Annotated in this window: 46 protein-coding genes and 1 pseudogene; 26 read left to right on the forward strand and 21 right to left on the reverse strand. The window is 71.5% G+C overall.

The genetic code is table 11. From position 1 onward, the window contains the following. Window positions 1-904 precede the first annotated feature (904 nt). Complete coding sequence (locus IE140_RS34130; protein WP_229827038.1) at window positions 905-4,519, reverse strand: amino acid adenylation domain-containing protein; 3,615 nt, start codon at window positions 4,517-4,519, stop codon at window positions 905-907. Window positions 4,520-5,006: 487 nt separating this feature from the next. Here IE140_RS34130 and IE140_RS34135 point away from each other — a divergent pair, with 487 nt between their 5' ends. Both IE140_RS34135 and IE140_RS34140 read left to right on the forward strand, forming a co-directional pair. Further along, window positions 5,007-8,009 (forward strand): 3-keto-alpha-glucoside-1,2-lyase-like domain-containing protein, encoded by a 3,003-nt coding sequence (locus IE140_RS34135; RefSeq protein WP_150197667.1) that lies wholly within the window; start codon window positions 5,007-5,009, stop codon window positions 8,007-8,009. 87 nt (window positions 8,010-8,096) lie between these two features. Further along, window positions 8,097-8,645, forward strand: coding sequence for an HAD domain-containing protein (locus IE140_RS34140; protein WP_150193827.1), 549 nt, complete (start codon window positions 8,097-8,099; stop codon window positions 8,643-8,645). Window positions 8,646-8,673: 28 nt separating this feature from the next. Here the strand turns inward: IE140_RS34140 and IE140_RS34145 are convergent, their stop codons facing one another. Then, window positions 8,674-9,273 (reverse strand): DUF998 domain-containing protein, encoded by a 600-nt coding sequence (locus IE140_RS34145; protein ID WP_189461015.1) that lies wholly within the window; start codon window positions 9,271-9,273, stop codon window positions 8,674-8,676. 301 nt (window positions 9,274-9,574) lie between these two features. Next, entirely contained in the window at window positions 9,575-10,312 is a 738-nt protein-coding gene (locus tag IE140_RS34150) for a TetR/AcrR family transcriptional regulator (RefSeq protein WP_150193831.1), read from the reverse strand. Window positions 10,313-10,475: 163 nt separating this feature from the next. On the opposite strand from IE140_RS34150, the gene IE140_RS34155 reads away from it, so the two are divergent. The 3 genes from IE140_RS34155 (at window position 10,476) to IE140_RS34165 (ending at window position 13,398) form a co-directional block, all read left to right on the forward strand. Next, entirely contained in the window at window positions 10,476-11,684 is a 1,209-nt protein-coding gene (locus IE140_RS34155) for a saccharopine dehydrogenase family protein (RefSeq protein WP_093444572.1), read from the forward strand. Between the two features lie 153 nt (window positions 11,685-11,837). Next, window positions 11,838-12,245 carry a YciI family protein gene (locus IE140_RS34160; RefSeq protein ID WP_093444573.1) on the forward strand — a complete coding sequence of 136 codons (408 nt, stop codon included), beginning with the start codon at window positions 11,838-11,840 and terminating at the stop codon, window positions 12,243-12,245. A gap of 7 nt (window positions 12,246-12,252) precedes the next feature. Further along, complete coding sequence (locus IE140_RS34165) at window positions 12,253-13,398, forward strand: RNA polymerase sigma factor (RefSeq protein WP_150193833.1); 1,146 nt, start codon at window positions 12,253-12,255, stop codon at window positions 13,396-13,398. 70 nt (window positions 13,399-13,468) lie between these two features. On the opposite strand, the gene IE140_RS34170 is transcribed toward IE140_RS34165, so the two are convergent. Continuing rightward, entirely contained in the window at window positions 13,469-14,209 is a 741-nt protein-coding gene (locus IE140_RS34170) for a class I SAM-dependent methyltransferase (protein WP_093444575.1), read from the reverse strand. Window positions 14,210-14,567: 358 nt separating this feature from the next. On the opposite strand from IE140_RS34170, the gene IE140_RS34175 reads away from it, so the two are divergent. Then, window positions 14,568-16,496 (forward strand): HtaA domain-containing protein, encoded by a 1,929-nt coding sequence (locus tag IE140_RS34175; protein ID WP_150193835.1) that lies wholly within the window; start codon window positions 14,568-14,570, stop codon window positions 16,494-16,496. Window positions 16,497-16,574: 78 nt separating this feature from the next. On the opposite strand, the pseudogene IE140_RS34180 reads toward IE140_RS34175, so the two are convergent. Continuing rightward, window positions 16,575-17,969 (reverse strand): annotated as a pseudogene (locus IE140_RS34180) (glycoside hydrolase family 6 protein); the annotation flags it as partial. A gap of 401 nt (window positions 17,970-18,370) precedes the next feature. On the opposite strand from IE140_RS34180, the gene IE140_RS34185 reads away from it, so the two are divergent. Further along, entirely contained in the window at window positions 18,371-19,510 is a 1,140-nt protein-coding gene (locus IE140_RS34185; RefSeq protein ID WP_150193838.1) for a PQQ-dependent sugar dehydrogenase, read from the forward strand. A gap of 53 nt (window positions 19,511-19,563) precedes the next feature. Here the strand turns inward: IE140_RS34185 and IE140_RS34190 are convergent, their stop codons facing one another. After that, window positions 19,564-20,181, reverse strand: coding sequence for a helix-turn-helix domain-containing protein (locus IE140_RS34190; protein ID WP_093444650.1), 618 nt, complete (start codon window positions 20,179-20,181; stop codon window positions 19,564-19,566). Window positions 20,182-20,271: 90 nt separating this feature from the next. Here IE140_RS34190 and IE140_RS34195 point away from each other — a divergent pair, with 90 nt between their 5' ends. The 4 genes from IE140_RS34195 to thpR all read left to right on the forward strand — a co-directional run bounded on the left by IE140_RS34195 (window position 20,272) and on the right by thpR (window position 24,554). Next, window positions 20,272-21,924 carry an MFS transporter gene (locus tag IE140_RS34195; RefSeq protein ID WP_150193840.1) on the forward strand — a complete coding sequence of 551 codons (1,653 nt, stop codon included), beginning with the start codon at window positions 20,272-20,274 and terminating at the stop codon, window positions 21,922-21,924. Window positions 21,925-22,107: 183 nt separating this feature from the next. Continuing rightward, entirely contained in the window at window positions 22,108-22,770 is a 663-nt protein-coding gene (locus IE140_RS34200) for an HD domain-containing protein (RefSeq protein WP_150193842.1), read from the forward strand. Then, complete coding sequence (locus IE140_RS34205; protein WP_189461019.1) at window positions 22,767-23,822, forward strand: GlxA family transcriptional regulator; 1,056 nt, start codon at window positions 22,767-22,769, stop codon at window positions 23,820-23,822. Before IE140_RS34200 ends, IE140_RS34205 begins: the two co-directional genes overlap by 4 nt. A gap of 93 nt (window positions 23,823-23,915) precedes the next feature. Further along, window positions 23,916-24,554, forward strand: coding sequence for an RNA 2',3'-cyclic phosphodiesterase (thpR, locus tag IE140_RS34210; RefSeq protein ID WP_150193844.1), 639 nt, complete (start codon window positions 23,916-23,918; stop codon window positions 24,552-24,554). An 18-nt stretch (window positions 24,555-24,572) separates the two neighbouring features. Here the strand turns inward: thpR and IE140_RS34215 are convergent, their stop codons facing one another. After that, on the reverse strand, window positions 24,573-25,199 hold the full coding sequence (locus IE140_RS34215) for a hypothetical protein (protein ID WP_150193846.1): 627 nt from the start codon (window positions 25,197-25,199) through the stop codon (window positions 24,573-24,575). Between the two features lie 137 nt (window positions 25,200-25,336). Here IE140_RS34215 and IE140_RS34220 point away from each other — a divergent pair, with 137 nt between their 5' ends. After that, complete coding sequence (locus tag IE140_RS34220) at window positions 25,337-26,860, forward strand: MFS transporter (protein ID WP_268252805.1); 1,524 nt, start codon at window positions 25,337-25,339, stop codon at window positions 26,858-26,860. 22 nt (window positions 26,861-26,882) lie between these two features. Next, window positions 26,883-27,443 carry a TetR/AcrR family transcriptional regulator gene (locus IE140_RS34225; protein WP_093444582.1) on the forward strand — a complete coding sequence of 187 codons (561 nt, stop codon included), beginning with the start codon at window positions 26,883-26,885 and terminating at the stop codon, window positions 27,441-27,443. Window positions 27,444-27,461: 18 nt separating this feature from the next. On the opposite strand, the gene IE140_RS34230 is transcribed toward IE140_RS34225, so the two are convergent. Then, entirely contained in the window at window positions 27,462-27,950 is a 489-nt protein-coding gene (locus tag IE140_RS34230) for a MarR family winged helix-turn-helix transcriptional regulator (protein WP_100560693.1), read from the reverse strand. A gap of 113 nt (window positions 27,951-28,063) precedes the next feature. On the opposite strand from IE140_RS34230, the gene IE140_RS34235 reads away from it, so the two are divergent. After that, on the forward strand, window positions 28,064-28,474 hold the full coding sequence (locus tag IE140_RS34235; RefSeq protein ID WP_032778042.1) for an Ohr family peroxiredoxin: 411 nt from the start codon (window positions 28,064-28,066) through the stop codon (window positions 28,472-28,474). Window positions 28,475-28,562: 88 nt separating this feature from the next. On the opposite strand, the gene IE140_RS34240 is transcribed toward IE140_RS34235, so the two are convergent. Next, entirely contained in the window at window positions 28,563-30,101 is a 1,539-nt protein-coding gene (locus tag IE140_RS34240) for an alpha/beta hydrolase (protein WP_150193848.1), read from the reverse strand. A gap of 93 nt (window positions 30,102-30,194) precedes the next feature. Here IE140_RS34240 and IE140_RS34245 point away from each other — a divergent pair, with 93 nt between their 5' ends. Further along, window positions 30,195-31,232, forward strand: coding sequence for a MerR family transcriptional regulator (locus IE140_RS34245; RefSeq protein ID WP_093444585.1), 1,038 nt, complete (start codon window positions 30,195-30,197; stop codon window positions 31,230-31,232). A gap of 67 nt (window positions 31,233-31,299) precedes the next feature. On the opposite strand, the gene IE140_RS34250 is transcribed toward IE140_RS34245, so the two are convergent. Next, complete coding sequence (locus IE140_RS34250) at window positions 31,300-31,962, reverse strand: TetR/AcrR family transcriptional regulator (protein WP_263869837.1); 663 nt, start codon at window positions 31,960-31,962, stop codon at window positions 31,300-31,302. A gap of 232 nt (window positions 31,963-32,194) precedes the next feature. Between IE140_RS34250 and IE140_RS34255 the strand changes: the two genes are divergently transcribed. Continuing rightward, window positions 32,195-34,093 carry an RICIN domain-containing protein gene (locus IE140_RS34255; RefSeq protein WP_150193850.1) on the forward strand — a complete coding sequence of 633 codons (1,899 nt, stop codon included), beginning with the start codon at window positions 32,195-32,197 and terminating at the stop codon, window positions 34,091-34,093. 165 nt (window positions 34,094-34,258) lie between these two features. Here the strand turns inward: IE140_RS34255 and IE140_RS34260 are convergent, their stop codons facing one another. After that, on the reverse strand, window positions 34,259-34,705 hold the full coding sequence (locus tag IE140_RS34260) for an SRPBCC family protein (RefSeq protein ID WP_150193851.1): 447 nt from the start codon (window positions 34,703-34,705) through the stop codon (window positions 34,259-34,261). A gap of 285 nt (window positions 34,706-34,990) precedes the next feature. Here IE140_RS34260 and IE140_RS34265 point away from each other — a divergent pair, with 285 nt between their 5' ends. Continuing rightward, on the forward strand, window positions 34,991-37,204 hold the full coding sequence (locus IE140_RS34265) for a HelD family protein (RefSeq protein ID WP_189461026.1): 2,214 nt from the start codon (window positions 34,991-34,993) through the stop codon (window positions 37,202-37,204). A gap of 88 nt (window positions 37,205-37,292) precedes the next feature. Beyond that, window positions 37,293-38,408, forward strand: coding sequence for an AI-2E family transporter (locus IE140_RS34270; protein WP_150193855.1), 1,116 nt, complete (start codon window positions 37,293-37,295; stop codon window positions 38,406-38,408). A 48-nt stretch (window positions 38,409-38,456) separates the two neighbouring features. On the opposite strand, the gene IE140_RS34275 is transcribed toward IE140_RS34270, so the two are convergent. Further along, the gene (locus IE140_RS34275) at window positions 38,457-39,146 is read right to left on the reverse strand and encodes a TetR/AcrR family transcriptional regulator (protein ID WP_229827040.1); all 690 of its coding nucleotides are present in this window, start codon (window positions 39,144-39,146) and stop codon (window positions 38,457-38,459) included. A 60-nt stretch (window positions 39,147-39,206) separates the two neighbouring features. Between IE140_RS34275 and IE140_RS34280 the strand changes: the two genes are divergently transcribed. After that, window positions 39,207-40,820, forward strand: a complete 1,614-nt coding sequence (locus IE140_RS34280; RefSeq protein ID WP_150193857.1) for an FAD-binding oxidoreductase — start codon at window positions 39,207-39,209, stop codon at window positions 40,818-40,820. On the opposite strand, the gene IE140_RS34285 is transcribed toward IE140_RS34280, so the two are convergent. Together IE140_RS34285 and IE140_RS34290 are read right to left on the reverse strand one after the other, a co-directional pair. Continuing rightward, window positions 40,786-42,894 (reverse strand): FUSC family protein, encoded by a 2,109-nt coding sequence (locus IE140_RS34285; protein WP_229827042.1) that lies wholly within the window; start codon window positions 42,892-42,894, stop codon window positions 40,786-40,788. The genes IE140_RS34280 and IE140_RS34285 overlap by 35 nt on opposite strands. 250 nt (window positions 42,895-43,144) lie before the next feature. Then, entirely contained in the window at window positions 43,145-44,185 is a 1,041-nt protein-coding gene (locus IE140_RS34290) for an NAD(P)-dependent alcohol dehydrogenase (RefSeq protein WP_032778053.1), read from the reverse strand. A 162-nt stretch (window positions 44,186-44,347) separates the two neighbouring features. Here IE140_RS34290 and IE140_RS34295 point away from each other — a divergent pair, with 162 nt between their 5' ends. Then, window positions 44,348-45,277 carry a helix-turn-helix domain-containing protein gene (locus IE140_RS34295; RefSeq protein WP_032778054.1) on the forward strand — a complete coding sequence of 310 codons (930 nt, stop codon included), beginning with the start codon at window positions 44,348-44,350 and terminating at the stop codon, window positions 45,275-45,277. Between the two features lie 39 nt (window positions 45,278-45,316). On the opposite strand, the gene IE140_RS34300 is transcribed toward IE140_RS34295, so the two are convergent. The 3 genes from IE140_RS34300 to afsA form a co-directional block, all read right to left on the reverse strand. Further along, window positions 45,317-46,018 (reverse strand): ScbR family autoregulator-binding transcription factor, encoded by a 702-nt coding sequence (locus IE140_RS34300; RefSeq protein ID WP_093444593.1) that lies wholly within the window; start codon window positions 46,016-46,018, stop codon window positions 45,317-45,319. 124 nt (window positions 46,019-46,142) lie between these two features. Further along, window positions 46,143-46,991, reverse strand: a complete 849-nt coding sequence (locus tag IE140_RS34305; protein ID WP_093444594.1) for an NmrA family NAD(P)-binding protein — start codon at window positions 46,989-46,991, stop codon at window positions 46,143-46,145. A gap of 13 nt (window positions 46,992-47,004) precedes the next feature. Continuing rightward, window positions 47,005-47,949 carry a 2-oxo-3-(phosphooxy)propyl 3-oxoalkanoate synthase gene (afsA, locus tag IE140_RS34310; RefSeq protein WP_093444595.1) on the reverse strand — a complete coding sequence of 315 codons (945 nt, stop codon included), beginning with the start codon at window positions 47,947-47,949 and terminating at the stop codon, window positions 47,005-47,007. Between the two features lie 160 nt (window positions 47,950-48,109). Here afsA and IE140_RS34315 point away from each other — a divergent pair, with 160 nt between their 5' ends. Then, on the forward strand, window positions 48,110-48,748 hold the full coding sequence (locus tag IE140_RS34315; RefSeq protein WP_150193861.1) for a ScbR family autoregulator-binding transcription factor: 639 nt from the start codon (window positions 48,110-48,112) through the stop codon (window positions 48,746-48,748). Between the two features lie 25 nt (window positions 48,749-48,773). Here the strand turns inward: IE140_RS34315 and IE140_RS34320 are convergent, their stop codons facing one another. Next, complete coding sequence (locus IE140_RS34320) at window positions 48,774-49,739, reverse strand: GlxA family transcriptional regulator (RefSeq protein ID WP_150193863.1); 966 nt, start codon at window positions 49,737-49,739, stop codon at window positions 48,774-48,776. 69 nt (window positions 49,740-49,808) lie between these two features. Here IE140_RS34320 and IE140_RS34325 point away from each other — a divergent pair, with 69 nt between their 5' ends. Next, window positions 49,809-50,759 carry an NADP-dependent oxidoreductase gene (locus IE140_RS34325; protein ID WP_229827044.1) on the forward strand — a complete coding sequence of 317 codons (951 nt, stop codon included), beginning with the start codon at window positions 49,809-49,811 and terminating at the stop codon, window positions 50,757-50,759. Between the two features lie 51 nt (window positions 50,760-50,810). On the opposite strand, the gene IE140_RS34330 is transcribed toward IE140_RS34325, so the two are convergent. Further along, the gene (locus IE140_RS34330) at window positions 50,811-51,422 is read right to left on the reverse strand and encodes a LysE/ArgO family amino acid transporter (RefSeq protein ID WP_093444597.1); all 612 of its coding nucleotides are present in this window, start codon (window positions 51,420-51,422) and stop codon (window positions 50,811-50,813) included. 67 nt (window positions 51,423-51,489) lie between these two features. On the opposite strand from IE140_RS34330, the gene IE140_RS34335 reads away from it, so the two are divergent. The 3 genes from IE140_RS34335 to IE140_RS34345 are packed head-to-tail and all read left to right on the forward strand — an operon-like array spanning window position 51,490 to window position 54,445. Then, window positions 51,490-52,431, forward strand: coding sequence for a LysR family transcriptional regulator ArgP (locus tag IE140_RS34335; RefSeq protein ID WP_150193865.1), 942 nt, complete (start codon window positions 51,490-51,492; stop codon window positions 52,429-52,431). A 31-nt stretch (window positions 52,432-52,462) separates the two neighbouring features. Beyond that, the gene (locus IE140_RS34340; RefSeq protein ID WP_150193867.1) at window positions 52,463-53,533 is read left to right on the forward strand and encodes a methyltransferase; all 1,071 of its coding nucleotides are present in this window, start codon (window positions 52,463-52,465) and stop codon (window positions 53,531-53,533) included. Window positions 53,534-53,575: 42 nt separating this feature from the next. After that, window positions 53,576-54,445, forward strand: a complete 870-nt coding sequence (locus IE140_RS34345; RefSeq protein ID WP_150193870.1) for an endo alpha-1,4 polygalactosaminidase — start codon at window positions 53,576-53,578, stop codon at window positions 54,443-54,445. 30 nt (window positions 54,446-54,475) lie between these two features. Here IE140_RS34345 and IE140_RS34350 read toward each other — a convergent pair whose 3' ends face one another. Beyond that, window positions 54,476-55,264: a VOC family protein gene (locus IE140_RS34350; protein ID WP_150193872.1), complete on the reverse strand. Its 789-nt coding sequence runs from the start codon at window positions 55,262-55,264 to the stop codon at window positions 54,476-54,478. Window positions 55,265-55,523: 259 nt separating this feature from the next. On the opposite strand from IE140_RS34350, the gene IE140_RS34355 reads away from it, so the two are divergent. After that, the gene (locus IE140_RS34355; protein ID WP_150193874.1) at window positions 55,524-56,108 is read left to right on the forward strand and encodes a DinB family protein; all 585 of its coding nucleotides are present in this window, start codon (window positions 55,524-55,526) and stop codon (window positions 56,106-56,108) included. 40 nt (window positions 56,109-56,148) lie between these two features. Here the strand turns inward: IE140_RS34355 and IE140_RS34360 are convergent, their stop codons facing one another. After that, window positions 56,149-56,814, reverse strand: a complete 666-nt coding sequence (locus tag IE140_RS34360) for a lysophospholipid acyltransferase family protein (protein WP_032768905.1) — start codon at window positions 56,812-56,814, stop codon at window positions 56,149-56,151. Between the last annotated feature and the right edge of the window lie 171 nt (window positions 56,815-56,985).

Below are 56,985 nucleotides of genomic sequence, written 5' to 3' on the forward strand. Positions count from 1 at the left end.
CCTGACCCTCTACCAGGCCCTGGACCTCCTCCAACACCTACTGGCCACCTGGACCGGAACCTGCCCCACCTGCCGACAACCCACCCCATGGCAGCCCTACGACACCACCTAACAAAGCCCTACTAGGCGACGTTCTCCCTACGCACCGCAGGCAGCCCGCCAGTTCCTCAATCACCCCAGCCAGACCGCACCGCCGTGGCACCATTCAGCTGCCAAGCCAAGTGAGCGAACGCCCGGAGCACGTCCGGACGACCAGGCCGGAAAGGGTACAGCCAGCGCGAGCGGGAGTGGACCGCACCACCCGGACTACCCGCCATCCACCGCCGTGTTGAGCCCGCGCGAGGAGGGCTGACTCGAGTGGCACCTCCTGTGGAACTCCACCGAGCCGCAGAGTCCGCGCAAGCAGAATTAGCTCGGAGAGCCAGCTCGAGCAGGAACGAACCGGCTCTCGATGGCCTTGACCTGCGGCTCACTGAGCGGGGCCCGTGTCAGGGTGGCAACCCATTCGCCGATCGGCAAGTTCGCCCAGGCGCACGCGACACCGCGCGTGGCGAGGCAACTTCAGCACCAAACCGCAGGTCAAGGGCATCTTCGTATGGCAAATCTCAGGGGAGCGAACAGGCGATTCCCATGCACCTGCATCAGAAGTTCCCATGGCCATGTCTGAAGCAACCTCATATCGCCCCAGCTCCAGTAGCTAACATGCGCCACCCCAAATGACATGGGAATGAGAATCATCTACGGCAGGGAAGTGAGAGTCAGCAACAGACACATCGAGGCAGACAAGACCACCACGCGCAGCACGACACAGATCCCCCGCACGCCACCTCGGACGACCCTCCCAGACCTCATCAGCACCCCTCTGCGCCCTCTTCCTTGAGAACACCGGCTCCCACCTCATTCCTCACGTGCCGCTCGTCGAGCGCTGCCAGTCACTGAGCCGTCCGATGAGCCAGACGAACGGCTGTGTATGGCCGGTGATCAAGCAGGTGCCCGCGATCACGCTCTCCAGCAGGCTCTCCACGTTGCGTGAGCACAGTGCGGCCGCTGCCTCATCGTCAACCAGGCGAAGCGAGCAGGCAGGCGTCGCGCCGGTGCTGTCGGGTTCTCGGGTGACCCCGTGTCCGGTGATCCGGACGACAAGATCCTTTTCCTGTCCTGGCCGTGCAATCGTGACCGCGAGGTGTGGCGCCGGTGCGGAAAGCTCGGCCAGGACGGATTCCAGATGGGCCGTCAACGCGTCGGCCCAGTGCGCCACGTCGCATCGTGCCGGCTCCTCGCCCCTCCCTTCGCGCAGGTCCTTGTCGTCGTGCGGCGTGGGAGCTGCCGTGGCTTCCGCCTCGGCGTCGATCAGGGCCTTGAGTGTCTCGTCGACGTCCGCCCGGGTGTGGGATGCCGAGCAGATGAACCTCAGGCGGCCTCGCCCGGGTTCGACAATCGGGTAGGTCACGGCAGCGGCGTGGACGCCCCGGCGGAACAGCCCCCGGGCTATCGCACGCAGCTTCTCGCCGTCGGAGAAGAAGGGGGTGATGATAAGCCCGTCCCCCGTGCCGAGTTCGTAGCCGGCATCCGTAAAGCGCTCCCGCATGTAATGCGCGGTTTCCCAGAGCCTGGTCCGCAGCGCGTCGCCCGCAGCGACCTTGCGCAGAGCGGCCAGAGCCGCCGCCACGTCGGCCGGTGAGATGTTCGCCTGGAAGACGTACGACCTCGCCGATGCCCTCAGCAGGGCAATGTGTTCCTCCCGCGCGGCAACCACACCGCCGATGCTCCCGAGGGCCTTGCTCAAGGTCGTGAGGACGAAGTCGACCTGCTCGGTGACGCCTTCCGCGGCGCACAGTCCCGCACCTCGCGCTCCGTAGAGCCCGAACGAGTGGGCCTCGTCCACCAGGACGAGCGCGTCGTACTCCTTCGCAGCCGACACGATCTCCCGCAGGGGCGCCGCACCCTCGCCCATGCTGTACACGCTTTCGAGCACCACCAGCGTCGTACGGTAGGGCGAGGACTCCTCTTTGAGGACCGATCGCAGGTCGGCCGCGTCGTTGTGCCGGAAGGTCCGCACCCTCGCGCCGCTCAGGCGGGCTCCGTCCACCAGGGAGGCGTGGCAGAGCTGGTCCATGACCACGACGTCCTGATCGCCCACGATTCCGGCGACGGCTCCGAGGCTCGCGGTGAACCCGGTGGGGAAGAGGCAGGCGGCCGGCTTGCCCACCATGGAGGCGAACTCCTCCTCGAAGTCCGTGTGGAGGCCGGTCTGACCCGAGCCCGCCGCTGATATCCCCATGCCGGTACCGAACCGGCTCAGCGCACGGCGTGCCTCTTCGATGACCTCCTCGTCGCGGTTGAGTCCGAGGTAGAGGTTCGTGGTCCAGATCAGCGCCTCGTGCTCCTCGCCCGTCACCGGGTCGGCGACGAGGCCCCGCGCGGCGCTCCCGGTACGTACGACCTTTCCGTACGGGTCCAGTCCCGAGCGGGCCAGAAGGCCCCGGAAACGCTGTACGAGTGCGCCTCGGTCGGTCGCCGACCAGGCCGGGACCTTCGCGGCGAAGGCCGGCGGGTGCCCGGACCTGAGCTGGTCCTGGAACACATCGAGCCGATCCGCACCCCCGACGCCCTGCGGGCGCCCGCGCACCTGACCACCCTCGGGCGCGCGGCCCAGTACCACCAGCAGCGCCGCGACAACCTCCTCGGGAGTCATCTGCTCCCTCAGGGCGGACGAAGGCAGGTCGGTGGCCAGCCCCCGCGACAGGCGCACCGTGAGTTCCGCGATGTCCAGCGAGTCGAACCCCAGCGCGGCCAGCGGCTCGTCCGGCCGGACCGCACCGAAACCGCGGGGGCCGAGGAGCAGCGCCGCCTCCTCCATCACCATGGCCAGCAGAACCGGACGCCGCTCCTCGTGCGGCGAGTCCAGCGCACCGGGTCCGGTCCGCTGGGCGGCCGGGCCGTCGGTGCCCGTCCTCCCTCCGGGAGCCTTCTCGTCGCCCTGGTGTGCGGGGGCCGGCAGCCGCCGCCTGTCGATTTTCCCGTTGGGCAGTCTCGGCAGCTCGGCCACCAGCATGACGTGGTGCGGGATCATGTACTTCGGGAGGAGGTCGGCCAGTTGGGAGCGCACGGTTGATGCCGTCACCGATTCCTCCCGGCTCAGTGCGTACGCCGTCAGGAGGCTCTTGCCTTCGCCCGTGGTGGCAACGACTGCGGCCTCGTCCACTCCGGGCACCGAGGCCAGCACGGTCTCGATCTCGTCGAGTTCGATCCGGTGGCCCCGGATCTTGACCTGCCGGTCGACGCGGCCGAGGAACTCGAGCTCTCCTGTTTCCGTCCACCGGCACAGGTCACCGGTGCGGTAGATCCGCTGTTCCGGGACCGGGCCGCCCGGCGCAAGGGCCGGAAAGCTCCGCCGGGTGCGCTCGTCGTCATTCAGGTACCCCCTGGCCAGCTGGTCGCCCGCGAGAGCCAGCTCGCCCGCCGTGCCGGCCGGCACCGGCCGCAAGGACTCGTCCAGCACGTACGCCCGCGTGTGCAGGACCGGCCCGCCGATAGTGATCGGCCCGGTCCCCGTTTCGAGGGCGGTGACGAACACGGTGGCCTCGGTCGGGCCGTAGACGTTCACGACCCGCGGTGCGCAGGGGTCAGCGTGCACCCGCTCCACCAGAGAACGGGACAGGGCCTCACCACCCAGCACCACACAGCGCAACCCACCGGGCAGCGGACCGGCCCCGAGCAGCGCCTTCATCGCGGACGGCACCATGATGGCCGTCCGCACCCGTTGCGCTGCGGGCAACTCTCGTACAGCGAGCACGTTCTCGGCCAGGATCACCGTGCCGCCGAGGACGAGCGTCCCCAGAATCTCCATCACCGAGGGGTCGAAGCAGACCGAGGCCGCCGCGAGAACGCCCGTCAGCTCCTCGTCGTTCAGGAGCCGGCGCATCGATTCGGCCATCGCCACCACGCTGCGGTGCTCCACCGCCACGCCCTTGGGCTTCCCGGTCGACCCCGAGGTGTAGATGACGTAGGCGAGATCACCGGCCGAGCAGGCCGCCGTCAGCACTCCCGGCGGCGCCACCGCGGATGCCGCCGAGGACATCGCCGGGCGGTCCGGCACCGCGTCGAGGCGCACACGATCGGGAGCCGCCGCGCACAGCTCCGCCGTACCGGCATCGACGACCACCGACACCACCCGGGAATCCTCGATCATGTAACGCACCCGATCGGCCGGGTAGGCCGGGTCCATGGGCACATACGCACAGCCTGCCCGCAGCACTCCCAGCAGGGTCGCGACCAGCTCCCACGTCCGGCCCAGACACACACCCACGAGCGCCCCCGGCGCCACACCCCGGGCCGCCAGTGCCTCCGCGATCGTCTCCGCCCGGGCGCACAACCGCTCGTAGTCGATCTCGACCGCCCCGTCCACAACGGCGATCCGGTCCCTCTGACCCGCCACCCGGGCCTCGAACAGCCCCCAGACGGTCTCGTCCGGGGCGCCCGCTCGCTCGCAGACAGCCTCGTGTTCGGCGTGACGCATCTTCTGCTCCCGGCACATAGAGACGGTGATACTCGGTCGAGCATCCTGGGAAAATCCTGAGAGCCCTGAGCTCCTGCCGGGTGATCTGCAGGCTCGGCCAACGAGCCTTCGGGCCTCTCACGCAGCGCGTTCCGGCTTCCGTGTGGTCTGCGGCACACCGGTTGAACCCTACCTGAACGCGTGCGCCGCTGGTCCGGGCCGTCTTCGTTTCTCCTGCCGGTGCTGACGTGTCATCAAATATTTGGCGGATCAGAGGGGTTTGGCAACTTTGCATCAGCACCTGCGAACTTTGAACACTGTGGTGACGAAGTATGGACGCCGCCGGTAGAAGCCTCCTACTGTTCTCGGCGCAGCCACCGGATCCCCAGGCCTCCTTGTCCGGACGAAGCGCTGCGCACCCGTACGAGCCGAACGTTCACCCCCGGGCGCCGGGTGGCCCCACCCACCGCCGCGATGTGCCCCTCGCCGCGAGGGGCCAGGAGGAAGAATGCATCCACGGCCGCTCCACCGTTGCCGCAGACACCTCACCGGTCTGCTGGTCTCCGCGTTTCTCGTCGGCGCGTTCGCCGCCTCGCCGGCCACTGCCGCTCCGGCGCCGAGGCCGCAGGACGAACTTCCGCCGCAGGAACCGGGTGTCACCCTACGGGTCTTCGATGTGCAGGTGCCCCTCGACAAGTTGTGCGACATCAAGACCGGACAGACGCCGAACGTCGACAGGTTGATGCCCGGCATCGACTGGAGTTCGTCGGACGATTTCGGCGTCGACGACCACTTCGTCTCCGAGGTCGTCGCCAACCTGACCGTTCCCGAGGACGGCACGTACGCCTTCCGTCTGATCAGCGACGACGGATCACGGCTGCGGATCAACGACTCCACCGTCATCGACCACGACGGGCTGCACGGTGCGGAGCCCAAGGACGGGTCGGTCGAGCTGACGACTGGTCACCATGCGTTGCGCATCGACCACTTCGACCGCACCGGCGGTCAGCAGGTCACCCTGGAATGGAAGCCGCCCGGCGCCGCTGACTTCGCCGTCGTGCCGGGCTCCGTGCTCAGCACCGATGCCGACGTCGTACGGGTGACAGCACCGGGTCGCAAGGAGTGCGAAGGCGCCCTCGACTCCCCCGGCGACGGGCTGCCGTTGACGGAGGCGCACCCGGACTACGCGCTCACCGATCTGCGCCCGGCGGGCTTCGAGCCGCAGGTCACCGCGATGGACTGGCTGCCCGACGGACGGCTCGCCGTGACCACCTGGGGTGGCACCGACAACACCACCGGCGAGGTCTACCTCCTCGACAACGTCCAGGGCGAGACCGATGCGGGGAAGGTGACCGCCAAGAAGGTCGCCGACGGGCTCAGGGAGCCGATGGGCATCAAGGCCGTCGACGGCAAGTTGTACGTCTCCCAGAAGCACGAACTCACCGAGCTCACCGACGCCGACGGCGACGATGTGACCGATGAGCGGCGGACGGTGGCGACGTGGCCGTACGGCGGGAACTTCCACGAGTTCGCCTTCGGACTGCTGTACCGGGACGGGTACTTCTATCTGAACCTGTCCGTGGCGATCGATCTGGGCGGGGCGACCACCGATCCGCAGCCGGCGCCGAACCGGGGTTCGACCATCAAGGTGAACAAGGAGACCGGTGAGGTCGACTACATCGCCGGTGGTCTGCGTACGCCCAACGGCATCGGCTGGGGTCCCGAGGGCGACATGTTCGTCCTCGACAACCAGGGCGGCTGGCTGCCCTCGTCGAAGCTTCTCCACATCAAGCAGGACCGCTTCTTCAACCACTACACCAACCCTTCGGGCCCCTTCGACGACAATCCGGTCACCAAGCCGGTGCTGTGGCTGCCGCAGAACGAGATAGCCAACTCGCCGAGCACGCCTCTGCAGTTGACCGAGGGGCGGTTCGCCGGGCAGATGCTGTTCGGGGATGTCACGTACGGCGGTATCCAGCGCGCGTACCTGGAGAAGGTCGACGGTGAGTACCAGGGGGCGGTGTTCCGCTTCACGCAGGGTCTGGAGGCCGGTGTCAACCGGATCAGCATGGGCCCGGACGGTGCGATCTACGCCGGTGGTCTCGGCGCGGGTGGCAACTGGGGGCAGGAGGGCAAGCTGACCTACGGGCTCCAGAAGCTCTCCCCCAGCGGTGACAAGGCCTTCGACATCCTGGCCATGCGGGCGAAGCCAGGCGGATTTGAACTGGAGTACACCGAGCCGCTCTCCGAGGAGACCGCGGCGAAGCTCGCCGAGAGTTATCGGGTCGAGCAGTGGACGTACGCCCCGACGCCCGCGTACGGCGGCCCGAAGATCGATGAGGAGGCCCTCGGGGTCAGTGAGGCCGCGCTTTCCGAGGATCGCAAGAAGGTGACGCTGACCATTCCCGGGCTCAAGGCGAACCGGGTCGTCCATATCCGCTCGCCGCGCCCCTTCAGCTCCGCCGCCGGCACGGAACTGTGGAGCACGGAAGCCTGGTACACCCTCAACTCGGTGCCCGGCGACCAGCCCCCCGCCACCCAGTACGAGGCGGAGGAGGCCGCCCTCAGCGGAGGCGCGGGCTTCGACACCGAGCACACGGGGTATTCCGGCGGCGGCTTCGTCGACAACTTCGGCCAGGAAGGGGCAGCGGTCGCCTTCGACGTGGAGGCCGGCAAGGCGGGGACGTACGACGTGGGTCTGCGCTACTCCAACGGGCCGAACCCGGCGCCCGGGACGAAGACGGTGAGCGTCCACGTCAACGGTGAGAAGGTGGGCCAGACCAGGCTGCTCTCCACCACAGACTGGAAGACCTGGTCGACGGGGACCGAGCAGCTGGAGTTGCGCGAGGGGCGCAACACGATCACCTACTCCTACGACAGCGGCGACACGGGGCACGTCAACCTGGACATGATCACCGTCCATCCGAAAGGCGCCCGCGTCCAGCTTTTCGACGGCACTGGTCAGGCGGCCTGGCAGCACCCGGACGGGCGAACGCCCGAGTGGCCGGTGAGCGGCGAGGTGATGGAGGTCGGCGGCGGTGACCTGCGGACCAAGCAGGGTTTCCAGGACTTCCGTGCGCATGTGGAGTTCTGGCTGCCGAACCTTCCGCCGGACGTCACCGGCCAGGACCGTGCCAACAGCGGCGTCTACCTCCAGGAGCGCTACGAGGTACAGATCCTGGACTCCTACGGTGACACCACGCTCGCGGACAACGAGGCAGGGGCGATCTACACGAAGAAGGCGCCGGACGTGAACGCGGCCACGGCTCCGGAGACGTGGCAGACGTACGACATCACCTTCCGCGCCGCCCGTTACGACGCCTCGGGGGCGAAGACGGAGGACGCCCGGGTCACGGTCGTGTGGAACGGCGTCACGGTCCACGACGACGTCGCCGTCGACGGGCCCACCGGCGGCGGAGCAACCGAGGGGCCCACGGCAGGGGCGATCAGGCTCCAGGACCACGGCAGCAAGATCCGCTACCGGAACGTGTGGGTCGAGCCCCTCACCTGAACCCGCCCGCCCGCCCGCCGTAGCGGCGGCCCCATCGGACTCCGGCCTGCGGTCGAGGTTCGGTGGGGCCGCCGCTATCGTGCACGCGTGAATTCCCCGGCCCGGCTTCCGCTGCTGTTCCTCGATGTCGACGGACCGCTCATCCCCTTCGGCGCCTCCAGCCCGTACCCGACCTTCGAGACGGGACCCGAGGACCCGGGCGCCCGTGAGAATCCGCTCCTGGCCAGGATCAATCCCCAGCACGGGCCCCGTCTCACGGCTCTGCCCTGCGAACTCGTCTGGGCGACCACATGGATGGAGGACGCGAACACCTGGGTCGCTCCCCGTATCGGTCTGCCGCCGCTGCCGGTCGTCGGCCTGCCGGGGTCCTCCGTAACCGACGGCGCCGCCGGTTACGAGGAGGAGGAAGAGGACCTGCGGAACGGACTGCACTGGAAGACCCGCACGCTCGTCGCCCGGGCCGCCGGCCGGCCCTTCGTCTGGGTCGACGACGAGATCACCGGCATCGACCGGTCCTGGGTCGCCGTTCACCACCCGGGCCCCGCCCTGCTCCATCGGGTGGAGCCGCGGCGGGGTCTCGGGGACGGCGACTACGCGGTTCTCGACGCCTGGCTGCGGCGCCGGGCGGTCGCATAGCCCCTCCGCCAGCCGCCTGCCGTGGGTTTCACCCCGGAGCCCGGTCGGCGATGCCTCTCCGGCAGGAGAGGACGACGAGGAACGGCCACAACGCCTGGAGGAACGTCACGACGCGCTCCGCGGTGCCCGGGGCCCGTGCGCTCTGGAGCTCCGCCAGGAACCACAAGGCACTCGCGAACATGAGCGCGCTCGCGGCGAGCGACACGTCCAGGCGCAGCCCCCACGGCACCGGACTTCCGCCCCGGACGGCGGCCAGGGGCGGCCACAGCGCCAGGAGCACAACGCCCACCGTGGCCACCGCCCCGTGTTCCAGTGCCCCGCCGCTGCTCGGGGCGGGCACCAGGGTCAGGGCCAGCGCGGACAGCCCGCCGCCGGCCAGGGCCACCCGCCCGGGGAGCGCCGCCTGCCGGAGCGCGTGCGCCGTCGCCACGTAACACGTCCCCAGCACCAGGAGCATCCCCGTCATCAGCCAGTAGCTGGGGGTGCCGTAGGAGGCGAGCACGCTCAGGGTGTCCGTCGCGGGGTCGTACGTCGGGCCCTGTCGCACCTGCGCAATCGTCCAGGAGCCGACCAACAGGATGGGAGCGCATCCGGAGGAGAGCAAGGCCCACCGAGGAGCAGGTCGCATTGGGTCAGCATAAATCCGGGCATCTTGCCCTGCGCTGATCTCCGCCCTCTTCGGGCTGCCGTGCCACCTGCCGGCGGCCGGGCGAATGCCGCGGGCGGTCGGCGGTGGTCGTGTACGTAAGCCTGTGGTGAGGAGGCGGCAGGTGCGCGACACCGCGTGAGGCGCCTCGCCCGGTGCGCTGGAGCGCGTCTGATCCTTCCGGGGCGCGCCGCATCTGCACCGGCGAAGCTGGCCCTCCTCCGGATCGAGTGGATCTCGGCCCCGTGTGCGTCTCCGTATGCATCTCTCCGGGTGATGGCCGTCAGGGTGCGGTGGTCCGGGTCGGGTCGTTGTCGCGTCGCGCGCGCCGGACGCTCGCCTCCGCGCTGTCGAGCAGCATTTCCAGCGCCGCGGGGTACGCGCTGTCGTTCATCCTCGCGACCAGCAGGGGTGCCAGGGCGGCGATGTTCGGGTGGGTTTCCGCCGGCAGTTCGGCGTAGGTGGCGCGCCAGACCTGTTCGTCGGCCGCGCGGGCCGCTTCGGGCAGGGCGAGGCTCGCGGCGTCCAGTGCGGCGAAGGCGAGTGCCTGGTCGACGAACGCCTGGTAGATCCGTACGACGTCCGCGTCGGCCAGTCCGGTCGATCTCAGGATGCCGAGGACGGTCTCGTCGCCGGCGATCTCGTTGGCCCGGCCGCTGACCCGGCTGGCGGTCAGGACGGCGGCCTCCGGGTGGGCGAGGTAGGCGGTGTGGATGCGCAGGCCGATCTCGCGGAGGTCGGTGCGCCACTGTCCGGTGGACCGCCGGCCGTGCATCGCGCGTCCGATCAGTTCGTCGGCGATGGCGAGGGTCAGGTCGTCGATACCGCGGAAGTAGCGGTAGAGGGTGCTCGGGTCGGCTCCGAGGGCGAGGCCCAGGCGGCGCACGGTCAGCCCGTCCCTGCCGTGTTCGTGGAGCATGCACAGTGCGGTTTCGACGATCAGGTGCTGGGTGACGACGACGCCCTGCCGTGTCGGCCGTCTGCGTCGTCGTGCCGCCTCCGGAACCACCTTCTTCGCCATCCGGGCCTCTCCCATGCTCTCGATGCCGGTGCAGTGGTGCCGGCCTGTCGCGCCTCCCACCTTATGCCAACGCCGTTGATGTTACTCAAGTGCGCCCCTTTCATGGACGAATCCAAGGGCACGGCCCGTACGGCCAGGCCCCTCGACGAAAGGCACATCCGCCATGCGCGTACTCCTCGTCGGCGCAGGTGGCGTGGGCACGGCGATCACCAGAATCGCCGCCCGCCGCTCCTTCTTCGACCACATGGTCGTCGCCGACTACGACCTCTCCCGTGCCGAAGCGGCGGTGGCGGCGCTCGGCGGGGACGAGGGCAGGTTCACCGCGTTGCGCGTCGATGCCTCGGACCGGGCGGCGGTCGCCGCGCTGATCGCCGAGCAGCGGTGCGACATCCTCGTGAACGCCACCGACCCCCGGTTCGTCATGCCGTTGTTCGACGCGGCGCTGGCCGCCGGGGTCGACTATCTGGACATGGCCATGTCCTTGTCCTCCCCGCATCCGGAGCGTCCGTACGAGGAGTGCGGGGTCAAGCTCGGCGACGGGCAGTTCGAGCGTGCCGGGGAGTGGGAGGAGGCCGGGCGGCTCGCGCTCGTCGGGGTGGGTGTCGAGCCGGGACTCTCCGATGTCTTCGCCCGGTACGCGGCGGAGGAACTGTTCGACGAGATCGAGGAGATCGGTGTCCGGGACGGTGCGGATCTCACCGTCGAGGGCTATGACTTCGCCCCGTCGTTCTCGATCTGGACCACGATCGAGGAGTGCCTCAACCCGCCGGTGATCTGGGAGAAGGACCGTGGCTGGTTCACGACGGCGCCGTTCAGCGAGCCGGAGGTCTTCGACTTCCCCGAGGGCATCGGTCCGGTGGAGTGCGTCAATGTCGAGCACGAGGAGGTTCTGCTGATCCCGCGCTGGGTGGAGTCCCGGCGCGTGACGTTCAAGTACGGGCTGGGCGAGGAGTTCATCGAGACCCTCAAGACCCTGCACCGGCTCGGCCTCGACCGCACGGACAAGGTGACCGTGCCCGGCGGCGCCGTGTCGCCCCGGGACGTGGTCGCGGCCTGTCTGCCCGACCCGGCCTCCCTCGGCGAGCTGATGCGGGGCAAGACCTGTGCCGGTACCTGGGTGAAGGGTACGAAGGACGGCGTGCCCCGCGAGGTGTACCTCTACCACGTGGTCGACAATCAGTGGTCGATGCGCGAGTACGGCTCCCAGGCCGTGGTCTGGCAGACGGCGATCAATCCGGTGATCGCCCTGGAGCTGGTGGCGGGCGGCGTCTGGAGCGGCACGGGTGTGCTGGGCGCCGAGGCGCTGGACCCGCGCCCGTTCCTCGACCTGCTGGTCGAGTACGGCTCTCCGTGGGGTCTGCGCGAGCAGTGAACGCGGGCCGTCCGGGGAGCCTCCACGGGGCGCGCTCGGGCCGTCGGAAAAAGTCGAGAAGTTTTTGGGCGGCGATGTCGAGAACCCGGATCCGGCTCCGTCCCCGTAGTGAGAGCGGCCAGAATGGGCCGCCCAGCACCGAGGAGTCACATCATGGCCAAGTACCTGCTGCTCAAGCACTACCGCGGCGCCCCTGCGGCGGTCAACGACGTACCGATGGACCGGTGGACGCCCGAGGAGATCTCGGCGCACGTACAGTACATGCAGGACTTCGCGGACCGGCTGGAGAAGTCCGGGGAGTTCGTCGACGGTCAGGCGCTCGCCCCCGAGGGGTCGTGGGTCCGGTACGACGGTGAGGGGCGCCCGCCGGTCACCGACGGGCCGTTCGCCGAGACCAAGGATCTGATCGCCGGCTGGATGATCATCGACGTGGACAGTCACGACCGGGCGGTCGCGCTCGCCGGGGAGCTGTCCGCGGCCCCGGGTGCCGGTGGGAAGCCGATCCACGAGTGGCTGGAGGTGCGCCCGTTCCTGACCGCGCCGCCCACCGTCACGGAGTGACGCGCCGATGGACGAGCTCCTTCCGCGGAGCCTGACCCCGAGTGTGCTCGCCGTCCTCGTCCGCCGCGGAGCAGATTTCGCGGCGGCCGAGGACGCCGTGCAGGACGCCCTGGTCGAGGCGGTCCGCGTATGGCCGCAGGAAGCGCCGCGGGATCCGAAGGGCTGGCTGGTCACCGTGGCGTGGCGGCGGTTCCTCGACGCGACCCGGGCGGATGCCTCCCGGCGGCGGCGCGAGGACCGTCTCGACGAGGAGCCGGCGCCCGGCCCGGCGCCGGCGGTGGACGACACGCTCCAGCTCTACTTCCTGTGCGCCCATCCGTCGCTGACGCCGTCGTCGGCGGTCGCGCTCACGCTGCGCGCGGTCGGCGGGCTCACGACCCGGCAGATCGCCCGGGCGTATCTGGTGCCCGAGGCGACCATGGCGCAGCGGATCAGCCGGGCGAAGCGCACCGTGTCCGGGGTGAGGTTCGATCGGGCGGGCGATGTCTCCACTGTGCTGCGGGTGCTGTATCTGGTTTTCAACGAGGGCTATTCGGGGGATGTTGACCTCGCCGCGGAGGCGATCCGGCTCACGCGGCAGCTCGCGGCCGCGATCGACCACCCGGAGGTGGCGGGGCTGCTCGCCCTGATGCTGCTCCACCATGCCCGGCGGGTCTCCCGGACCGCGCCCGACGGGAGCCTGGTGCCGCTCGCCGAGCAGGACCGTGGCCTGTGGGACACCGGGATGATCGCCGAAGGCGTGGCGATCCTGCAGGCGGCCCTCGCCCGGGACCGGCTGGGCGAGTTCCAGGCCCAGGCCGCCGTCGCGGCGCTCCACGCGGACGCGCCGACCGCCGGGGAGACCGACTGGGTGCAGATCGTCGAGTGGTACGACGAACTGGTGGGTCTGACCGACAGTCCGGTCGTCCGGCTCAACCGGGCGGTGGCCGTCGGCGAGGCCGACGGTCCGCGCGCCGGGCTGGCCGAACTCGCTGAGCTGAGCGACGCGTTGCCCCGTCATACGGCGGTCGCGGCGTACCTGCACGAGCGTGACGGGGATCTGCCGACGGCCGCGCGGCTGTACGCGGAGGCCGCCCACAAGGCCCCCACACTCGCCGAGCGCGACCATCTGACGCGGCAGGCCGCACGGCTCAACGCCGGTCTTCGGCGCTGAGCCGCGGGCGACCGCGTCCGCGGCCCACCGCCGCCGTCTCCGGCGGCGGTGGGCCGGTGCGCCGTACTGTTCACGCGCGGCAGCGCAGCATCTCCAGTGGCGGGTTGGCGTCGTGGTCCGCCCAGAACTCGCTGTCGAACGCGCGCCGGCCGGCCTCGGAGATCTTCAGGGGGACCCAGGTCAGGTCGCTGAATCCGGCCGCCCGCAGGCACTTCTCGTAGACGTCCCGGCGCGGGCAGTTGGCTTCGATCCGGATCGGCGGGTCCAGCAGGGCCGTGACCCGGACACGCGGTCCGGTCCCGCCGGTCTCTCCGGTGGCTTCGCAGAGGAAGCCGTACTTCTTCAGGGACGGCCCGTCGAAGCGGTAGTCGGGGTTCTGGCCGAGGATGAAGAACTCGCCGCCGGGCGCCAGGTTCCGGTGCACGTTGCGGCACATCCGCTCCATGGCCGGGATGTCTTCGGCGTAGTTGAGCAGTTGAACGGCGAGCGCGACATCGAAGGTGCCGCCCAGGAGAGGCAGTTCGGCGATGTCGCCGATCTCGTAGCGCACACCGAGCGGTTCGCGCCGCTCCATCTCCCGTGCCGCCGCGACCATTTCGCCGGAGATGTCGATGCCGAGCACCTCCGCGGCTCCGCGCCGCTTGAACTCCCTGCTGTAGAAGCCCGTGCCGGAGGCCAGGTCGAGGACCGACCTGCCGCGTACGTCCCCGACCAGGGCCAGGAAGCTCGGCACTTCCGCGTAGTGCGTCAGTGGCAGGGCCTTGAATCCCTCGAAGGCCTCGCCGATCTTGTCGTACTGCTGCGTGCTCATCGTGTCCCCGTCCCGGTGTTCTGTCGCGCCCTCGGCTTCGGCAGCCCCGCTTCCAGAGTCCTCGCGCGGCTCCGCCGGTCAGTCTCGCCCGCCCGCCGCGCACCGCCGTACTGGCGGAAGCCACAAGAACGCAGGCCGCCTCCCGGTGACCCGTACGGGCCCGGCGGGCAGGCCCTGGCGGGATTGGCGGGCCGCCACCCTCGTCGTGACATTTAGGTAAGCCTCACCTAATATGCCTCTGTCGTTTTCGGGTCCCCACACGCCAAGAAGCCGGTATCCCCCCTTCTTTCGTTCGCCCCCGGGCCCGGCACCGTTCCGACGCGCGCCGTGTCCCTCCCCCGAAGGAGACATGCAGCGCATGTCCATGCCCCGCCGCGGTCGTCTGGCCGCTCTCGCCGCCCTGACCGTCATTTCCGTGGGCGTCGGCGTCCTCGCCGTTCCCGCATCCGCCGCCCCCGGGGTCCACGCCGCCGCGCGGGCCGATTCCGGCGGTACAACGTCGGCGGCCGCCCCGATCCTGGTGAGCGGCCGGTCCTCCTGGGGCTTCAAGGAGTCCTGGGTCCGTTACGTTGCGATGTTCGGCGGCTCGGTGACCGCGGGCGGCGGCGCGACCGCGGACGCCGCCGGGAAGGTCGAATACCCCGTCAGGCACGGCTCGGTCGACCCGGCGGGGCGCTCCGCCGATGTGCGCTTCGGCGGCTCGGTGACCTACGCGGTGCCCAGCCACGGGATCACCGCGATCACCCTCGCCAACCCGCGTGTCGTCCTCAAGAACGGCCAGGGGACGCTCCACATGGACGTGACGACCGATCTCGTCGCCGGTGAGGACCCGGTCACCACGGCGGGGGTGCCGCTCGCCTCGCTGACGGCGTCCGCCGGCGCCCTCGACGGAGGCGCCCTCGACTGGACGGGCATCACGGCCTCGCTCACCGGCGAGGGCGCGGCGATCTTCGCCTTCCAGGGGCAGCCCATGTACCCGGCCGGTACGGCGCTGGACCTCCTCGCCATCAGCGGCGGTGTCAGCGTCCCCACGCTGACGGTCAGCCAGGTCACCGGGCTGGGCGCGGAGACAGAGGTCACCGTCAGCGGCAAGGGCTACCAGCCCGGGCGCGGGGTGTACCTGGCGCAGTCCGTCGCCATGCCCGGCACGACGTACCCCAGCGTCTTCGGCAACGCGGTGTACGTCCGCCAGGTCGGCACCGACGGGACCTTCAGCGTCACGGCGAAGCTCACCGAGACGTTCACCCCCTCCGGGGCCCCCGCCGTCGACTGCCGGACCACCGCCTGCTTCGTCACGAGCTTCAACTCGCACGACAGCGCCGACCCGACCTGGATGCCGTCCCGCGCCCAGGACGTGGCCCAGCCGCTGACGTTCGGCGTGGAGGTCCCCGCCGCCACCGTCACCCGGCAGCCCGTCGACCGTAAGGTGCGCTCGGGCGCCACCGCCGTCTTCACGGCCGGCGCGGACGCATACGACTCGGTGCGCTGGGAGCGCAGCGCCGACAAGGGCGCGACCTGGAGCACCGTGCCCGGGGCGTCCTCCCCCACTCTGTCGGTGAAGGCGAGCGCCGCGCTCAACGCCCACCGCTACCGCGCGGTCTTCGTCAACCCGGCCGGTGAGACCGCGACGTCGGCCGCGACGCTCACGGTGTCCGCCGTGCCCGCCCGGATCGTCTCCTTCAACGCCTCCCCCGAGCCGGTCGGCAAGGGCAGCAAGCTGAAGGTCATCGGCACGCTCCAGACCGCCGGCGCCACGGACGACGTCTGGCGTCCGCTGGCCAGGGCGTCCGTGGTGGTCGAGTTCCGGGCGAAGGGCGCCAAGACCTGGAGCCGGGCGGCGTCGGTCACCACGGACAAGAAGGGTGTGGCCACTGCTTCGGTCACCGCCGTCAAGGACGGTACCTGGCGAGCCCGTTACGCGGGGACCGCCGACCGGGCCTCGGCCGTGAGCTCCTCGGACAACGTGGACGTCAAGCTGCGCACCGCGGTGTCCGGCTTCAACGCCTCTCCGGAGCCGGTGCGCAAGGGCCGTACGATCACGGTCAAGGGCACCCTGCGCAGCCTGGACGGCACCTGGGAGAACACGTCCGGCCAGTCGGTCAGCATCCTGTTCAAGGCCGACGGTTCGAGCAAGTGGAGCAAGCTGGCGACCGTGAAGACCAACAGCAAGGGCGTCTTCTCGAAGGGATTCACCGCGAAGAAGGACGGCACGTGGAAGGCGCAGTTCACGGCCACCTCGTCCCGTCTGGGCACGACCAGTTCCGGTGACCGCGTCGACGTGCGCTGAACCGAGCGCGGGCCGTGGCCGACGGGAACGGTTCCCGTCGGCCACGGCCCGTGGGTGTCCTCAGCTCGTGGTGCCGCTGCCTCCGTCGAGCGGCGGGTGGGCGTTGCGGAGCAGTTCCTGGAACTGTCCGGAGAACCAGTGCCCGGCCACCGGGGAGTCGGGCAGGGCGCCGGTGAGGTTGTAGCCGTTGCGGCCGTTGCCGGTGTACGTCGGGTCACACATCCGGTCGAAGCCCTTGCCCTCGTCGTTGTCGATGGGTTCGCTGCTGCCGTCGGACTCGCCCGGGGGCTTGGCCCAGACGTAGGCGTCGATCCCGGGCTCGGGTGCGGTCGTGGGGCGCTCGCCGATGCCCGCGCCGCTCTGGTTGCACCAGTTGCCGGCGTGGATGCGCCGGTCGGTCCGGCCGCCGTCGACGTAGGCGTCGGCGCTGGTCTGCGGGCCGGGGCCGGTGGGCCGGGCGGAGCCGCCCCAGCCGTTGCGGGCGGTGTCGATGAGCATGCCGAGGTCGGAGGCGAAGCCCTGGCGGATCAGTTCGGTGCGCAGAGCCTGGGCGAACGAGAGCTCGTCGACGTAGTGGTTCCAGTCGATCCAGCGCGACTGGCGCACCGTGGTGCCGTTCACGGAGTCGGTCACCGCGAAGTGGGGTTCTTCGAGCGCGGAGTAGTTGGCGGTGTTCACGATGAAGCCGTGCACGTCGGCGACGGTGGCGCCTTCCGTCGTCGCGGCCTTCTTGAACTGCTGTGCGGCGGGGATGAAGTTGGAGTCCCAGCCGAGCCAGCCGTGGTGGGCCGCGTCGACGTAGTTGTAGACGTTGGGGATGGCCCCGAGCGTGTGCAGGGCGTACCCGATGCCCTTCTCATAGTTGCCGTTGGCCTTCATCGTGGCGCACTCGGGCGTCGAACCGGCCGTGCCTCCGGCGTTGGTGACGAGGTTGGGCAGGGAGTCCGGTTCGATGAGCGTGACGATGCGCAGGGAGGCGTAGGCGGGGTCGTCGAGGATGTCGGCGATGGGGTCGATGTAGTCGCTCTTGTAGCGGTCGAGTTCGGTGGGGCCGAGTTCGCCGTTGGAGGCGAGTGCGGCGCAGTCCCGGCCGGGCAGGTTGTAGATGACGACCTGGAAGAGGTCGGCTCCCTGGCTCACGGCCGTGTCGAGGTGCGCTCGTAAGCCTCGTGCGCCGGGGGTGCCGCCGATCGCGGCGATGCGGTCCATCCAGACGAACGACGGCTCGTCCGCGATGGCAGCCCCGCCGGGTTCCGCGGCGGCTTTGGCGGACCAGTCGGGGTTCACGTACGCGGTGGCGCCGGCATAGGGGTTGTCGACGCGGGCCGCGGCCGACGCCTGTCCGGGGACGGCGACGGCGAGCGATGCGCCCATGATCAGGGCGGACAGCGCGGCGGCGGTCCTTCGGCGGGACGCCTGCGGGATGGTGGTGTGCTGAGGTGCGTGCGGGGTGGTGGTGCCTTTGCTTCTCATTGCGGCTCCGTGCTCCTCTCGTACGTCCGTCGCGGGTGTCGACGGACGGTTCGGGGGTCCGTGACGCTCAGGAGGTGAGGGGTTCGGGTGGGGGAAACGCTGCGTGGGAGCGCTCCCAAAGTGGCGCGACATTCGATGACTGTCAAGCCGTGCGACTTGATTAGCTTGTGCGGTAGGGCAGTTGGCGTGATTGGAGCGCTCCCACGCACGGGGCGGTCAGCAGTTCATGGCCGAAGATGCCGTGACGATGGTCTAGTCCAAGCCGCGCCCGTCCCTCTATCCTCGCCCGTAGCCGGTGACACACCATCCCCCACCCAGGTTGCCTGCCGGTGCGTACCCCCACTCATCTCCGTACGAGCAGCCGGGTGACTCCCCCCATTCGCCGCCTCCAGGAGGCCACGGTGAAATTTCGCACCAGAAGCTCGGCGATCATCGGAACACTCTGCCTCGTCACTTCCCTGGCGCTGGCCACGGCGTCGGCGAACGAGCCCGCCGACGCCCCCGTCTCGCAGGTGAGCGCCTCCCTGACCGAAGTGGCCAGGGCCCAAGCGCCGTCAGCCGGGGCGGCCGGGCCGGACGACACGGTATGGATCGCCGAACGCGCGGGCACCGTAAGGATTTTGGACGATTCGGGGCTCGGGGAGCCCGTCCTCGACATCTCCGACGAGACCACCACCGACGGCGAACGCGGCCTGCTGGGCATCGCGTTCGACGAAACGTTCGCGCACTTCTACATCTCGTACACCGACCTCGAAGGCACCAGCACGATCGACGAGTTCGCGGTGGAGGGCGGCCAACTCCAGCCGGAGACACGGCGAACGGTCCTCACCCAGGCACAGCCGTACGCGAACCACAACGGCGGGGACATCAAGTTCGGCCCCGACGGCTACCTGTACATCGCCTTCGGTGACGGCGGTTCGGGCGGCGACCCGCACGGCAACGGGCAGAAGCTCGACACCCTGCTCGGCAAGCTGCTGCGGATCGACCCGAGCGGCGGCGAACCGTACGCCATCCCGGCGGACAACCCGTTCGTGGACGACGCGAACGCGAAGGACGAGATCTGGGCGTACGGGCTGCGCAATCCGTGGCGGTTCTCCTTCGACGCGGGCACGGGTGACCTGCTGATCGGCGATGTCGGCCAGAGCGACTGGGAGGAGATCGACTGGGCCCCGGCGGACAGCGAGGGCGGCGAGAACTACGGCTGGGCCTCCATGGAGGGTACGCATCCCTTCCGGGGCGGCACGGAGCCCGCGAACCATGTCCCGCCGGTGTACGAGTACGACCGGACGGGCCTCGGCTGCTCGGTGACCGGCGGATTCGTCTACCGCGGGGACGCGCTCCCCGGCCTCCGGGGAAGCTATGTGTTCAGCGACTACTGCGACGGCACCCTGCGGACGCTCCAGCTGGAGAACGGCGAGGTGACCGGCGTGGGTGACCTCGGCGTCAGCGGCGGCGAGGTCATCTCGTTCGCGGAGGGCGGTGACGGCGAGCTGTACGTGCTCGGCAGCAACGGCGTCGTCTCCCGCGTCGATCCCGCGTGAGCGGCTGACCCGCGCGGGATGTCGACCGCGTGGGCCGGGGCGGGCCCCGCCGATCACGGTGATCGGCGGGGCCCGTTCTTCTCCGTGCCTTCTACGCGCTTCTCCGTGCCTTCTCCGCGCTGGTGGCCGCGTCGGGCGTCCCGGTCGAAGATGCCCAGCAGCTCGCACGGACCGCCCTCGGCGCCGATCGCGTGCGGGAGCATCGTGGGGAACTCCGCCGCCTGGTTCGTCTCGATCCGCAGGCGCCGGTTGCCCAGGAGCAGGATCGCGGTGCCGGACAGGACGACGAGCCATTCCCGGCCCGGATGCGCGCGCAGGCGCGCGGGGTTGTCGGGCGGCGGCTCGGTCATGCGCTGGCGGATGACCGTCATGCCGGGCTCCGCCTTGATGGGCCACCGCATCTGGCCGTGGGCTCCGTCGATCATCGGGCTGGAGATGATGTCGTCGGACGCGGTCTCGACCAGCTGGTCGAGCGAGGTGTCCAGGGCGCGGGCCAGCGTGACGAGCTGGTCCAGGGCCAGTCGGCGGCGGCCGTTCTCGATGCGGCTGAGCGTGGACTGGCTGACCTTCGCCCGGGCGGCCAGCTCTTCCAGGGACCAGCCCTGGGCCACGCGCAGGGCGCGGATCCGTTTGCGTACCAGGCTGTCCAGCTCACCATCTTCTTGCGTCATGGGCATGAGCGTATGCCATTGAGGCAAGGCGCGCTTAGCGTCGTCCGTGGTCGGCCCCGGAAGAGGGGGGCTCGCGCGGAAGAGGAATCCATGAGTACGAACCAGCACGGTCCGGTGGGCGTCGATCCGGACGATGTCCCGGGCGAGTCCGGTGAGGGCGTGCCCGACGCGCGGCAGCGGCGCACCATCCTGATCACCGTGTGCGTCGCGCTGATGGCCGTGATCGCCTCGGTCTCGGGGCTCAATGTCGCCCAGCCCGACCTCGCCGTCGCCTTCGACGCCTCGCAGAGCACGATTCTGTGGATCATCAACATCTACACCCTCGGTCTGGCAGCCCTGCTGCTGCCGCTCGGTGCGGTCGGCGACCGGCTGGGCCGCAAGCCCGTGCTGGTGGCCGGTCTCGTGGTCTTCGGTCTGGCCAGTGCGGCGGCGGGGCTCGCGCCGTCGGCGGAGGTCATGCTCGTCGCCCGGCTGTTCAGCGGGGTGGGCGCGGCCATGATCATGCCGATCACCCTGGCCGTGATCACCTCGACCTTCCCCGAGGAGGAGCGGGGCCGGGCGATCGGGGTGTGGACCGGGGTCGCGGGAGGCGGCGGCGTTCTGGGTATGTTCCTCTCCGCCGCGCTCGTCGACGTGGCGAGCTGGCGGTGGCTGTTCGTCCTGCCGCTGGTCCTCGGTGCCGTCGCTCTGGTCATGACGCTGCGGTCCGTTCCCGACTCCCGCGAGAGGTCCGGGCACGGGTTCGACGTCGGTGGCGCGCTGGCCTCGGTCGTGGCGGTGGTCGGGCTCATCTTCGTCCTGCAGGAAGCACCGGAGCGCGGCTGGACCGCTCCGGTGACGCTGCTCGCCCTTCTTGTCGGGGTGATCGCCGCCGCCGGTTTCGTGGCCTGGGAGCTGCGCCGCGGGGAGGGGGCGCTCCTGGACGTCCGGCTGTTCGGCGAGCGCGCACTGGCCGGGGGCTCGATCACCCTGCTGGTGGTCTTCGGGGTGCAGGCGGGCATCTTCGTGGTCCTCTTCCCGTTCCTCCAGGCTGTTCTCGGCTGGTCCGGGCTGCTGTCCACGCTGGCTCTCATGCCCATGGCCGTCCTGATGATGGCGGCCTCGGGTCTCGCGCCGCAGCTCGCCGGGCGCATCGGCGCTCGCGCGACCATGGCCACGGGGATCCTGCTGGCGGGCGCGGGGCTCGCGCTCATGGCCGGGATCGTCTCGGTCGACGGCGGCTATCTGTCCGTCCTTCCCGGCATGCTGGCGATGGGGCTCGGCATGGGCCTGGCGATGACACCCTCCACCGAAGCCATCACCGGTGCGCTGCCGCGCGAGCGGCAGGGGGTCGCGTCCGCGCTGAACGACGTGACCCGGGAGTTCGGCACCGCTCTCGGTGTCGCCCTCCTCGGCGCGCTGCTGTCCGCCGGCTATCGCGGTGCCATCGACGACCGGCTCGCCGGGGTCCCCGAGGGCCCGGCCGACATCGCGCGCGGAGGGGTCGCCAACGCCGTCGAGGCGGCGAACGGCGCGGGCCCCTACGCCCAGGAGCTGATCCGCGCCGGGCGGGAGTCGTTCGTCGACGGCTGGCAGAACGCCATGTGGGCGGGGACCGTCGTGATGGCCGCCCTGTTCCTCTACGTCCTGGTCCGGGGGCCGCGGCGTCCCGCCCGTACGGTGGCGAGCGCCGAGCGGCCTGCCGGCCCGGATGCCGCGGAACTCGTGGCCTCCACCGAACGGGGCGACGCGACTACGGCCTGAGCCGTCCCGGGCCTGGTCCTGGTCCTGGTCCTGCTCCTGGCCCTGGTCCTGTCTTGCAGGCCGTGTCCTGATCTGTGGGATATCCGACCCGTGAGACATGGCGCGCCCCGGGCCGGAAGCTCAGGCTGGGGTGAGCGGGTCGGGTCCCCCGGCCGCGCGGAACAGGAAGGGAGTCGAGAACTCATGACCACCGAGACGTCGACCGACCATGTGTCACTCACGGCCCGGGTCCGAGTGCCGGACACCACGCTCGCCCGGGAGGCGGCCGAGCTGGTGCGGGACACCACGAGTGAGCTGATCTACCACCACTCGTGCCGGGTCTTCTGGTTCGGAGCCCTTCAGGGGCGGCGCCGCGACCTGAGCTTCGACCCCGAACTCCTCTATGTGGGGGCGCTGTTCCACGACCTCGGCCTCGGCGAGTCGTTCCGGTCCAGCGGCCGGCGCTTCGAGGTGGACAGCGCGGACGAGGCACGCCGCTTCCTCCAGGCCCGCGGGGTTCCGGAGGACAGTGTGCGGCGGGTCTGGACCGCCATCGCCCTGCACACGACGCCGGGTATCCCGTCGTTCATGGAGCCCGAGGTGGCCCTGGTGACCGCCGGGGTGGAGTACGACGTGCTGGGCATCGGTTACGAGGATCTCTCCCCCGCCGACCGGGCCGCGATCGTCGCACTCCATCCCCGGCCGGACTTCAAACGGCGCATCCTCGGGGCGTTCACCGACGGTGTCCGCCCGAAACCGGAGACGACGTTCGGCAACGTCAAGGCCGATGTCCTGGAGCACTACGTCCCCGGCTTCGAACGCGGCGACTTCGTCCGCACCATTCTCGACTCGCCCTGGCCCGAGTGAGCGGCGCCGCCCGCCCCCACCTGGTAGCCGTCGTGGCGTTCGACGGGGTTCAGCTCCTCGACGTCACCGGCCCGGCGGAGGTGTTCACCACGGCCAACGGTCACGGGGGCCACTACGACGTCCGGATCGTCTCGGTGACCGGGCAGGACGTCCGGACCTCCGGCGGGATCAGGCTGGGGGTCGACGGCACTCTCGGCGGTCTCCCGGGGCGGCTCGGGACGCTGCTGGTGCCGGGCCGCCGGGACTGGCAGCGGGCGGTGGACGACGACGCGCTGACGTCCGGGGTACGGGATCTCGCCGGGCGGTCCCGCCGGGTGGCGTCCGTGTGCGCGGGTGCGTTCGTGCTGGCCGAGGCGGGTCTCCTGAACGGTCGCAGAGCGGCGACGCACTGGCGGCTGGCCGGTGAACTGGCCACCGCCTACACCGCGGTGACGGTCGAGTCCGATCCGCTCTTCGTACGCGACGGACACGTGATCACCTCGGCGGGTATCACCGCGGGCATGGACCTGGCGCTGGCCCTGGTGGAGGAGGACCACGGCGCCGGTCCGGCCCGTGACACCGCGCGGGAGCTGGTGGTGTTCATGGCCAGACCGGGCGGCCAGTCCCAGTTCAGCGCCCGGCTGCGGCCGCGCGAGGCCGAGCATCCCGCCGTACGGGCGGCCATGGACGCGGTGAGCGCCGATCCGGGCGGTGCCCACACCCCGGCCACGCTCGCCCGGCTCGGCAAGGTCTCGGTCCGGCATCTGAGCCGGCTGTTCCGCGGCGAGACCGGGCTCTCCCCCGCCCAGTACATCGAGTCCGTACGACTGGAGGCCGCCCAGGCACTCCTGACCTCGGGCACCGGTCCCATCGAGGCGGTGGCCGACGAGGCGGGGTTCGGATCGGCCGAGACGATGCGCCGGGCGTTCCAGCAGACGCTGGGCCTCTCCCCCACCCACTACCGTGCCCGGTTCCGCACGACAACAACGACGGCGACGACGGCGACGGCGACGGCGACGGCGACGGACGCGTTCGAGCTGGGCGACGAAGGGCGCACGGACCACCTCGGCTGACCGGCGCGCGGGGGCGCTCGCACGGCGGGCGCCGGGGCCCGTCGTCGGCCCCGCGTCGCGGCGGGGGTGTGGGCGGCACGTACGGTACGGCAGGTGAACGAACCGCTCGAAGCCGTGACCGGCCCCCCTGCGGACGGCCGTGTCCGGGACCTGACGACTCGCGTGTTCCTGGCGCTCGCCCCGCCCGACGACGCGAAGGAGGAGCTGGCGCAGGTGCTGCGTCCGGCCTACGCCGCCTACCCCCGCATGCGGTGGAACCGCATCGAGGACTGGCACATCACGCTGGCGTTCCTCGGGGAACTTCCGGTCGCCACCGTCCCGCCCCTGATGCCCCCGCTCGCCGGGCTCGCGGCCCGGCAACGGCCGTTGCGGCTGGCGCTGCACGGCGGCGGGCACTTCGACGAGCGGGTGTTGTGGGCCGGGGTCACGGGGGACCTCGAAGGGCTGCACCGTCTCGCCGTCGACGTACGCACCCTCGTCAGGGAGTGCGGCGTCTCCTTCCCCGACCGGCCGCTCCGGCCGCATCTGACGCTGGCCCGGTCCCGCCGGGGCGACCACGCGAACACGGTCGAGGCCGCGGACTCGCTCGCCGGGTTCACCGGCCGGGGCTGGGAGGCGGGGCGTCTCCACCTGGTCGGGAGCAACATCGGCCGCGGCCCTGGGCCGATCCACTACCGCGACATCGAGGCCTGGGACTTCCGTCGGGGGACTGGCGGGGCTGCCGGAGGCTGAGGCCTGTCCGCCAAGCGGTCACGTCGTTGCGGGCGGCGTGGGCCTGGCGTGCGTCAGGAGAAACTCGGTCGCCCGCGCGATGGCCTCGGCGGACGTGCTGTGGACGGCCTCCGACTCGTCCTCCCGCAGGTCCGCGCCCGTGGCGGTGTACCACCAGGCGTCGGCGCCGGGGTCGTGGTGGATCACGGCGTCGCCACCCGCGTAGTGCAGCGGGATGGACTCGCTGGCGGACTTCTTGGGTACCGCGTGGGGCCACTTGAGGCGGGCCGACTGGCGCTTGATGCCGCCCCAGGCCGCGCCGAGCTGTGCGTAGCTGCATCCGCCGCGTCCGGCGACGGTGGCCGCACTCTCGGCCAGCCGGTCGACGGACTGCTTGGCTTCGTAGAGCGAGCGGAGCATCGCCAGCTGCACGTCGGGCGCGGCCATGAGCGCGGCGTCGAAGGGTTTTCCGGCGGTGCGGTAGGCGAGCGCGCGCGTCGAGATCCGCTCGGCCAGCGACCGGACCGCTGCGAGCAGTTGCTCGTCCATGACGAACGAGTCGTCGTCAACGGGCTCGTTCCAGGCAGGGTCCACCGGGGTGAGGACCGTGGCCCAGAAGTCCTCGTCGCTCTGGTCAGGGGTCGGGATCGCCTTCACATCATCCATGCGACAACTATAACTGTCATAACTACTGTCGTCAGCTTTATTTGTCACCGCCCCACCGGGACAGCATCCCATGTCCGTCAGCTGCGTAACTGTACCTTTCGAAAGGTACAGTTACGAAGGAAGGGACGACTCCCACAGTGAGGCTCAGGAAAATGATCATCAGCAAGAGGCGGCGCTGGCTGCTCCTGACAGTCGTGAGCGCAGGACTCCTGCTGATCACGCTGGACAACTCCATCCTGTACGCGGCCCTGCCGACACTGGTGAAGGATCTCGGCGCGAGCAGTTCCGAGGGCCTCTGGATCATCAACGCCTATCCGGTCGTGATGGCCGGTCTGCTGCTGGGCAGCGGCACGCTGGGGGACCGGGTGGGGCACCGGCGGATGTTCGCGATCGGCCTGGCGGTGTTCGGCGTGGCCTCGCTCGTCGCGGCGTTCTCCACCAGTCCGGAGGCTCTGATCGCCGCTCGCGCCTTCCTCGCCGTCGGCGCGGCCGCGATGATGCCTGCCACGCTCGCGCTGATCCGGGTCACGTTCGACGACGAACGCGAACGCAACATGGCCATCGCGGTCTGGGGGACCATGGCGGTCGTGGGCAGCGCCCTCGGCCCGATCATCAGCGGGATCCTGTTGCAGCACTTCTGGTGGGGGTCGGTCTTCATCATCAACGTCCCCGTGGTCGTCGCCGCGATCGTCGCGACGCCGCTCCTTGCCCCGCCGAACGACCCGGACCCCTCCAAGCAGTGGGATCTCGCCTCTTCGCTCCTGGCGCTCGTCGCCCTGGTCGGTCTTGTCCTGGCGATCAAGGAGACCGCGAAGTCCGATCCCGATCCCGCGGTCATCGCGGCTGCCGTCCTCGCGACGGCAGTCGGAGGATGGGCCTTCGCCCGGCGGCAGCGGCGACTGACCTACCCCCTGCTGGACTTCGCGATCTTCCGCAACCGCGCCTTCCTTGCGGGGGTACTGGCCGCCGGGTTCGCCCTGTTCGCCATCTCCGGCATTCAGCTCGTCACCACCCAGCGCTTCCAGCTCGTGGAAGGCTTCACTCCGCTGCGAGCCGGGTTTCTCGTCGCGGCAGTCGCCCTCGGAGCCTTCCCCACCGCCATGCTCGGGGGTGCGGTCCTCCACAGGGTCGGCCTGCTGCCCCTGATCACCGGAGGTCTGACCCTGGGGGCCGTCGGTACCGTGCTGGTCCTGATGAACTTCTCCACCAGCATGGGGCTGCTCGTCACCGGGCTGATCATCACCGGCAGCGGCCTCGGCGCGGCCATGTCCGTCGCCTCCAGCGCGATCATGGGCAATGTCCCGGCCCGGAGGGCGGGTATGGCATCGTCCGTCGAGGAGGTCTCGTACGAATTCGGCGGCCTGATCGCGGTCGCCCTCCTCGGCAGCCTGCTGACCGCTGTGTACTCCGCGACGATCGACCTGCCGGCCGGGGTGTCCGACCGGGCGCGCGACAGCCTCGACAGCGCGCTCGCACTGGCGGGAGAAGGAGCGGGAGCGCATACGGCTCTCATCAGGGCGGCGTCCGAGGCGTTCGACGGCGCCTACCTCGCCGTGATGGTCGTGGTGGCCGCCGCCCTCACGGTCGGCGCCCTCGTGACCGGCATCCTTCTGCGTCGGCACGGCCCCGGATCGGCGCTTTCCGGCCCCGCACACCACTGACCCACCCCCATCGGAGCGAACCATGCGAACCAGCAAGCGAAGCCAGATCCTCGAAGCCGCCACCCGGGTCGTCCAGCGGGAGGGTGTAAAGAGCGTCACCTTCGACTCCGTCGCCGCGGAGGCCGGGCTGACGAAGGGCGGGCTCCTCTACCACTTCGCCTCGCGCGACGATCTCGTCCTCGCGATCCACCAGCACCTGGCCGACCAATGGGAAGCCGATCTGGTCGCGGCTGCGGGGAAGCCCGCGACCGAGGCGACCAGGGACGAACGGCTGGCCGCCTACACCCAGGTCGCCATCCAGAGCGCCACCCGCGCGGAACTCCTGCTCATGCTCGAAGGCTCGACGGACGCGGCGCACTCGGCCGTCTGGGAGGCCGTGACCGAGCGGTGGGCGCCGCCCCCGGCGTCGGCCGGCGATGACCCGGCCACGCTCGACCGGTTCATCGTCCGCCTCGCCGCCGACGGCCTGTGGCTGTACGACTCCCTGACCTCGCAGCAGCTCACCTCCGAGATGCGACGGGCCGTCGCCGAACGGATCGCCGACGCACTGGCCCAGGACGGCGGCGCCGAAGAGAAGGGCTGAGAAGCGCCGGATCCCAGCTCAGTCGGCGTCGACCGCTTCCCCCAGCGCACCCGTGAGCCGCCCCAGCACCTCCTGCAGCCCGAGGACCTCCTCCAGCGACAGGCCGGTGGCGGCGAGCACGCCACGAGGGACGGACAGGGCGCGCTCACGCAGGCCCGCACCCTCGTCGGTCAGCTCGATCACGACGGAGCGCTCGTCCTCGCGGCTGCGTTCACGCCGGACCAGGCCGGCACTCTCCAGCCGCTTGAGCAGCGGCGACAGGGTCCCCGAGTCCAGATGGAGGCGCTCCCCGATGGCCTTGACCGCCTGCGGACCCTGCTCCCACAGGACCAGCATCACCAGGTACTGCGAGTAGGTGAGGCCGAGATCCTTCAGCGCCCGCCGGTAGTAGCCGCCGAACGCCCGCGAGGCGGCGTGCAGCGAGAAGCACACCTGGTGGTCCAGCCGCAGCAGCTCCGCGTCGGGAACGGCGGCGAGGTCGGGCAAGGCGCTCGGAGCAGTGGTCATGGAACCAGCGTACCGCCGAACACCCGCTTGAGTTGTGTCCAACTTAATTGTGTGCAATCTTTATGGACGTCGCCGCGACCAGCCGGGTCGGGGCTCCAGAGGAGGGTCATCCCATGGACGCGTTGTACACCGCCGCCGCCACCGCCAACGGCCGTGAGGGCCGTGCCGTCAGCTCGGACGGACAGCTCGACCTGCCGCTGGCCATGCCCCCGGCCCTCGGCGGCAACGGCAAGGGCACCAACCCCGAGCAGCTCTTCGCCGCCGGCTACGCGGCCTGCTTCGCCAGTGCCATGGCCGCGGTCGGCCGCGAGCTGAAGGTCGACACCAAGGACGCCTCCGTGACCGCCGAGGTCTCCATCGGCAAGGACGGCGACGGCTTCGGGCTCTCGGTCGTCATGCGCGTGGAGCTCCCGGACTCCCTCGCGGGCGAGACCGGCCGGAAGCTGGTCGAGGCCACCCACGCCTACTGCCCGTACTCCAAGGCCACCCGGGGCAACATCGACGTCGAGCTGGTCATCGAGTAGCCGAACGCGCGGACGCGTCGACCAGGGGGTGGCAGGCCGGGCGCCGGGGCCCGGAGAAGGCCGTGGCCCGGCCTGCCACCCCTTCAGGTCACCCCTTCAGACGGGCCAGCACCTCGCCCACCGCGCGGTGCACGGCCTCGCGCGCACCCTCGGTCGGGTCGAGCGTCTCGAAGCCGTGCCGCCCCTCCGGTACGTCGATGATCTCCAGGTTCGCCCCGCAGCGGGCGGCCTCGGTCACGAACTCCTCGACGGTCGCGGCGATCTCGGCGCTCTCCCGGCCCGCCCGGACCAGGACGACGGGAAGATCACCGGCACGGGACAGTGCCCGGACGGGGCGGAAGCGGGAGCCGGTCAGCCCCCAGCCCGGCAGCGGCGCGAGGATCGGGTAGTTCGCGGCCACGCAGCGCAGCCACACCGGCGGGTCCGCCAGCCACTCCGCCGTGATCGGGCCCCCGCCCGAGAAGAACCACAGAGCGACCCGGTCCGCGTCCACGCGCGGATCGGCGCGTACCCGGTCCACCGCGTCGGCCACGTCCGCGGCGGCCTGCTCGTAGTCGGTGACGGCATGCAGACGGTGGTCGAGCGTCACGCCCACGGCACCCTGCCCGGCGACCTGGCGTGCGTATCCCGTCAGGGTCGGCCAGTCCCGGGGCGTGGGCCTCGCCTCGGCGGGCACCGGGCCGCCGTGCACAAACATCACGGCCGGGTGCGGCCCCGGACCGTCCGGCAGGTAGAGGTCGGTGTTCCCGGTCCGCTCGCGTGGCCGCTCGGGTACGTCGAGGAGGAACGGCCGCAGATGGGCGGGGGTGCGGCCCGCGTCGGCGGGGGTCAGCAGGTGTCCCCCGCCGGACGCGGCCTCGGTCAGGGCCCCGGCCAGCGCGTCGGGGCAGGAGAGCATCGGCCAGTGCCCCGTGGGCAGTTCGAAGAAGGTCACCCCCGCTTCGGCGAGCGCCGCGAGGGCGGGGGTGCCGACGTCCACCATGATCTGGAGCATCTCGACGCCCGGCCCGTTGGCGGTGCACAGCACGCCCGTCGCGGGCACCTCGGCCACGGCGCCGGTCAGCCGCAGCGGCTGGAGCAGTGTGCCCAGCGGCTGCGGCGCCGCGAGGGCGGTGAGCCCGTCGAGCGCCGCCTCGGAGAGGCCCGCGGTGCTTCCCCAGCGGGGCCACTCGTCCCTGGCCGGTGGCGGCAGTTCGCCTCCCGGCACCCCGCCCCAGCTGCCTGTGGCACGTTCCGCCACCTCCTCGCGAAGGAGCTGGTCGGGCACGGCCGCCACCGCGGGAACGCCGTCCTGCGGCATCCCCGAGTCCAGGTACACGATCCGGGCGATCGACCGGGCCCGGCGGTCGGCCGCACCGAGCACGGGGTGGATGCCGTAGTCGTGGCCGACGAGCACGATCGCCCTGCCGGGCTCCGCCGCCGCGTCGATCACCGAGTCGATCACCGCGAGCACGTCCGCGATGTGGGTCTCCAGGTCGACGGCCCCGCCCCCGTCGGCGAGGGGCCCGCCGAGTCCGGTGAGCGCCACGGTATGGACCTCGGCGCCTTCCGCAGTCAGTCGCGCGGCGGTGTCCCGCCACACGTGCGGTCCGGTGAACGCCCCGGCCACCAGGATGAATACGGTCATGGTCCCTCCTCGTCACACTGACTCCCGCGCACCGGCCCGAAGCTCCGGCCGCGCTCGCCGGTACCGTAGGAACTCCCCCTGGTGGAGGTTCAAGTGTTCTCGTCGCACGACGGTCTGTGCACCATCGGTGAGCTGGCCGAGCACCTGGGCGTCAGCGTCAAGACCGTCCGCTTCTACTCGGACCGCGGGCTGCTGCCGGAGGCGTCCCGCAGCACCGGCGGGCATCGCAGATACGGTCCGGACGCCGTGGAACGGCTCGGCATGATCCGCTCGCTGCGCGGCCTGGATCTGTCGGTTCCCGAAGTGCGCCGCATCCTCGACGAACAGGACGCGCAGGGCGGACGGGAGGAGGCCGGGGCTGGTGGGGCGCTGGAGGACGCCGTGGCGGGCCGGCTGCGCGTCCTGGGGTCCGAACTCGCCGCGCTGCGCTGGCGGGAGGCCGCGCTGCGGCTCGTACAGGAGTGCCCGCCGGCCGAACGGCCCGACCGGCTACGGCTGGTCGGGGCGGTCGCCGCCCCGCCGAGCACCGCGTCGCTGGCCCGGTTCTGGCGTGCGTGGCTGCCGCCCCGGATGCCCGCCCGGTCCGTCACCGCGTTCCTGGAGGTCGCGGTTCCGCCCCCGCCCGACGACCCCCGGCCGGCCCAGGCCCTGGCCTTCGCCCGGCTGCACGCTTTCGTGACCCGGCCGTGCGGCGGCGGGTTGGGGGCCGGCTCCTGCCAGCCGCGGGCGCACGGTGTTGCCGGGGCCCGGGCGTCGGCGGTGCTGTACGCGGGCCTGGCGGAGGCGTACGACCTGGCGGGCGCGGAACTGCGCCGTGGTGCGGAGCCCTCTCCCGGTGAGGCGCTGGACGGATTCGTCGACGCGTACGCGGGTACGTACGGCGCCCGGGACACGCCTGGCTTCCGCCACGTGCTTGCTGGGCGGCTCGCGGGCGATCCGCGCATCGACCGGTACTGGGAGCTGACGGCCGAGGTGATCAGCGCTCCCGGCGGTCCTCCCGAGCCGACGCCGGGGTCGGCGCACGACTGGCTCCTCGCGGCCCTGGCGGCGCAGGTGGAGGTGGTGGCCGGCCGCGGTGGTGGGCGGCGCGGGCCCGTCGGCGAGGCGCCGGTTTCCGTCGCGCCCGCGTAGCCGGCCCGGACCACCCTCGCGTCGTCGGCCCGTCCAGCCCGAGGCGGGTGGTCCGCGCTTCATGCTCTCAGCCTGCCGTGTTCGGGCCGAAACGTTCGGGGGCGAGGGTCGCCAGCAGTGAGGTGACCACGAGGTCGGTCGAGGCGGCCATGTCCACGGACTCCGGGGCCAGAAGCCACTGGACCTGTAGTCCGTCCATGACCGCGATGATGGCGTTGGCCGCGTGGTCGGCCGATTCCGCGCGGTCGGCGGGCAGTTCGCAGGCCTCGCGCAGGGCGTCGGCGACGAAGGCGCGCAGCCCGTCGTAGCGGTCGCGGAAGTAGTCCTGGGCGGGGTGGTCGTCGGTGACGGACTCCGCCGAGAGCACCGCGTACAGCCGGACGATGCCCTCGCGCTCCGCGTTGCGCAGTGCGGTGTTCACCAGGTGGCGCAGGAAGTCCAGCCCCTGGGGGCGGTCGGGGCCGAGCTGCTCGATGTCGCGCTGGTCGCGCAGTTCGAGCACGCTCGTGAGGAGCAGGGCCTTGGAGCGGAAGTAGTGCAGCACCCCTGCTTGCGTGAGGCCGACCCGGTCCGCGATCTCGGCGAGCGAGGCGTTGTTGTAGCCGCGGGCGGCGAAGGTGTCCATGGCGATGGCCAGGATGTCCTGCTGCCGCTGCCGGGCTTCCGGGCTGCGCGGCGTGCGAGGGCCCGCCGGACCGCGTGCCGGTCTGCTCACTGACTGGTTGCTCACCGGATCAGCTTAAGCCTGCGGGAGCGCTGGTGAAGATCTTCAGCACATCGCGCGAGAACACCGGAGCCGACTACTTACTAACCACTTAGTGGGTGTGCTTTCATGCCGTTGTCCCGCCCTCTTGTGACCGGCACGCCCGGAGCGAGGCGACCGCCGCGCCCTCCGTCCGCCGGGGTGCCACCTGCCAGCAGGTACGAACCCAACAGGTACGAACCCAAGGAGAGCCGCCACCATGCCAAGCTCCACTCCCCTGCGTTTCAGAGCGCGCGCGGCAGGCGCCGCGCTCGTCCTGACCGTCGCCGCGCTCGGCGTCAACGGCGCCGCCGGAACCGCCCGCGCGGCCGACCCGGTCGCCCAGGTGTGGGTCACCACGCCCGACGGCTCCAGGAAACTCACCCCGGAGGGAGACGTCCCCTTCACCGGCTCCCCGCAGGCGATCGACATCCGGATCGACGCGAACAGCAAGGGGCAGAAGTTCACGGGCGCGGGAGCCTCCGTGACGGGCGCCTCCGCCCACCTCGTCCAGGGCCTCCCCCAGGCACAGCGCACCTCGCTGCTGAAGTCGCTCTTCTCCACGGAGGGAGACGGCATCGGGCTCAACTACCTGCGCCAGCCCCTCGGCAGCACCGACTTCGACGCGAACACCGACCCGTACACGTACGAGGACACCCGGGGCGCGTTCTCCATCGACCGGGACCGGAGCCGGATCATCCCGGTCCTGAAGCAGGCCACCGCCGTGAACCCGGCCATCCGATTCATGGGCTCGCCCTGGTCGCCTCCGGCCTGGATGAAGACCAGCAACTCGCTCAACGGCGGGAGTCTGCGCACCGAGCACTACCAGGCCTACGCCGACTACCTGATCAAGGCGATCAGGGCGTACGGGCAGGAGGGCATCACGCTCACCGATCTCACCGCGCAGAACGAGCCGGAGTTCGCGACCAGTTACCCGTCGATGAGCATGACCTCGGCCCAGCAGGCGGACTTCCTGCGGGTCCTGGACCGTACGCTCACCGCCGCGAACCTGCCGACCAACATCCTGGCGTACGACCACAACTGGGACCACCCGAACTACCCGCTGGACGTCTTCGCCCGGACGGGTGGCATCCAGCGGATCATCGGCGCCGCGTTCCACTGCTACGGCGGGGCGCCCGCCGCGCAGAAGCAGATCGCCGACGCCGGGAAGCGGGTCTTCTTCACGGAGTGCTCCGGCACCGACAGTGCGAACCCGGCGACGACATTCGGTGACACGCTCAAGTGGCACGCCGAGAACCTCGTCGTGCAGAACATGCGCAACGGCGGCGAGACGGTGATCAACTGGAATCTCGCCCTCGACCGGAACGGCGGTCCCCACCAGGGGCACTGCACCAACCGCTGCAACGGCATCGTGGAGATCGACGGCGGTCAGGTCACCCGTAACGCCGAGTTCTACGTCCTGGGCCATGTCTCGAAGTTCATCAAGGCGGGGGCGGACCGGATCGGCTCCACCAGCCAGGGCGCGGGCGGGGTGCAGAACGTCGCCTTCCAGAACGGCGACGGCAGCCGGGCGGCCGTGGTCGTCAACACCGCGTCCGGATCGCAGCGGTTCTCCCTGACCGACAACGGCAGGTCGCTCGCCTACACCCTGCCCGCGGGTGCCGTCGCGACCTTCACCTGGGACGGGAGCGGCGGGACGACCGAGCCGCCCGTGGGATCCATCGACCCCGCCGCCTGGTACCAGGTGCGCAGCGCCAACAGCGGTGCCTGCCTCGACGCGGCCGACTGGGGTACGGCCAACGGCACCGCGCTGCAGCAGTGGGCCTGCGGGACCGGGGCCAACCAGGGCTGGCAGTTCCGGCCGACCGACTCCGGTCACTACCAGGTGGTGAACCGGCACAACGCAAAGGCCTGGGACGTCGACGGCGGTCCGGGGGCGACCGCCGACGGCACCAGGGTGCATCTGTGGTCGTACGAGGGCGGTGTCAACCAGCAGTGGCGTCCGGAGGCCCTGGCCGGCGCCGGGCAGTACCGCTTCGTGGCCCGCCACAGCGGCAAGTGCCTCGCCGTCGACAACTCCTCGGCGGTCAACGGGGCCAGGCTCTCGCAGCAGCCCTGCTCCGGCTCGTCGGCACAGGTGTTCTCGCTGACCCGCTGACGCGGGCGACGGGATCGCGGCGGCTCTCCGGACCGGGGAGCCGCCGCGGCATGTTCGCCGTCCGCGGGGCGTGGTGCCGTGCCGGTGAGTCGTGGTGTGCGCGGGAGCTTCGACAGGCACCCGTTCGACCCGGTGATCCGCGCCTCCTGCCGGGCTGACGCCGGATCAGGTGCCTTCGACCGCCTCCTTGATGCGCTGTCCGAACGCCGGTGCGTCCTTGCGGGCCGCGCTTCCCGCGATGCCGACCAGGAGTTTGCCGACTCCGTGGCCCTCCAGGACGTTGAAGAGCCTCACGTGCATGCCGCCGTCCGGTGTGGCTTCGAGGTCGTAGCCGCCCTCGGCCGCGGTGATGAGGTTCTTGGACTGTTCCTGCCAGCGGATACGGGTCGGGGCGACCAGTTCGCTGATCTCGAAGTCACGCCGGGTGGTCATGCCCGCGTCCTTGACGGTGCTGTGGAAGACGGTGCCGACGTGGGTCGGGCCGTTGGGGGTCTTCTCGATGCGCTGTACCCGGGGGCTGAACTCGGGGTCGTTCTGGCCGTCCGCGAGATAGGCGAAGACTTCCTCGATAGGGCGGTCGATGTCGACCGTCGCTTCGAACTGTGTGCTCATGGCTCTCTCCGGTCTGCGTGTGACGCGGCGCCGAAATCCGTGGTCCGCCATCAGTGTCGGACGGGCCCCCCGGGAGCGCACGCCGAGGAGCCGTGGCCGACAGCCGTCCCGCCCCCGCGGCACGGAGGACCCATTCCCCGGCTCCCGGGCCGTCATTGCGGCCGAGGGTTTATCGCGCGTATATTGGATTCTTCTGCGCACATGCAGAAAGGCCCCACGCGGGGGCCTTATGGAAACGAATATATCTGGCGGGGAGCCGTTTTGTCAAACCGGGAAAGCGACGAATTGCGGGAAGAGCAGGAATTCATCGATCGGCTCCATGCCCGGGTCGACACGCTGCGCGGGGTGGCGGCCGATGGGGTCGAGCACGCGTTGACGCCGGTCGGCACGGGCCAGCAGGCGCGGCTGGAGCGGGACATCCTCGTCGCGGAGCGCTCGGGGCTGCTCGCGGCGCTCGACGCGGTGGACGGCTCCCTGTGTTTCGGCCGCATCGACCGCTCCGACGGGCTCGCGCACCATATCGGCCGTATCGGGATCCGTGAGGACGACGCCGACCACACGCCTGTTCTGATCGACTGGCGTGCGCCGGTGGCGCGTCCTTTCTATCTCGCCACGGGGCACACGCCGATGGGTCTGCGCCGGCGTCGCCACATCGCCACCGAGGGCCGCACGGTCACCGAACTCCATGACGAGATCCTCGATCTGGGGGACGACGACCGCACCGGTTTCGAGGATCCGAACGGCGACGCCGTGCTTCTCGCGGCGCTGAATTCCGCGCGCACCGGACGCATGGGCGACATCGTGCGGACCATCCAGGCCGAGCAGGACGGCATCATCCGGGCCCCGCACCGCGGTGTGCTCGTCGTCGAGGGCGGACCCGGCACCGGGAAGACCGCCGTCGCGCTGCACCGGGCCGCGTTCCTGCTGTACGAGCACCGCGAGCTGCTGGCCAAGCGTGCCGTGCTCATCGTGGGCCCGAACCCGGCGTTCCTGCGCTACATCGCGGAGGTGCTGCCGTCGCTCGGCGAGACCGGGGTGCTGCTCGCCACACAGGCCGAGCTGTTCCCCGGGGTGCACGCCACCGGTACGGACACTCCGCGCGCCGCCGCCGTCAAGGGCGGTGAGCCGATGGCCGAGGCCCTCGCCCTGGCCGTACGCGACCGGCAGCGGTTGCCGGAGCCCGGGGCGGCGATGGTGATCCCGCACGAGGACGGCGGGGATCTGGTCCTGGACTGGGAGATCGCCTACGAGGCCCGGCAGGCGGCCCGCGACACCCGGCTGCCGCACAATCTGGCCCGTCCGCACTTCGTCTTCCGGGTCATCGACGCCCTCACCGCGCAGCTCGTCGAACGCATCGGCGCGGACCCGTACGGCGGGCCCAACTTCCTCGGTCCCGACGATGTGGCCCTGCTCGGCCGGGACGTCGCGCTGAGCAAGGAGGTGCACGCGGCCGTGGACGAGCTGTGGCCGCCGCTGACCCCCGAGGGCTTTCTCGCCGACTATCTGGCCGACCCCGTGTACGTACCGGACGAGGACGCCGACGCGATCCGGCGCGAGCCGGCCGCCGGGGCGTGGACCCCCGCCGACGTACCGCTGCTCGACGAGGCGGCCGAGCTGCTCGGCGTCGACGACAGTGCGGAGCAGGCGGCCGCGGAGGCCGCACGGCAGGAGCGGGTCGGCTACGCGCAGGGCGTGCTGGAGCTGTCGCGTGGTTCGGAGAGTTACGAGTTCGAGGACGAGGAGTCCGAGGTGCTCGCCGCGCACGACATCATCGACGCCGAGCGGATGGCGGAGCGGCACGAGGAGGCCGACCACCGCACGGCGGCCGAGCGGGCCGCCGCCGACCGTACGTGGGCGTTCGGGCACATCATCGTCGACGAGGCGCAGGAGCTGTCGCCGATGGCGTGGCGGCTGCTGATGCGGCGGTCGCCGACCCGGTCGATGACCCTGGTCGGCGACCCGGCCCAGACCTCCGAGGAGGCGGGCGTCGGGTCCTGGGAGCAGATCCTTTCCCCGTACGTGGGCGACCGCTTCGAGCACGTGACGCTGGAGGTCAACTACCGTACGCCCGCCGAGATCATGGAGCTGGCCGCCGGGGTCCTGAGGGAGAAGGATCCCTCGTTCACGGCGCCCGTGTCGGTGCGGTCGACCGGTGAGAAGCCGTGGACACGGGATGCCGGGGAAAATCTGGCGGGCGCGGTGGCCGGGGCCGTCGCGGAGCTGACGCCCGAGGAGGGGCGGCTCGCGGTGATCGCGCCGCGGGCGCTCCACGAGGAGATCGCCGCTCCGCTGGACGGGGTGACGGCGGGTGAGGCCCCGGACCTGACACGGACGGTGGTGCTGCTGGATCCGCGCCAGGCCAAGGGGCTGGAGTTCGACCATGTGCTGGTCGTGGAGCCCGGCCGGTTCGGGACGAGCGATCTGTATGTGGCACTCACCCGTGCCACCCAGCGCCTCGGCATCGTCCACCGGGAGGGGCTGCCGTCGGCGTTGGGCTGACGGGCGGGGGGCCCACCTGCCCGGCGCCGGGCTTCGGCGGGCCGTCGGAGTGGCCGGTACGGGCTTCCCGAACCCATAGGGTGACGCCATGTCTTCGCCATTGAGTTCGACAAAGACCGCGGCTGCTCTCCGCACGTCGGCACGGGTCTCCGCAGAGCTGCTGCTGGTCCTCGTGGCGGCGGCGGTCGCGTTGTGGGTGCTGGGCCGGATGTGGTCGGTCGTATGGCCGCTGATAGTCGGTCTGTTCCTCACGACGCTGACCTGGCCGCTCGCCCGCTTCCTCCGCCGGCACGGCTGGTGGCCCGCGCTGGCCGCGTCGGTGGTGACGGTGTTCGCCCTGCTCGTGGGGGCGGGCATCGTGGCCCTGATCGCGGTGCCGGTCGCGGACCAGTCCGGGGAGCTGGCCGACCGGGTGGTCGCGGGCATCGACAAGCTCCGCGAGTGGGCGGCCGGTCCGCCGCTGAACATCGGCGACGACCAGATCACCGGTGCCCTGGACAGCGCGACCGACCGGCTCCAGGACAGTGTCGGCAGTGTGGTCACCACCGCCGTGACCGGGGTGAGCACCGTGGTCAACGGGGTGGTCACGGCGGTTCTTGCGCTCTTCCTGATGTTCTTCTTCCTCAAGGACGGCCCGCGCTTCCTCCCGTGGCTCACCCGTCAGCTTCCCGGCCGGCTCGCCACCGACATCCCCGAGGTGGCCTCGCGCAGTTGGGCGACCCTGGGCGCGTTCGTCCGGTCCCAGGCGTTCGTGGGTCTGCTGGACGCGGTCTTCATCGGCCTCGGCCTGTGGATCCTCGGGGTGCCGCTGGTGCTGCCGCTGGCGGTGCTGACGTTCGTCTGCGCGTTCGTCCCGATCGTGGGAGCGCTGTTCGCCGGGTTCGTGGCAGTGGTCATCGCCCTGGTCTCGAACGGGCCGATGGACGCCCTGCTCGTGCTGGGGATCATCGTCGTGGTGCAGCAGCTGGAGGGCAATGTGTTCCAGCCCATGATCCAGAGCCGGGGACTCGGCCTGCACGCGGCGGTCGTGCTGCTCGCGGTGACGCTGGGCGGCAGCCTGGCCGGGGTGGTGGGCAGCCTGCTCGCCGTGCCGGTGGCGGCGGTGCTCGCGGTGGTCTGGAACTACCTCCGCGAGCAGCTCGTGGAGGAGCCGCGGGATCCGGAGCCGGAGGATCTGCCGGAGGGTTCGCCCGCCCCTTCCTAGGGCGCCGAGGGTTCGCCCGCCCCGTCCTGGGACGCTTTCCCGGCGGGTTCAGTGCGGGGCGCGGATCGCGGCCAGGAGCCGGGCGCAGCGTGCGGTCATCTCCGGCGCGGACTGCTCGGGGTGGGAGATCCACCAGCCGACGAGCGCGCCGACCGTGCCGGTCCACACGTGCTTCAGGGCATCGGCGTCCAGCGGGTCCTCGTTGCCCTGACCGCGCAGGACGTCCGCCGTGCCCGAGGCCGCGAGGCCGTCGATGGCCGCGCGGTGGGCGTGTGCGGCGGCGTGCAGGTCGGAGCCGGGCTTCAGGGTCCGGTCGTACAGCACGAACCAGGCTTCCCGCTGCTCCTCCAGTACGTCGAAGACGGCTGCGAGGACACGCGGGGGAACGTGTGAGGCGGCCGGTCCGAGGCCCTGCGGATCCGGCGTCATCGCGGCCTCGACCGCGGTGACGAGACGGTGGGCGATGTGTTCCAGACAGGCGAGGTAGAGCCCGTCCTTGGAGCCGAAGTACGTGTACAGCAGCGGCTTGGTCACTCCCACACGCCGGGCGATCGAGGCCATCGAAGCAGCGGCGTGTCCGTGCCGGCCGAACTCCTCCACGGCGGCGGCCAGGATCTGCTCCTCGCGCCGGGCCCGGGGGACTCCTTTCGTCCCGGCGCTCGGAGCAGCGCCGGAGCGGGTCCGGGGCGGCCCGGGCGGGGAGGGAGTGGCGGGGGACGAACCTCTTGCCGTGTCCATGCTCGAACTATACGCTCCGGTAAATTACCCAGAGGTAAATTACCGGAAGGTCATACCCCTATGCCGGACCGCATCTCCCTCCCGCACGGAGCCGACGCCGTCCCCGCTCGGTCCTGGTGGGGCTGGGGCGACCCGGGTCAGGCCCTGCCGGACGCCGAGTGCGCCGAGCTCGCGGCGCTGGTCCCCGGGGCCGCCGGAACCGCGCTGCCCGTCCCCTCCATCGCCTCCCTGGAACTGCCGCCCGTCCGCGTGAGCGCACCCCGTACGCTCGCCCACCTCGTCTCCGGCGCTCCGGCCGTTCGTGCGGGCCATACCTACGGCAAGGCCTTCCGTGACGTCGTCCGCGCGCTCCGGGGCGACCTGGCGGCAGCACCGGACCTCGTCGCCTTCCCCCGGGAGGAGCGGGACGTGGTGGACCTCCTCGACTGGGCGTCCGGGGCCGATGTCGCCGTGATCCCCTACGGTGCGGGCAGTTCGGTGGTCGGCGGGGTCGAGTACCGCGCCGGCTCCCATTCCGGCGTCCTGTCGATGGACCTCTCGGGGATGGGCCGGGTGCTGGAGATCGACCGGGTGAGCCGGTCGGCGCGGATCCAGGCGGGAGCCCTCGGACCGGTCCTGGAGGCGCAGTTGAGGCCGCACGGGCTGACGTTGCGCCACTTCCCGCAGAGCTTCGCGTTCTCGACCCTCGGCGGCTGGCTCGCCACCCGGGCGGGCGGGCACTACGCCACCCTCCACACCCACATCGACGATCTCACCGCCGCCCTGCGCGTGGTCACGCCCGCCGGGGTGAGCGAGTCGCTGCGGCTGCCCGGGTCGGGGGCCGGGCCGTCCCCCGACCGGCTCTTCCTCGGTTCGGAGGGCACCCTCGGGATCATCACCGAGGCGTGGATGCGGCTCCAGGACCGCCCCGCCCACAAGGCGTCGGCCTCGGTGGTGTTCGACCGCTTTCCCGCCGCGGTGGACGCCGTCCGGGCCATCGCGCAGTCGGGCCTGCATCCGGCCAACTGCCGTCTGCTCGACCCGGGCGAGGCCGCGCTGTCGGGGGTGGCGGGCGGAGGCGGAAGCGTCCTGGTGCTGGGCGTCGAGTCGGCCCACCGTCCGGTGGACGGCCGGCTCGCCGAACTCGTCGCCCTGGCCCGCGATCACGGCGGCTCCCCCGCCGAAAGCGCGCCCGCCGCGGGCGACTCGGCCGCGGAAACCTGGCGATCGGCGTTCCTGCGGATGCCGTACGTCCGGGACGGGCTGGCCCGGATGAGCGTGATCAGTGAGACGTTCGAGACGGCGTGCACCTGGGACAGGTTCCCGGAGCTGTACGAGGCGGTGCACCGGGACGTCGGGGCCGCCGTCCGGGCCGCGACCGGCGCCGAGCCGATCATCAACTGCCGTTTCACGCATGTGTACCCGGACGGTCCCGCCCCCTACTTCACGGTCATCGCCCCGGGCCGGCGAGGGTCGGAGGTCTCCATGTGGGACGCGGTCAAGGCGGCGGCGATGCGGACCCTCGGCGAGCACCGTGCGACCGTCACCCACCACCACGCGGTGGGGCGCGACCACCGCCCCGGGTACGACCGGCAGCGCCCGGAGCCGTTCGCGCTCGCCCTGCGCGCGGCCAAACAGGCCCTCGACCCGGCCGGGATCCTCAACCCGGGCGTGCTGTTCGACCCCGCGGGGTGACGGGCGGGTCCTCGCCCGGCGCCGGTGTCAGCGAGGACTCGATGCGGGCGAGCTGGTGGGCGAGGCCCGTCATCCACACCTCCAGGTCCACGGACAGGGGCGACGGCGGATCGCGGTCCGGGGCGCTCCGCGGTGTGGGTCCCGGCTGCTCCGCGGTGAGCAGCCGGGCGATCCGGTCGGTCCGGGCCACCAGGCGGGACGCGGTTTCCCGGGCCCAGGCCGCGGACGCGTCGGAGGCGCCGGAGGCGGGGCGGAGGCCGAAGCGCGGCAGCCACTGCGCGCCGAGGAGCATGTGGCTCGCCGCGATGAGCACGGCGTGCCAGTCCGCGCGGTCGCTCTCCCCGTCGACCGGTGTCTCGGCGCGGAACTGGGCGTACGCCGCCTCGGCGAGGCGCAGCCGGTGGACGCCCGGCAGGGTGTCCGGCGCGGTGCGGGAACCGCCCGGGGGCACGAGCAGCGCCTGTGCCGTGACCGGCACCAGTGGGGCGCACGTTCTCAGCAGCCCCGCCATGGCCCGGTGGACCTCCCGACGCGCCCCGGCCGGCCAGGCCAGGAGGCCGCACAGCAGCCCGATGACGCTGCCGGTGACGACGTCGATCATCCGCGCCTCCGACAGCCTCCAGGTGACCGGCGCGATCTGGGCGAACGCGGTGGCGACGACGAGCGTGAACAACGCCTGCGCATACGCGATGCCCAGCAGTGGCCCCAGGGCGAAAGCCGCCAGCATGACGGGGGCGAGGGGGGCGGCGTACACATCGGTGTGCCGGCCGAGCCCGATCACGAGCGCCCCGGCCACCAGAGCGCCCGCCGCGTTGCCCGCCACCGCGAGGCGGACCGCCCGCCAGGTCGCGCCCGCGGTCGTACGTCCCAGGGTCAGGACGGCGAGGAGCACCCAGAATCCGTGGGCGAGGTCGAGGGAGCCGGCCACCGCCCGGGCCGCGGCGAGGCCGAGCGCGGTCCGTACGGCGTTCTGGAACAGCACGGACCGGAACGTGACGTTGCCGAGGACGCGCCGGGCCCACAGCCTCGGCGTGGACAGCTCGGCGTACCAGAACACCTCGCGCGGGGCGGCGGGCTCGGTGGGTCCCCCGTGGGTGGCGATGTCGACGGTGATCTCCACCATCCGCGCCGATTCGGCGAGCGCCAGCACCCGGGACTGCCGTCGCAGCACGTCGACGGGGAGCCGCTCACCGGGCGGCCCGGAGGCCAGTCGCACCCGGTCGGCCTGGAAGGCCCGCATCGCTTCCTCCAGCGCGCCGGCGGGCGGCGGGCGGCCGCCGGTGCGCAGAAACCGGGCGCAGGCGGTGCACAGCTCCGCGACCCGGCCGAGGAGCGCGGCGGTCTCGGGGTCGGCCGGGGCGGGCGGGGCTTCTGCGAGGATGGCCAGCTGGTCGAGGAGTCTGCGGGCGGAGCGGCCGGCCTGTTCCAGTGCGCGGTCGGTGCGCCCGGCGCCGGCGGGCCGTTCAGCCGGGGGTACGTCCGCGAGGCGCAGGGTCGATCCGGCGTCCCGCAGCCGCTGCGGTGGTGCGCCTGCGGGGGCGGCCCCGCGCGCCGCCTCGTCGAGGGCGGCGGCCAGCCGTTCCCGGTAGGAGGGTGCGGCCGGATCGGGCAGCAGGATCTCGCACGCGGCGAGGAGCAGGGCGCCGGCCGTGAGCCCCGCCAGCCGCTCCACGAGCGTGTCGGGGGCGTAGGGCGGGAAGCAGGCGAGGATGTAGAAGAGTTGGAGGCCGGGGGCGATGCCGGCCGGGCGGGGGCCGGCCACGGCCGTGAAGGCCAGCAGGAATCCGATGACGAGCATGCCGCCGACGGCGGCCCAGGTGTCGACGGCGAGCAGGGTTCCCAGGGTCGCGAGGACCAGTGCCGGGGGCAGCGCCCGGAGCATGACGGAGGACCGTTGGGGGCCGGAGCCGGGGACCACGGAGAGCAGCCCCATGGCGATGGGCGCGAAGAGCGCGTACAGGGCGGCGACCGGGAGCCCGGCTCCGTACAGCAGGGGGTAGAAGCCCACGCTCGCCGCGACGGTGACCCGGACGGCCCGGCGGAGGACCGTCGCCCGCTGCGGCCGGGCGATCACCTTGCCGCCCCCTCCGGGCGCGGCTCGGGGCTGGTGCTCCGCGAGGTCCCGGCCGGGAGGAGCCGCTGTGCGCCCATCCGGCACGCTCCTCTCGTGGGGCCGAGCCCTCCGGTGCGGCGGCCCGATCCGGCCGCCTTCCGCCATTGTCGGCCGGATCGGGCTGCCCGCGCGCGACGAAGGCGTCCGGGGAGCATCCGAGGCGCTCGGGCCGGACGCCTTCGGTGCGGGGGCCGCTCGGGGGCGGCGCGCGTCAGATGGTCGCGGTGTCGATCACGAAGCGGTAGCGGACGTCGCTCGCGAGAACCCGCTCGTACGCCTCGTTGACCTGGTTCGCGTCGATCACCTCGATCTCGGCGCCGAGCCCGTGCACGGCGCAGAAGTCCAGCATCTCCTGGGTCTCCTTGATCCCGCCGATCGCCGAACCCGCGATCGACCGGTTGCCCAGGATCAGGGAGAAGAGGTTCAGCGAGATCGGCTCCTCGGGGGCGCCCACGTTGACGAGGGTGCCCTCGGTGCGCAGCAGGCCGAGGTAGGCGCCGAAGTCCAGCGGGGCCGAGACCGTGGAGAGGATGACGTCGAAGGTTCCGGCCAGTTCCTCGAAGGTCTTGGGGTCGCTGGTCGCGTAGTAGTGGTCGGCGCCCAGCTTGAGCCCGTCGTCCTTCTTCCGCAGGGACTGGGAGAGGACGGTGACCTCGGCGCCGAGCGCGTGCGCGATCTTGACGGCCATGTGGCCGAGGCCGCCGAGGCCGACGACGGCGACCTTCTTGCCGGGGCCCGCGCCCCAGCGCTTGAGCGGGGAGTAGGTGGTGATGCCCGCGCACAGGAGCGGCGCGGCCTCGTCGAGGGCGATGCCCTCGGGGATGGTGACGGCGAACTTCTCGGTGACGACGAGGTGCGTCGAGTAGCCGCCGTAGGTGGGCTCGCCACTGCGGTCGAGGGCGTTGTACGTCTGGGTGTTGCCCTCGGCGCAGTGCTGCTCGCGGCCCATCAGGCAGGCGTCGCACTGTCCGCAGGAGTCGACCATGCAGCCGACGCCGACGCGGTCGCCGACCTTGAACCGGGTGACGCCGGAGCCGGTCTCGGCGACGATCCCGGCGATCTCGTGGCCGGGCACCATCGGGAAGATGCCCTCGCCCCAGCCGTCGCGGGCCTGGTGGATGTCGGAGTGGCAGATGCCGGCGAACTTGATGTCGATCAGGATGTCGAACTCGCCCACCGGACGACGCTCGATCGTGGTGCGCTCCAGCGGGGCCTTGGCACGGGGAGCGGCGTAGGCGGCAACGGTGGTCATGCCGGAGGTTCTCCTCTGGGTGATGCGGTAGGAACGTGTCCCAGCCTCACTCCGTGTCCGGTGTTTACCCAGGCCACCGCTTTGCCTACGTCCAGTGGTCCTACTACTGACGGGGACAGGCTGACCCGCCTACGACCACGCGGGGCAGGAATAATGGAACCCATGGACGATCAGCCGGAGGCCGCCGCACCCGAGCCGCTGGACCGGCGTGCGGAGCTCAGCGAGTTCCTGCGCACCCGCAGGGCCAGGCTTCAGCCGCAGGACGTGGGACTGCCGGAGTTCGGCCGGGCCCGTCGGGTGCCGGGGCTTCGCCGGGAGGAGCTGGCGCAGCTGGCCGGGGTGTCGGTGGCGTACTACACGCGTCTGGAGCAGGGCAACGGGCGCAATGTGTCGGCCGAGGTGCTGGACGCGATCGCGCGTGCGCTGCGGCTCACCGACGCCGAGCACGCGCATCTGAACCATCTGGCGAGGCCGGCCCGGCACAAGAAGAAGCGCCGCCCGGCGAAGGTGCAGCGGGTGCGGACCGGGCTGCTGTATCTCCTCGACAGCATGGAGGGCATTCCCGCGTACGTGGCCGGGGCGCGGTCCGACATCCTCGCCTGGAATCCGATGGCGGCGGCGGTGTTCGGCGACTGGGCCGCGCTGCCGGCGGCCGAGCGGAACTGGGCTCGCCTGGTGTTCCTCTCCCCCGCCTACCGGGACCTGTTCCTGAACTGGGACTCCAAGGCCTCGGACATGGTCAGCTATCTCCGGCTGTACGCGGGGTGCCACCCCGACGATCCGCAGTTGTCGGCCCTGGTGGGCGAACTCTCGCTCAAGAGCGAGGAGTTCCGCCGGCTGTGGGCCACGCACAACGTCAAGGAGAAGGGCCACGGCATCAAGCTGATCCGGCATCCGCTCGTCGGCGACCTGACCCTGTCGTACGAGACGCTGAATCTGCCGGACGACGAGGACCAGCAGTTGGTGACCTACCACGCGGAGCCGGGGTCGGAATCGGCCCAGGCCTTGCGCCTGCTGGCGAGCTGGGGCGCCGACGCGGGACGGGCGGATGTGATCAGTGGTGCGGGCCGGAGTCCGGACGACGAGCGGTGAGGACGAACTCCCGGACGCTACGGTCCGGCTGACGACTGGTCAGGTCGGCTCCGCAGTCAGCGCTGCCGTCTCCTCCGCCTCGCCGACCGCGGACGCAGCGAGTGCGGGGGCCAGGGTCGACGCCACCGCGCCCGTCCCGGCCGGGTCCAGGAGCGGCAGGGTCTTCGCGGCGGCGAGCCGGGGCAGCAGCAACTGCCAGAAACCGGTGAGCCGGTACGGGGACAGCCACTCGGTGTCGTGACGGCCGAGGACCTCGAATCCGGCCGTCACGGCGACGGTCGCGGCTGCCGCGTCCTCGCAGGCGATGTCGTCGGCGAGGGTTCCGGCGGCGGCCGCCTCTTCCAGCAACTCCCGCACGCGGTGGTGCCACTCCAACCGCAGGTCCGGGGCGGCGGCCCGCTCGCCGTCGCAGCTCAGCCGGAATCCGGCGCGACTCACGGGGTCCCCGCGCAGCAGTTCCACGAGGGCGTGCGAGGTGTCGACGAGTGCCTGCAGGGCGGTGTCCGTCCTGCGCCGGATCGCGGCGGACATGTCGCGCAGCCCCCGGGACGCCTCCGCCACCACGGCTTCCGCGACCGCGGCCTTGTTCTCGAAGTGAAAGTGCAGCGCCCCCGTGCTGACGCCCGCGCCGGAGCTGATCAGCGTCAGCCTGGCCTGGGCGTAACCGTGCTGTTCGAAGACGACGGCGGCGGAGCGGATCAGCGCCTGGCGGGTCCGGGTGGCGCGCTCCTGTTTGGTCATGGAGTTATCAAACCAACTTACCGGTTTCATTTCCAGGGAACGAGACAATGACCCATTCCCTGACCGGTCGGACAGTTCGGCAGTCGGGCATTCGGCGCGCTTTCGCCGAGCCGGGCAGCCGCTCCTATCCGGCCGCGAACGCGTCCGCGTGGTCGGCCGACCAGGTGCGGTACGTCCTGGCCCCGCGGCCCGTCAGCTCCTGGACCGTGGGCACGATGGCCGCCTTCGCGCCCGCCCGCTGTCGCTCCGCGCTCTCCAGGAAGGCTTCCGCGACGGGCCGCGGGTACTTCGCCAGCAGGGCCGCACGTGCGGCGTCCAGGCCCAGTTCCTCGAAGCGCAGCGGCCGCCCCAGCACCCGGGAGAGCTGAGCGGTCTGTTCCCGCGCGGTGATCGCCTCCGGGCCCGAGACGGCGTACGCCCTGCCCTCGTGGCCGGTGCCGGTGAGGACGGCGACGGCCACCGCGGCGACGTCGCGGGGGTCGATGCACGCGACCGGGGCGTCGCCGTACAGGGCGCGCACCACTCCCGCCGAGCGGATGCCGGGCGCCCAGGACAGCGTGTTGGACATGAACGTCCTGGGGCGGACGAAGGTCCAGGCGATCCCCGACTCCCTGATCGCCTCTTCGTTCTCCCGCTGACGCCGGGTGATGAAGTCGTCGGCTCCCGGTTCCTCCACCGCCATCATGGAGAGCTTGACCAGGTGGCGGACGCCCGCCGCGTGGGCCGCCCCGGCGACCCGCTCGTCGTCGGGCTCCGTGGGGCTGTTCGTCACCAGGAACAGCGAGTTGACGCCCCGCAGGGCCCGGTCGAGGGCGGGACGGTCCCCGTACGCCCCCTCGACGACCTCGACCCCGTCCCCGCGTACCGTCACGCGGTCCGGGCGGCGGGCGAGAATCCGTACGGGACCGGCGGCCGCCAGCAGTGCGGCGACCTCGCGGCCCACCGCTCCGGTCGCCCCCGTCACGAGAATCACTGGGAAAGACCTCTCAGCCGTCGGCCCGGGGACCGGACAGGAGTGTGGAGAAGACCGGTTCGCCGTCCTGCTGACCTGTCACCCGGACCGTCACCGTGTCCTCGGCCTCTTCCGGCTGGATCACCGCGCTGATCCAGCAAGGGCTGCCGAACTCGGCGTACCGGTGGAACCGGGTGCTCGCCTCCGCCGGAACGATGCCGCCGGGCCCCGCCGCGAGGCAGGCCGCCTGACGGGCCGCCTCCAGCAGCAGCATGCCCGGCACATGGTCGTTGGGGCGCTGGAACAGCGTCGGGTGCCGGGTGTCCACGCGCAGCTCCCAGACGCCTTCGCGGCCGGTGTCCGAGAGCACCACGTCCTCGGTCCTGCTCCGGCCCGCGCGGGCGGCGTCGACCGGCGCCGCCTCCGGTATGGATATCCCCTCGGCGGGGGCGTCGCCGCGCATCCGCCGGTACACCTTGGGGTTCGTGAAGCGGGTCGCGCCCATGCCCGTGGCCGCCAGCTCCCCGCCCCGGTGCACCGCCCAGCCCACACGCCCCTGCACGGGCAGCCCGCTCCGCCACTTCAGGTCGGAGCAGAACACCTCCACGTCTATCTCGGTGGGAGCTCCGCCGACGCCCAAGTGGTCCTGGTGGCACACGTAGTCCAGGTCCGCCATCAGGAAGTGGTAGCCGAGCGGAACGCCGTACCCGGCGTGGAAGGCGAGCATGGCCGCCTGCCGCATCGCTTCGGCGACCAGCAGCGGATCGTGCCGGTCGCCACCCACCGGAGCGAAGAACGGATGATCGTGCGGCAGGACCGCCGCCACCGAGAACCGATCGTGCGCCAGACGGACCCAGTTGCGGGGAAACGCGTCCTCCGGCCTGGTCCGGTGCACCATGTCGATCCCCACGGGATGCACCATGTCGGCCTCCGAATCCATTGCCGGCACCGAGTCGATCAGGGCTGCTGCTTCGGGCATAACTCCCCCCAGGGGTCATGTGATGGCGAGCCGTTTCTGCGATGCACGTGCACTGATAAGATACAGACTCAGCGGTTTTTTTTCTATCCCCGGCAGGGTCGCCCCTCCCCACACCGTCCCGGCCGTTTCCCGGGCCATCCGGCCCAGCAAAGGAGACAGGATGGCCAAGCAGGACCGGGCGATCCGCACCCGCCAGGCAATCCTGATGGCAGCGGCGCAGGCTTTCGAGAAATACGGTTATCAAGCCGCGACGATCACCGAAATACTCAAAAGCGCCGACGTGACGAAAGGCGCTCTCTATTTTCATTTTCCGTCCAAGGAAGATCTCGCGCTCGGTGTTCTCCATGCCCAGGAGCCGCCGCAGACCGTTCCGGAGCAGTCACTCAAACTCCAGGAACTCATCGATCTGGGGATGCTGTTCAGCCACCGCCTGCAGACCAGTCTCCTCGCCCGCGCGGGGGTGCGCCTCTCCATGGACCAGCAGGCCCAGGGCCTCGACCGCAGCGGCCCTTTCCTCCGCTGGCAGGAAGCCACCCACCACCTCCTCGCGCAGGCCAAACACAACGGTGAGCTGCTCCCCCACGTCAACCCCACCGAGACGGCCGACCTGTACGTGGCCGCCTTCACGGGCACCCAGGCCGTATCCCAGACTCTCACCAACTACCAGGACCTGCAGCGCCGCCACATCACGCTCCAGCAGCACATCCTCCCCAGCATCGCCGCGCCCTCGATCCTCACCGCCCTCGATCTGACGCCCGCGCGCGCCGAACGCCTCGGCCGCCTGACTCCGGAGGACTGAACCGGCCGGGGCGCCTGTGCGCTCCTCATGGCCGCCCCGCCGCGAGGACCGCGCCACGGAACGTCCGCCGGTAGGCCAGTGGAGTGACGCCGATCGCGGCGTGCAGATGCTGGCGCAGTGAGGCGCCGGTGGAGAACCCGACCTCGCCCGCGATCTCGTCCACCGCCAGGTCCGTGGACTCCAGGAGGTGCCGGGCCCGGTCGACCCGCTGCTGGACGATCCACCGGCCCGGACTCATGCCAACCTCCTCGTTGAAGCGTCGGACGAAGGTGCGCCGGCTCATCCGGGCGTGCTCGGCGAGGCTCGCCAGGCTCAGCGGCTCCTGGAGGTTGCGCAGCGCCCAGTCGCGGGTCGCGGCGGTGTCGTTCGCCGCCGGAGCGGGCACCGGCTGCTCGATGTACTGGGCCTGTCCTCCGTCGCGCCAGGGAGGTACGACGCAGAGCCGGGCGACCCGGTTGGCGATCTCGCTGCCGTGGTCCGCGCGGACGAGGTGCAGGCAGACATCGACGCCGGAGGCCGCTCCGGCCGAGGTCAGGACGCCCCCGTCGTCGATGAAGAGGACGTCCGGGTCGAGCCGCACCTGGGGGTACCAGGACCGGAAGAGCTCCGCGAGCGCCCAGTGGGTGGTGGCCCGTCGGCCGTCCAGCAGTCCGGCCGAGGCGAGGAGGAAGGCGCCGGTGCAGATGGAGACGATGCGGGTGCCGGGGCGTACGGCCGCGAGCGCGGCGAGGGCGTCCGCAGGCGCCTCCCGGGTGAGGAGAGAGGTGTCGAAGGGCGGGATGACGAGGGTGTCCGCCGTCGCCAGCACCTCGGGACCGTGCTCGACGGTGATCGAGAAATCGGCGTTGGTGCGCACCGGGCGGCCGTCGACCGTGCAGGTCACGACGGAGTAGCGGCCGTCGGCCGCGCCGAGGACCCGGTTGGGGATGCCGAGCTCGAAGGGATACACCCCGTCGAGGGCGAGTACGGCGACGCGGTGGACGTTTCCCATGGCACGATCCTGTCGAAAGATGGCAATCATGCCATGGTACGCCGGGCGGACAGGAGTGAGGCTGGACGCATGACGAAGAACGAGAGCATGCGCGCCATCAGCCAGAGCGTCTACGGAGGTCCCGAGGTACTGGAGGAGGTCCGGCTTCCCCGGCCCGTCGCGGGACCGAGTCAGATCACGGTCGCCGTCCGGGCGGCCGGAGTGAACCCCACGGACTGGAAGCACCGGGGTCAGGGGATGTTGCTGGACCGGCTGCCGCTGGTCCTGGGCTGGGACGTGTCCGGGGTCGTGGAGTCGGTGGGCTTCGGGGTGACCCTCTTCAAGCCGGGCGACGAGGTGTTCGGCATGCTGCCCTACCCGTACGGTGTCGGCTCCCACGCCGAGTTCGCGGTCGGCCCGGCCCGCGCCTTCGCCCACAAGCCGGAGGGCGTCGACCACGTCCAGGCGGCCGCCGTCCCGCTCGCCGCGCTCACCGCCCGACAGGCGCTGGTCGACACGGCGGACGTGCGCCCCGGGCAGCGGGTGCTGATCCACGCCGCCGCCGGCGGGGTGGGCCACCTCGCCGTACAGATCGCCAAGTCGCTGGGGGCGTACGTCATCGGCACCGCGAGCGCCGCCAAGCACGAATTCGTGCGCGGGCTCGGGGCGGACGAGGTCATCGACTACCGCACCGTGGACTTCGGGGACGCGGTGAGCGACGTCGACATGGTGCTCGACCCGCTCTCGGGCGAGACCCGGGCGCGTTCGCTCGATGTCCTGCGCCCGGGAGGCACGCTCGTGTCGCTGCTGCCGGGCGGCGACCCGGCCGAGGCGGCGAAGGCCGCCGCGCGGGAGATCCGGGTGGAGAACCTGCTGGTCGAGGCGGATCACGCGGGCATGACGGCCATCGCCGATCTGATCCGGGCCGGCGAGCTGCGCGCCCATGTCGAGGCGTCCTTCCCGCTCGCCGAGGCGGCGAAGGCGCACGCGCTGGGCGAGACGGGCCGCACCACCGGCAAGCTCGTCCTCGTGGTGTCGTAGACCGCGGGGCGCCCCGGCGCCTCCTCCCCGGGCGGAAGAGGCGCCGGGCATTCAGGCGCCCAGCAACAGTTTCGTACCCAGGCCGATCATCATCACGGCGACCAGGCCGTCCAGCACCCGCCATGCGGAGGGCCGGGCGAGGACTCCGCTCAGCAGCCGGGCGCCGAACCCGAGGGTCACGAACCAGCACAGGCTGGCGAGGATCGCGCCGAGGCCGAAGGTCCAGCGCAAGGGGCCCTGGTCGGCGGCGACGGACCCGAGCAGGAACACGGTGTCGAGGTACACGTGGGGGTTGAGCCAGGTCATCGCCAGGCAGGTCAGCACGACGCCCCGGCGCGACGGGGCCGGGGCGTCCGCCGCGTGCAGGGCGGACGGGCGCAGCACCCGGCGGGCGGCGAGCAGTCCGTAGGCGATCAGGAACAGGCCGCCGAGCAGGCCCACGACGGTGAGCGCGGAGGGCCAGGCGACGACGACCGCGCCGACGCCGGCGACGCCCAGCGTGATGAGCACCATGTCGGACAGGGCGCAGATGCCGACCACAGCGAGGACGCCGTCCCGGCGGACGCCCTGGCGCAGCACCAGGGCGTTCTGGGCGCCGATGGCGACGATGAGGGAGAGGCCGGTACCGAATCCGGCGGCCGCGGTGGTCAGGGCGTTCGTCATGCGGCCGACGCTACGGAGCACGACAACGCGGCGTCCAGCTAAAGATTCTTACGTATCATTAGCATCCATGATGTCCGAGCTTCCTCTCGATCAGGTGCGCACGCTGCTGGCCGTGGTCGACGAAGGCACTTTCGACGCGGCGGCGAACGTGCTGCGGCTGACACCGTCGGCGGTCAGCCAGCGGGTGAAGGCGCTGGAGCAGCGCACGGGCCGGGTGCTGCTGATGCGGACGAAGCCGGTGCGGCCCACCGAGTCCGGTGAGGTGGTGGTGCGTTTCGCCCGCCAGCTGTCCCGGCTGGAGCGCGACGCGCAGACGGCGCTCGGGATGTCCGGGCCGGGCGAGCCGACGCCCTTGTCGATCGCGGTGAACTCGGACTCCCTGGCGACCTGGTTCCTGCCCGCCCTGCGGCGCGTACCGCAGGAGCTGGACCTCGCCTACGAACTGCGCAGGGAGGACCAGGACCATACGGCCGCCCTGCTGCGGGAGGGGCTGGTGATGGCCGCGGTGACGTCGTCGCCGGAGGCGGTGACGGGGTGCTCGGTGCGCAGGCTCGGCCGGATGCGGTATCTGCCGGTCGCCGAACCCGCTTTCGCCGACCGGTGGCTGGGGCGGCGGGCGGGCGCCGATGTGCGCGAGCTGATCGAGGACGCCCCGGTGGTCGGCTTCGACCGGCGCGACGACCTGCAGGACTCCTTCGTGCGCCGGCTCGTCCCCGGGGCCCGGGCGAGTTCCCGGCGTCATCTGGTGCCCAGCTCGGAGGGGTTCGCGAGCGCCGTGGCGGCGGGCATGGGCTGGGGCATGGTGCCCGACGTCCAGGCGGAGCCGTTGCTGCGCGAGGGCCGGCTGGTGCTGCTCACTCCGGACCACACCGTGGACGTACCGCTGCACTGGCAGCAGTGGAAGCTGGACTCGCCCGCCCTGGCGACGGTGGCCGAGGCGGTGGCGGCGGAGGCCGCCGAGACACTCGCGGAAGGACGGCCGATTGCCCCTCGACCCCTTCGAGGTTAGGTTTACCTAACCCAACAGGGAGGTGCGGAACATGACGGATGGTCAGGGTCAGGAGCCCCGCAACAACGAGGACGCGCCGGTGGATTGGCAGGCGCGCGGGGCCTTGTCACGGCTCGTGCTCGGTCAGATGGCCACGCAGGCGCTGGGCGCGGCGGTGCGGTTCGACGTCTTCGACCGGATCGGGTCGGGCACGCTGAGCGCCGACGCGCTCGCCGAATTCCTCGGCACCCATCCGCAGGCCACGCTGCGTCTGCTGCGCGCCCTGGCCGGACTCCAACTGCTGTCCGAGACGGAACCGGGCCTCTTCAGGACAACCGCGGCGGGCGACTTCCTGCGCACCGGCACGGCCGGCTCGATGGCCGCGATGGCCCGGATGTTCACCGATCCGGTCATGCTGCGGGGCTGGGACCTGCTCGACGAGAGCGTGCGCACGGGCCGGACCACGTTCAACACAGTGTTCGGAACCGACTTCTTCGGCCACCTCAAGCAGCACCCCGAACTGTCCGCCGCGTTCAACGAGGCGATGAGCCAGGGCACCCGGCTGACCGCCGCCACCGTGCCGCACCACTTCGACTTCGGACGCTTCAGCACCCTGGTGGACATCGGCGGCGGCGACGGCACCCTGCTGGCCTCGGTCCTGCGGGAGCACCCGAAGCTCCGGGGTGTCCTGTTCGACACGGCCGAGGGGCTCGCGCAGGCGCCGCGGCGGCTGGCCGACGAGGGCCTGGCCGAGCGCGTCGCCCTGGAGACCGGCGACTTCTTCGCCTCGGCCCCGGCCGGCGGCGATCTCTATCTGCTGAAGAGCATCATCCACGACTGGGACGACGAGAGGTGTGCGACGATCCTGCGGCACATCCGGGACGTCATTCCCGCCCACGGCTCCCTGCTGATCGTCGAGCCGGTGCTGCCCGCCACCGTGCCGGCGGACCCGCCGGGGGGTGTCTACCTCACCGATCTCAACATGCTGGTCAATGTCGGCGGCCGGGAACGGACCGCGGACGATTTCGCGTCTCTGTGCACGGCGGGCGGCTTCGTCCTGCGCGGCGTGACGCCGCTGCCCGCGCCGAACATCTTCCAGATCATCGAGGCCTCGCCGGCCTGACGGGCCACCGCGAAGGTCCGAAGTCCTCGCACAGGAGTACCTATGCCCCACCCCGCCGTACGTCCTCCGCTCCGCCGCAGGCGGGTCCTCGCCGCGCTGGCCGGCGGGATCGCGGTCGCGGCGGGGGCGGGGCTGCTCCTGTCCCACGCCGCCGCCACCGACTCCCCGGACACGGCCGCCGAGGCCGCGCCGGAGGTCGTGCCGCCCGCGGCGAACGCGGCCTTCGACTATCAGATCGGCGGCGCGTACACCCCGCCCGCCGGGGTCGAGGCCGTCTCCCGGGACCGGGGCTCCCGGCCCGCCGAGGGTCTCTACAACGTCTGCTACGTCAACGCCTTCCAGACCCAGCCCGACGCCCTCGACCGGTGGGAGAAGGACAATCCGGATCTGCTGCTGCGCGATGCCGACGGCGACCTGGTCAACGACGAGGCGTGGGGCGAGGCGCTGCTCGACACCTCGACCGCGGGCAAGCGCACCCGGCTGGCAAGGATCGTCGGTGACTGGATCGACGGCTGCGCGGAGTCCGGTTTCCAGGCGGTGGAGCCGGACAACCTCGATTCCTACGAACGTTCCGACGGTCTGCTGACCCGGGCGGACAACGCGGCGTTCGCGAAGCTCCTGGCCGGCCGCGCGCACGGGGCCGGCCTGGCGATCGGCCAGAAGAACACCACGGACCTGCTGGGTCAGCGCGAGGAGATCGGGTTCGACTTCGCCGTCGCCGAGGAGTGCGGCCGCTACGACGAGTGCGCCGACTACGCCTCCGCGTACGACGACAAGGTCTTCGTCGTCGAGTACACCGCGGACGACTTCAGGGAGGCGTGTTCGTCCGTGGGCGCGAAGGTATCGGTGGTACGGCGGGATCTCGACGTCGTCCCGGCCGGGCGTCCCGGATACGTGTTCCGCGCCTGCTGAGCCTCCGTGCGGCGGCCGGGGCCCTTCGGATCACGCCGGGTGGGCGCAGACGGTGAAGACGCCGCCGTCGGGGTCTCTGATCACCGCTTCGCTCCCGTCGGCGGGCGAGTCCACCGGCGGGCCCACCGCTCCGCCCGCCGCGCGGGCGGCCTCGGTGACCTCTCCCAGGTCATCGACCCGGAAGCGGACGTGCCAGCGCGGGCGCAGCAGAGCGTCGGGGGACGCCGCGTCCCCGCCGCCACGCAGGGTGGCCACGGTGCGGCCGCCCTGCCGTACGACGACGGCGTCCTGCCGGTAGGCGTAGCCGACCTCGCAGCCGCCGGGTTCCTCGGAGGCCCAGCCGAACACCTCGGCGTAGAAGATCGCGGAGTCGAAGGCGTGGCTGGTGCGCAGTTCCAGGGAGGCCGGCGCGCTGTCGCGGCCGAACGACCAGGGTGGGGTCCGGCCCTCCCAGAAGCCGAACGCGGCCCCCTCCCGGTCGGCGGCCATGGCCCCGCGTCCGGGCCCGATCCGGATCGGGCCGACGGCGATGGTGCCGCCGCGTTCCCGGACCCGGGCCGCGGCGGTGTCGACGTCCTGGACGGCGAAGTAGGGGGTCCAGGAGACGACCGTGGGCAGTCCGGGGGCGATCTGTCCGATCCCGGCGACGGGCAGGGCGCCGACGTGGGCGACCGAGAAGCCCTCGCCGAGGGTGCCGGAGCGGAAGGTCCAGCCGAGAACGGTCCCGTAGAACTCCTCGGCGGATCGCAGGTCCCGGGTCATGAGGCTGACCCAGCACGGGATCCCGGGCACCGGAGTGCTCTGTTCTGCCTCGGTCATCGGGATCCGTCTCCTCGCCCCCGGTGGTGACCCGGCGAACGCCGACGGCGGTCCGGCCGGGTGGGCCTGCTGGTCACCGGCCGTTCTCGGACCGGTACGCTCCGTGGTGTCGTACGCCCTCGGAGCAACACGCCTCCATACCTACGCCGCCCCGGGCGCCGCCGCCACCCGGGACGCGTCCCGGGACGGGCGGGGTGCCCGCCGCCGCCCGTCCGAGGCGGGAGAGTGTCCTGTCGGTGCCCGGTGACAGACTGCGCGCATGACCCTTTCGCAGCCGAAGGCTGATCTCCAGCGTTATCTGCAATCCGCTCGCGACGCCCTGTTGTGGAAGCTCGAAGGGCTCTCGGAGTACGACGTCCGCCGCCCTCTGACGCCAACCGGTACGAACATCCTCGGGCTGGTCAAGCATGCCGCCGGGGTGGAGCTGGGCTACTTCGGCGACACGTTCGGGCGGCCCTTCGGCGAGGTGGTGCCCGCCTTCGAGGACGACGCCGAGGCGAACCAGGACATGTGGGCGACCGCCGACGAGTCCCGTGCGGACATCCTCGCACTGCACCAACGGGTGACCGAGCACGCGGACGCGACGATCGCCGAGCTGCCCCTCGACGCGGTGGGCCGGGTCCCGTGGTGGCCGGACGACCGGAGCCGGGTGACGCTGCACCAGATCCTGGTCCATGTGATCTCCGACCTCCAGCGGCATGCGGGGCATGCCGACATCGTGCGGGAGCTCGTCGACGGGGCGGTCGGGCTGCGCTCCGGCAACGAGAACATGCCGCCGGGCGACCGCGCCTGGTGGGAGGGCTACCGGCAGCGCCTGGAGCAGGCGGCCCGCGACGCGAGGTAGCCGCTCTCCCGGTCGCGTGGCGCGCTGCGGCGTGGCGCGTTCAGCGTCCGGTGAGCGCCGCGGGTTCACCGAGGTGGTGCGCCGCGGTGCGCCAGGCGGCGGTGACGGCTGCACGGGCGGTGGCGGTCGCCGCCTCCACCTCCGGCGGGAGGTGCAGCGGGGAGCCGAGGTGGACGTGGAGGCGGGGGCGGCGGGCCGGGGCGGTGAGGAGCCCGGAGATCTGCTTGACGCACCGGCCCGAGGTCACCCGGCGGGCGCCTGCCTGACCGAGCGGCACGACGGGCGCTCCGGAGGCGTGCGCGAGGCGGGCGAGACCGCTGCGGAAGCTCTCCGGCGGGGCCTCTGCCGCGTCCAGGCGGCAGGGCAGCCGTCCTTCGCCGTAGATGAGGAGATGGCGGCCGTCCCTGAGTGCGACGGCGGCCGCGTCGAGGGCGCCGGCCGCCCGGTGGGTGTTGCGGTGCACCGGCACGTGGCCGCCCTGTTCCAGGAGGCGGCCGAGGACCGGGATGCGCCACAGGCCCGCGGTGGCCATGACGACGGGTTCGACGCCCAGGCGCAGCAGTGCGGCGAGGACGATGCCCGGGTCGGCCAGGGAGGTGTGGTTGGCGACGATGATGCTGCCGGCGGCGGGGGCCGTGGCGTGGTCGGAGGTGACGGTGAGACGTCCGAGCGAGGGGACGACGGTGGCGGCGATGCGGCTGAGCACGGTTCTCCCTGGTTCCGGCGGGCGCGGCCGTCCCGGTGGACGGCGGTGCGGTGCCGGGCCTGCCCTTCCCGGCTTCGCCCGCCACGCCTTCATCGTCGTGGCGGGCGGGGCCGGGGGCCTGAGTGCGGATACTCAGGACTCCTGGGGCGATCGCCCCCGCAGCGCGTGAGC

Source organism: Streptomyces parvus (assembly GCF_014648875.1).
Classification (GTDB): domain Bacteria; phylum Actinomycetota; class Actinomycetes; order Streptomycetales; family Streptomycetaceae; genus Streptomyces; species Streptomyces parvus.

Excerpts from the sequence above, each read along its gene's own strand:
- IE140_RS34170 (WP_093444575.1), bottom strand. The coding sequence starts at position 14,209 with ATGAGCACGCAGCAGTACGACAAGATCGGCGAGGCCTTCGAGGGATTC.
- IE140_RS34320 (WP_150193863.1), bottom strand. The coding sequence starts at position 49,739 with ATGGGAAACGTCCACCGCGTCGCCGTACTCGCCCTCGACGGGGTGTAT.
- IE140_RS34290 (WP_032778053.1), bottom strand. The coding sequence starts at position 44,185 with ATGACCACCGTTGCCGCCTACGCCGCTCCCCGTGCCAAGGCCCCGCTG.
- IE140_RS34340 (WP_150193867.1), top strand. The coding sequence starts at position 52,463 with ATGACGGATGGTCAGGGTCAGGAGCCCCGCAACAACGAGGACGCGCCG.
- IE140_RS34195 (WP_150193840.1), top strand. The coding sequence starts at position 20,272 with ATGAGTACGAACCAGCACGGTCCGGTGGGCGTCGATCCGGACGATGTC.
- IE140_RS34235 (WP_032778042.1), top strand. The coding sequence starts at position 28,064 with ATGGACGCGTTGTACACCGCCGCCGCCACCGCCAACGGCCGTGAGGGC.
- IE140_RS34240 (WP_150193848.1), bottom strand. The coding sequence starts at position 30,101 with ATGACCGTATTCATCCTGGTGGCCGGGGCGTTCACCGGACCGCACGTG.
- IE140_RS34350 (WP_150193872.1), bottom strand. The coding sequence starts at position 55,264 with ATGACCGAGGCAGAACAGAGCACTCCGGTGCCCGGGATCCCGTGCTGG.
- IE140_RS34325 (WP_229827044.1), top strand. The coding sequence starts at position 49,809 with ATGACGAAGAACGAGAGCATGCGCGCCATCAGCCAGAGCGTCTACGGA.
- IE140_RS34190 (WP_093444650.1), bottom strand. The coding sequence starts at position 20,181 with ATGACGCAAGAAGATGGTGAGCTGGACAGCCTGGTACGCAAACGGATC.
- IE140_RS34335 (WP_150193865.1), top strand. The coding sequence starts at position 51,490 with ATGATGTCCGAGCTTCCTCTCGATCAGGTGCGCACGCTGCTGGCCGTG.
- IE140_RS34230 (WP_100560693.1), bottom strand. The coding sequence starts at position 27,950 with ATGACCACTGCTCCGAGCGCCTTGCCCGACCTCGCCGCCGTTCCCGAC.
- IE140_RS34160 (WP_093444573.1), top strand. The coding sequence starts at position 11,838 with ATGGCCAAGTACCTGCTGCTCAAGCACTACCGCGGCGCCCCTGCGGCG.
- IE140_RS34315 (WP_150193861.1), top strand. The coding sequence starts at position 48,110 with ATGGCCAAGCAGGACCGGGCGATCCGCACCCGCCAGGCAATCCTGATG.
- IE140_RS34175 (WP_150193835.1), top strand. The coding sequence starts at position 14,568 with ATGTCCATGCCCCGCCGCGGTCGTCTGGCCGCTCTCGCCGCCCTGACC.
- IE140_RS34145 (WP_189461015.1), bottom strand. The coding sequence starts at position 9,273 with ATGCGACCTGCTCCTCGGTGGGCCTTGCTCTCCTCCGGATGCGCTCCC.
- afsA (WP_093444595.1), bottom strand. The coding sequence starts at position 47,949 with ATGCCCGAAGCAGCAGCCCTGATCGACTCGGTGCCGGCAATGGATTCG.
- IE140_RS34165 (WP_150193833.1), top strand. The coding sequence starts at position 12,253 with ATGGACGAGCTCCTTCCGCGGAGCCTGACCCCGAGTGTGCTCGCCGTC.
- IE140_RS34225 (WP_093444582.1), top strand. The coding sequence starts at position 26,883 with ATGCGAACCAGCAAGCGAAGCCAGATCCTCGAAGCCGCCACCCGGGTC.
- IE140_RS34280 (WP_150193857.1), top strand. The coding sequence starts at position 39,207 with ATGCCGGACCGCATCTCCCTCCCGCACGGAGCCGACGCCGTCCCCGCT.
- IE140_RS34260 (WP_150193851.1), bottom strand. The coding sequence starts at position 34,705 with ATGAGCACACAGTTCGAAGCGACGGTCGACATCGACCGCCCTATCGAG.
- IE140_RS34275 (WP_229827040.1), bottom strand. The coding sequence starts at position 39,146 with ATGGACACGGCAAGAGGTTCGTCCCCCGCCACTCCCTCCCCGCCCGGG.
- IE140_RS34330 (WP_093444597.1), bottom strand. The coding sequence starts at position 51,422 with ATGACGAACGCCCTGACCACCGCGGCCGCCGGATTCGGTACCGGCCTC.
- IE140_RS34215 (WP_150193846.1), bottom strand. The coding sequence starts at position 25,199 with ATGGATGATGTGAAGGCGATCCCGACCCCTGACCAGAGCGACGAGGAC.
- IE140_RS34345 (WP_150193870.1), top strand. The coding sequence starts at position 53,576 with ATGCCCCACCCCGCCGTACGTCCTCCGCTCCGCCGCAGGCGGGTCCTC.
- IE140_RS34150 (WP_150193831.1), bottom strand. The coding sequence starts at position 10,312 with ATGGCGAAGAAGGTGGTTCCGGAGGCGGCACGACGACGCAGACGGCCG.
- IE140_RS34270 (WP_150193855.1), top strand. The coding sequence starts at position 37,293 with ATGTCTTCGCCATTGAGTTCGACAAAGACCGCGGCTGCTCTCCGCACG.
- IE140_RS34255 (WP_150193850.1), top strand. The coding sequence starts at position 32,195 with ATGCCAAGCTCCACTCCCCTGCGTTTCAGAGCGCGCGCGGCAGGCGCC.
- IE140_RS34200 (WP_150193842.1), top strand. The coding sequence starts at position 22,108 with ATGACCACCGAGACGTCGACCGACCATGTGTCACTCACGGCCCGGGTC.
- IE140_RS34155 (WP_093444572.1), top strand. The coding sequence starts at position 10,476 with ATGCGCGTACTCCTCGTCGGCGCAGGTGGCGTGGGCACGGCGATCACC.
- IE140_RS34355 (WP_150193874.1), top strand. The coding sequence starts at position 55,524 with ATGACCCTTTCGCAGCCGAAGGCTGATCTCCAGCGTTATCTGCAATCC.
- IE140_RS34295 (WP_032778054.1), top strand. The coding sequence starts at position 44,348 with ATGGACGATCAGCCGGAGGCCGCCGCACCCGAGCCGCTGGACCGGCGT.
- IE140_RS34135 (WP_150197667.1), top strand. The coding sequence starts at position 5,007 with ATGCATCCACGGCCGCTCCACCGTTGCCGCAGACACCTCACCGGTCTG.
- IE140_RS34300 (WP_093444593.1), bottom strand. The coding sequence starts at position 46,018 with ATGACCAAACAGGAGCGCGCCACCCGGACCCGCCAGGCGCTGATCCGC.
- IE140_RS34130 (WP_229827038.1), bottom strand. The coding sequence starts at position 4,519 with ATGCGTCACGCCGAACACGAGGCTGTCTGCGAGCGAGCGGGCGCCCCG.